This window comes from Acidovorax sp. BoFeN1 (assembly GCF_003345135.1).
GTDB lineage: Bacteria > Pseudomonadota > Gammaproteobacteria > Burkholderiales > Burkholderiaceae_C > Acidovorax > Acidovorax defluvii.
The window spans coordinates 1-57,671 of the sequence record NZ_QOZT01000001.1; the positions used below are offsets into that span (position 1 = coordinate 1).

Below are 57,671 nucleotides of genomic sequence, written 5' to 3' on the forward strand. Positions count from 1 at the left end.
AGGGGCAAAAAAACCGTGCTTTGCGACTGAAAGCAGGCGATTTTGAGGGGTTGACTTTCAGGATACGGAAAAATGCGGCTACGGCCGCTGAACAGGTTCGGACGCTGGGGAGTATTTCAGCAGCCTGTTAGATGGTCAGCGCTGGAAACAGTTGGTTGTCGAATACGCCCAGCCGCAAAGTTCAATGCGGCAACGCCAGAGCGAAAGAATGGCAGGATGCGAGATGCCGACCTGGGGGGCACATTTCCAGCAGGTAGAGGCCTTGATGGAGCGCTTGCGTGTTACGAAACACTGACTTATTGCGTGCACCGGTGATCTATGCGCTTGATTTTTCTGCCTGGAAGCGATCCGTGGTCCGTCAGTGCTTTCCGCATGCGCGGGTGGTTTTCATTAATGACGCTGCTGCTGTACCCGATGGTGGGGTTTTGGCGGTCTGGGGGATGAAGCCTTTTGGCAATGAGTTATCAAAAAATGTAAGTGTTTTGCGCCTAGAAGACGGATTTCTGCGATCGGTGGGTTTGGGCGCAGATTTGATTCGACCCATGTCCTGGGTGGTGGACGGGCGCGGTATTTATTACGACGCCACCCGGCCATCCGACCTGGAGCATTTACTGTCGGGCAACAGTTTCGATGCGGCACTGCTGCAGCGTGCTGCCCGATTGCGACAACGCATCGTTGCCGAAGGGCTGACCAAGTACAACACCGGGCATTGCGGCTGGCAGCGGCCCAGCGAGGTGGGGCAGGTCATTTTGGTGCCGGGCCAGGTCGAAAGCGATGCGTCCCTGGCCTATGGCGCGCCCGGTATACGTTCGAACATCGGTTTGCTGCAGGCTGTGCGCCAGGCACACCCCAAGGCCCATCTTGTTTACAAGCCCCATCCCGACGTGCTTGCAGGATTGCGAGCCCATGGAGCAGGAGAGCAAGAGGCGCTTCGGTGGTGTGACGAGGTGGTCACGGACGCGGCGATGGGGGACTTGCTTCTGGCCGTGGATGAGGTCCACGTACTCACTTCGCTGGCAGGCTTCGAGGCTTTGCTGCGCGGCAAGCCTGTGACCTGCTATGGCCAACCGTTCTATTCGGGATGGGGCTTGACGTCGGATGTGGTGCCAAACCCGCGCAGAAGCCGGCGATTGTCGTTGGATGCGCTGGTGGCGGGGGCGTTGATAGAGCACCCCATTTACTTGAGCCGGACAAAAAGCAGCTTGATTACCCCGGAGCAGGCGCTGGATGAACTGGTGGCCTGGCGGGCCCGCGCCGGGCGCACGGCGCCTTGGTGGCGAAAATTGTTTCGGGTGGTGTTGCGGCAGGTTGTGGGGGTTCGATGAGCCAGATGCGTTCTATTCTATTTTTGCAGGGGGTTTGCTCCCCTTTTTTTGTGCGCTTGGCCGCCGCGCTTGAAGCCGACGGACATCGGGTGTTCAAGGTCAATTTCAATGCGGGGGATTGGCTTTATTGGGGCGACAGAACCGCCTGGAACTATCGCGGCGCTATGGCTGATTTGCCGGATTTTCTGGACCAAAAGTATCGCGAATTTGGCATCACCGACCAGATACTGTTCGGCGACTGCCGGCCGGTTCACCGTCCGGCGGTGGCGCAGGCTAAAGCTTGCGGCATTCGCACCCATGTTTTTGAAGAGGGCTATTTCCGCCCCTATTGGGTGACACTGGAGCGCGAGGGCGTCAACCGGCACTCTTTATTGCCGCGAGATCCAGAGTGGTTCATGGATGTCGGAAAAAATTTACCCGACTATGGCAACGGGCAATCGTTTCGCTCACCATTCAGAATCCGCGCAGCGCATGACGTGGCCTATCACATGGCAGGGTTCTGGAACCCGGCATTTTTCCCCCGCTACCGAACGCATGCAACGGTGAATGCTGCGATGGAATACGCCGGCTACGCGCGCCGCTTGCCCAGCTTGCGTTTTCACGCGCCGCGAGACAACGCTCTGGTGGAGGACTTGATCAGGGCGGGGACGCCTTTCTTTGTCTTGCCACTTCAATTGGGAAGCGATGCCCAGATCCGTGAACATTCTCGTTTTGAGGATATGGCCGCGGTGATGGAGTTTGTCATGGCCTCTTTTGCGGGGCATGCCCCCGGGCAGGCCAGGCTGGTCATCAAAAATCATCCGCTGGATACAGGGCTGGTGAATTATCCAAAAATAATCCGCGCCTTGTCGTCGCGCTTTGATCTGGCAGACCGGGTGGATTACCTTGAAACCGGCAATCTGGAAGCCTTGATGTTGCATGCCCGCGGAACGGTGACGGTCAACAGCACGGTTGGCGCACTTTCGCTGGGTTTTAACTGCCCCACCATTGCGCTGAGCGACCCGATCTATAGCCTGCCCGGGCTCACGTTTCAGGGCCCGCTGGATGATTTTTGGCAGGGGCGTACCTTGCCTGATGCCGAGTTGTTCAGGCATTTTCGCAACACGGTTATCCATACCACGCAGGTCAATGGTGGGTTTTATTGCCGTGATGGCATTGCTTTATCGGTAGAAGGCAGCCGTCGCCTGCTTGCATCCCCGCGCTCACCGTTGGAGGAGTTGTTATGACAAGCGCCATTTCCCCGCAAACTGTGTTGATCACCGGGGCAACCGGCGGCATTGGCGGAGCCTTGGTGGATGTGTATGCCGAGCCCGGGAACACCTTGATTCTTCAAGGGCGCAATGCGGCCCGGCTGGCAGACCTAGCGGCTCAGTGTGAGGCCAGGGGGGCAAGGGTTTTGACCCGCGTGCTGGATGTCCGCAACCGCGATGAACTCTCGGGATGGTTGCGCGACGTGTGTAATCAGGAGGCGGTGAATTTGGTGATCGTCAATGCCGGCGTGAACACCAACATCGGTCCGGAGGGCGCAGGCGAGCGCTGGGAAGACATTGAGGCTTTGATCGAGGTGAATGTGCTGGCGGCAATGGCAACCGTCGATGCCGTTTTGCCTTCGATGCGGGCCAGAGGAGCCGGCCAGATTGCCTTGATCAGTTCACTGGCGGCTTATTTTGGACTGCCGGTCACCCCCAGCTATTGCGCCAGCAAGGCGGCCGTCAAGGTGTATGGCGAGGCCTTGCGGGGTTGGCTTGAGCCGGAGGGAATTCGTGTCAATGTGGTGATGCCGGGTTATGTCGAGTCGCAGATGTGCCGAGACATGCCCGGCCCCAAGCCCTTTTTGTGGCCTGCCGACAAGGCAGCACGGTTTATTCAACGTGGCCTTGCGCGCAACCGGCCACGCATCAGTTTTCCATTTCCGTTGAATTTTGGCACTTGGTGGCTGTCCGTCCTGCCTCCGGCGACTTCGCAACGAATCTTGCGACTGATCGGCTACCGTGGTTGATGACATGGTATTGACGGTGGTTGCTTTACCGATATTCGCCGGCACAGGGCTGTCATTTGTGCTGGAACAGTGGATGCAACCCAGGCCGATTTCGTTTTGGAGGCGCCCAGGGGCTGCTTTTGCCATCCATGTTGCTCTGTGGCTGCTGGTGTTCACCGTAGAACTGGCGGTGTTCCGTCGCCCCTGGTTTGCTATGGCCAACGTGTTGGCGTTGCAGCTTTTTGTCGTGCTGGTCAGCAATGCAAAATTTCACTCCTTGCGTGAACCATTCATTTACCAGGACTTCGAGTATTTTTCGGATGCCTTGAAGCATCCGCGCCTGTATTTGCCATTTTTGGGTGTGGTCCGAGCGGTGATTGCTCTCGCTGGATTCGGACTGGCTTTTTACGCCGGTTTTACTTTGGAGTCATCGTTGAGCGCACGCATGCCAGTGCTGGACTTCCTCGGCATGCTGGCTGCCCTGACAGTCGCCGGGTTGGCCCTGTTGTGGTGCGGGGCAAGAGGCACGTTGCAGGTGATTTTCGCGCCAGAGACGGATTTGCGGCAGCTGGGTTTGCTGACCAGTTTGTGGCGCTATGCACAGGAGGAGCGCAAGCCAGCCTGTGTGCCTTGTTTGCCTTCTGTGCAAGATTTCAAGCAGCTTGGGCAAGCCCCTTTGGGGGGGGTGCCCCATTTGGTCGTGGTTCAGAGCGAGTCATTTTTCGACGCGCGGCGTTTGTTTCCTGGCATACGGTCGCAGGTGCTGCAGGCCTTCGATGCGGTCAAGGCATCCGCTGTCTGTCAGGGGCAGGTCGAGGTAGCGGCATGGGGCGCGAACACGGTGCGCACCGAGTTTGCATTTCTTTCTGGGCTTGGCCCGGCTTCACTCGGAGTGCATCGTTTTAACCCGTACCGCAAGTTGGCACGGACGGGTGTGCCGACCATGGCTTCTTTCCTCAGGAGTTTGGGGTACCGAACCGTGTGTGTGCACCCGTATTTCGCCAGTTTTTACACGCGCGACGAAGTGTTTCCGCTGCTCGGTTTTGATGAATTCATTGACATCGAAAATTTCAAAAATGTCGAAAAAACAGGGCCCTATATCGGCGATGTCGCATTGGCCGAGAAGGTTTGTGCTTTGCTGCAGAAGTCTTCCAATCAGCCGATTTTTGTCTTCGTTATTTCCATGGAAAACCATGGACCGCTGCACTTGGAGAAGGTGCAGGGGGATGATGTGGAGCGGCTGTATTCGAAACCGCCGCCAGAGGGTTGTGATGACTTGACGATTTATTTGCGGCATTTGGGCCAGGCGGATCGCATGGTCGCCATGCTGCGCGATCAGCTGGATGCTTTACCTGGTGACGGCTGGCTTTGCTGGTTTGGGGACCATGTGCCCATTATGCCCAAGGCGTACGCGGCGACGGCTGTGCCGGACGGTAAAACGGATTACCTGATCTGGCGAAAAGGCAACGCCCCTGACATGGGAAGCCGATTGGATGTGAAGATCGAAGATTTGGGAGGCTTGTTGTTGCAGAAAATGGGCTTGATAAGCTCGGCCGATACAGTCAGTGCGTTGGCAGAAGATGAAGAAGTGCGCGCTATTGGCGATGGCGGCATCCTCAAACATTTTATTGCAAACTGATTACTGCATGACTACTGCTCAATCTGGCCTGAAGCGACGCCATGTTTTTTATGTGACGGGATATGATCCGCGTGGGCCGGAGTTCTATCACGCTCTGCTTAAACGCGAGGCAAGGGTTGCAAAAAGTCGCGGCCTGGAAAATATCCACGTCGGATCCTTGAGGCAGACATGGGCGCATGGCTTTGTGTGCGAGTGCTCTGCAACCGAGGCGCCGCAGCTTGATATTTCTTATGAATTTTTCGCCATCACCGACATTATTGCGAAGTATTTTCGCGCCAGCATAATCTGGGCTTTGATGCAAAGTTTTCGCTTGTTTTTTGTTATGTTGGCTTCGGGTTTTCTTTTTAGGAATTTCCGCAGGGCGCCGAAGTTTGCGATTTTTTCTCTTTACCCTTTTGTTCTGATATTTCTCTTGATCTTGCTCGCGCTGGTGCTCGCTGGCGTTTTATATGCCTTTTCGGGAGGAGGATTGCTTGCAATGGTTGTGGGCATTGCGTTGTTCTCAGTCTTTTGTTTCTGGATTCGCCGCAATGACCATCGATTTTATTTGTTTTATCTGCTTGGCGATTTTTTCTTTTCACATGCAGTGGTGACTGGAGAAAATATTGATCTAAAGCGGCGCATGCAGGAATTCATTCGGCGGGTTGAAGGTGCGGTGAATTCGGCCGACGAAAACACTGAAATATTGATTGTTGGCCACAGTTCGGGAGCGTTGTTGGCGGTGCAGTTGGCCGCAGAGGTGTCACGCCGCGTAGAGAAAACTTCTACGGCTAAGATTTCTCTTTTGACTTTGGGCGGTCAATCGAGTCTCGGATTTTTTTGGAATACTGAATCATTTGTGGCCGATGTGGCGCAACTGGCCACCATCCAGAGCTTGGCTTGGCGCGATATATTTGCGCCACAAGATGTTATTTGTTCTGGGCGTTTTGATGCGGTGGCGCAATTAACGCAGGCTGAAAATAAGGGTGGTTACTCCTTGCATTCAGCCCGATTCAAGGAATCGCTGACTCCGATCAACTACGACCGGATGCGTTTCGATTTTTTCAAACTACACATGCAATATCTGCGTGCCCGCGAAACTGACCGGGGATTTGGTTTTCTGTCGATCATAACCAGCCCCGTACGGTTGGCAGCCACTCCAATTTAGTCGTGCCAACGCGGATCCGTTTATAAACGGTTGGCTTCTTCGACCACAGCCTGTACCGTTTGACGAATCTGTTCTTCGGTGTGCTCACACGAGATAAAGAATCGCAGCCGCGCTGATTTCTCCGGGACTGCCGGATAGAGAATGGGTTGGACATTGATGCCACGCTCGAAGAGCGCTGCGGACAGGCGGGCCGTCTTGATGGAGCCGCCGATAATTGCGGGAATCACGGCCAGGCCAGTGCTGGTTCCGGTGTCAATGCCACCCGCACGGGCCAGCTCCAGAAAGAGTTGCCCACGCGCTTGTAGCGTCGTGACGCGCTCGGGCTCCTGCAGCATGATTTTCAACGCTGCCAGCGAGGCTGCCGCCAGTGGTGGCGACATGCCCACGCTATAGAGGAAGCCCGGCGCTAGAAACTTGAGGTGCTCGACCAAGGCGGTCTCCCCGGCGATGTAACCACCACAGCCTGCAAGCGCTTTGCTCAGGGTGCCCATCCAGATGTCAACGTCGCCGCCTTCGAGGTCGAAGTGTTCTCGAATCCCCAGACCGGTATTGCCCATCACGCCGAAGGAATGTGCTTCGTCGACCATCAAGAAAACCTTGTGCCTGCGTTTGATTTCGACAAAACGGGGGAGGTCCGGATAGTCGCCATCCATGCTGTAGATGCCCTCAAGCACGACCAGCACCTGTTCAAACTGGTGACGTTGCTCCAGGAGAATGGCGTCCAGGGCGGCCCAATCGTTGTGGGCGAAGGGAAGGCGCTTTGCACCCGAGAGGGCTATTCCTTGCAAGACGCTGTTATGGATGAGTTCGTCGTGCAGGATGAGATCCTTGGGGCCGAACAAATGGCCAATGGTTGTGACATTGGCAGCGTGTCCACTCACAAAAACGATAGCGTCGTCGACTCCGTAGGCCTTGGCGATTTCTTGTTCGAGTTCCCGATGAATCGGTCTTTCCCCGGACACCAGCCGACTGGCGGAAACGGAGGTGCCGTAATCGTCAATGGCCTTTTTGGCAGCGTCTGCAACCACTTTGTGGCCGGACAGGCCCAGGTAGTTGTAGCTGGAGTAGTTGATGTACTCCCGTCCCCCGATCTGCGTGACTGCGCCGGCGATTCCTTCATGCAGTTTGAAAAAAGGGCTGCCAATTCCCAGCCGTGCAGCACCATCGTTCATGATGCGAATTTGCTGGTAGCCAGGGTGGTGGCGAAAGCTGTAGTGCTGCTGCGGAATATTGACTTCCCCTGCCGACGGGTGGGCAAGGGGTGCAACACTGCTGCCATGTTCGGCTTGCCTGAGCCGGCGCTCGAGCGCTTGTTGGATCAGTTTGTCTTTGATCTGGGCGGTGAGGCCCGGAAGTCCTTTGCGTGTCATTAGCGGATCATCCTTGAGGCAGCACCCAGAGATTCGATATCTTCTGCCAGGCTGGCGATAGATTCGGCCGATGCCTCGGTTCCATGTTGTGCAAACAACTGTTTCGTATGGACCTGAATTTGACTTTCTTCAGGAGCGGCTTCCTGTTCGTCGCTGCCTTTGAGTTGCAGGCCTATGCGTTCCGACAGTTTCGCGATGGTTGGGCTTTGGCTGAGCGCCATCACCGACAGCTGGATACCGAAGCGCGATTCGAGCGCAACCACCAGTTCAACGCCCATGAGGGAGTCCAGTCCCATGTCGTAGATGGAGCGGTTGGGGTCGATTTTGTCGGGCGATACCCGCAAGATTTCTCCCACTTCACTTTTGATCATTTCGGTCAGGGCGGCGTGCAACTCGTCGACCGAGAGTTCTGCCAGAAGGCGTTGGATATCGCCTGAGTCTTCCTCGTCCGCGTCGCTGTCACCGGCATGCAAGGCCAGTTCACTGAACTTGGGGCTTGCAGCGCTGGGCAGGAAACGTGACAGGGCTTTCCAGTCAAGCTCCATGACGCCGAGGCCAGAACGGTCTGCGGTCAGCATGCTTTCCAGCGCGTCGAGGGCGATGGCCGAGTGGAGTGCAGATCCGCCCATGCGGCCCTGGAGTGCGTCTTTGATTTTTTCATTGCGGGCCAGGAACCCGACATCGTCGATCGCACCCCAGCGCACGCAGGTTGCGGCGAGCCCGTTGGCGCGCCTGTATTTCGCCAGCGCTTCGAGGCAGGCATTGGCTGCCACGTAGTTGCCCTGGCCAGGATTGCCAAACAAGGTGGTTGCCGACGAGAACAACACAAAGAAGTCCAGCGTTGTGCCGAGGGTCATTTCATGCAGGTGTTGCGCGCCCATTGCCTTGGGTGCGAGCACGCTGCGAATCTGGTCCGCATCCATGCTGCGGATCAGGCCGTCATTGATGACCGTGGCGGCATGCACAATGCCTTTGAGAGGGGGAAGATTTTTGCTGATGTCGGCAAGCAGTTTCGCCAACGCGGTTTTGTCGGTAATGTCGCAGGCAGCAGCGTGCACCTTGACGCCTTGCTGTTCCAGCCGTGTGATTGCTTTCTTGGCGGTGTCTGAGCTGGGGCCGCTGCGGCTGATCAAGACAAGATGGCGGGCACCTTTGTCCACCAGCCATTCAGCAGTTCTCAGCCCGAAACCCCCCAGGCCGCCAGTTACCAGGTAGGACGCGTCGGCGACCAGTTTCATAGGCTTTCGGTTCGTCGAGGCGGGCGTGTGAATATGGCTGATGCCATTGTTGTAAGTCACGACGATCTTGCCGATCTGACGTGCCTGCTGCATGTAGCGAAACGCTTCGACAATGTCATTGGCGTCGAAGACGTGGTAGGGCAGTGGGTGCAGCACCCCTTCGGCAAACAAAGCCATGACTTCGGCGAACAGTGTGCGCGTGAGGTCGGGACGCGACTGCATGAGCTGGTCGGCATCAATGCCGAAATAGCTGATGTTGTTGCGGAACGGACGCAGGCCGATCTTGGTGTTTTCGTAGAAATCCCTTTTTCCCAGCTCCAGGAAGCGGCCGAAGGGCTTGAGCACCCGGAAGTTGCGGTTGATGGCCTCGCCCGCAAGGGAGTTCAGCACCACGTCCACACCCTGGCCACCGGTCATGGCCAGGATTTCATCGGAAAAGGCCAGAGTACGCGAGTCAAAGATATGCGTGACGCCCAGCTGGCGAAGAAAGTCGCGTTTCTCGTCAGACCCGGCTGTCACGTAGATCTCGGCACCAATCCACTTGGCCAGCTGGATGGCCGCAATGCCGACGCCACCGGCAGCGCCGTGGATGAGCACTTTTTCACCGGGCTGCAGGCGAGCCAGGTAGTGCAGGGCGTAATACACCGTGAAAAACGTGCTGGGAATGGTTGCCGCTGCTTCCAACGAGATGTCCGGCGGTATGAGTGAGATGGCGCTGGCCTGGGTGACCACGCGGTTACCAAAGCTTGAGGGGCCGAAACCTACAACCAGATCGCCAGGCTTGAATCCGCATGCGGGGTTGCCGACTCGGCTCACAACACCCGAGAACTCAAGTCCCAGGGTCGGGCCGGCAAAGCCGTTTTCAATTGCTTCGTCAGACAGCAGTCCGAGGGCATACATGACATCACGGAAATTAAGGCCAGTTGCACGTACGTCAACTTCGATTTCCGTTTCACTCGGTGCCACGCGCGGGTGCGCTTCCCAGCGCAAATTGCGCAACTGGCCCGGGTACTGAAAGTCCAGGCGAATGGTGGGCGCTTCGATCTCCTGATGCACTTGGGGCCGCGATTCAAGGCGCAAGCGCGGCACGTAGCGTGCGCCGCCGCTGGTCAGGACGACTTCCTGTTCGCCGTCCGGTTGCTCAAGCTCTAGGGCCAGGGCGGTAACGGCGGAGTCGACCGCCAGCATGCTTTCCATATCGACCAGGCGGACAGCACAGTTGGAGGCCTCGTTGATCAGCGTTCGACCGAAGCCCCAGAGCGCAGCATCCATCGGCGCAGTGGCCGTGGCGTGGGGCAGAAGATCGGTCGCGGCGGAATGGGTCACCAGCCAGCAGGTCGTGCTGGTCGATGTCATCTCGCATGCCTGGATGATGCTGGCTGCCAGTACGCATCGGGCCACCTGCTGGTTCAGAACGGCTTCGGCCTCGCTGGATGGATTAGAGAACCCCGCCAGATGGACAATGCCGTCGAGCTTCCCGTAACTGGCGGTGGTATCGCGCAGCAACGACGCGATGTGAGCGGTGTCGCCAGGGACGGCTTGCACGGCAAGGTCGCCCCGTTCCTGCAGTTGTTTGACCAATTGATCCGACCATTGCGCGGAAGGACCTTCTTGGTCTGCAAACAGGATCCAGCTTCGCGGCGACCGCTTGCCGGCCGTCGCCGCCAGCTGTGCAGACTGTGACTGCTGGGAGAGCAGCAGATAGGGGCCAGACAGCGTATCTGGCGACAGTTCGAAGAGTTCTGCACCGGAAAAGCCGAATTGCTGCAGCTGTTGCTGCCAGAACTGCACGCTGCGCTGATTCGAGATCCAGTCACCTTTTTCTGTCGGTGACCAATTTTTGCGCTGCCCGCCAAAAACAAAATCAATCCAGCGTGAGATGTGTTGACCGATGACCACCAGCGAGCCGCCGGGTACGAGGCAGGCACGCGCATATTCCAGTGCGCTGAGCGCTCCCTCCACGGTATCGAAGTCGAGTGTGACGACGGCAAGTTCGCAGCCGGATACTGGTGCTGCGGGTTCGGTAGAAGAGCCAATCAAGCGCGCATCGATTTTTGGAAACTGCTCCTTCAGCCTGGCTACATCTTCCATGGTCGCTGTCGAGGTGGTGGCAAAAACATAGTCGCCACTATTCGAATCCAGGGAAAGGCATGCATCCATTGCAAACGAAGGAAAACCTTCACTGATTTCCAGGAAGCGCAGGCGCCGGCCTTCGGGAAGCGCGCGTGTTCCCTGGGTAATCAGTTCACGCAGTGTTTGCCCAATTCTTTGCTTGCTTTTGGCGCCAAGCGCCTGGCGAGTGAGTGTGACCAGCGATGTCTCGCGCGGACAGACCTGTGCCAGCGTCAGGCTGCCGTCCAGCAGTGCCTTGAGATGCGCCCCGACTCGACCGACCGAGTGAACGATTTGGAAGTAGTCCGGGTAATCGGCCACCAGGCTGTTCCAGATGTCACCAGCGGAAGTCGCTTCATCTTGGTTGGGCAGGATTTCCCATCCGTCCGGGGCGGCCGCGATGGTTTGATCGTCGCAGGCCAGAAGCAGCAAATGCTCAAGGTAAGGTGCAATCTCCGGGGTGGCAGTCTGGAGCGCCAGGACTTTTTGGGCGGATAGTTTTTCACCATCCACCGATACCAGTTGCAATGCCTCTCTGGTGAATTGGCTGCAAAGACTGTCGAGCAACGGATCGACTTCTTCGGAATAGCGTCGGTGCGATCCTGTGAGTGCCGCACGCTTGGCCAGCTCGGCAACGGCCGAATGAACACTGTCGAAGGCGAGCGCGGGCGCACCGTGCACCGTCTGGGCGTGCGGCTGGGGAATGCCGTGGTAATCGAGAAAGCGCAGGTGATCCGCTGCATTTTTACTCAGGCGAACGCTGCGGAAACGGGCCTCCTTGACCGTCGCGATGGCCAACCCATTGGTGTCAAAAACAGTAAATTCAGCCGTCAGGGAGTGTGCGGTACGCCGCAACAGGGTGGCCCTGGCAAAACCGGGCGGTGCCTTGCTGGCGCGGAAGCTGAGTCGCCCGATTTTGGTAGGAATGAAGGTGATGCCTTCATGGAAACCCAAATCATCTTTCAGCAACTGGATGATGAGCTGGAACGTGCAATCCAGCAGGGCCGGATGAAGGTGTGAATTCTCCAGCTCGGCTTCGATGCTTTTCGGTATTTTGAAGACGGCCAGTGCGGAGCCGTCGATGACCCAGCCGCTGTCGATGCACTGGAACGCCGGGCCATAAGCAAGGCCGGCTGCCTGCGTAAGTGCCGCATGGCTTGTGTGGTTGAAATCTGGCTGACGCGTGGGCAATGCAGGGCAGTCCTGGCGCAGCATGCTGTCGCGTGGTTCACGCAATATGCGACCGACGGCATGCAAGGTCCACGGGTCCGTGTTGCCGACTTCCCGGCCTTTGATGGCAATGCTGCCGTCTTGTGGGTCGATGCTGAAGCGCACGAGCTTGGCGTGACCTTCGCCGAGCAAGAGAGGTGAACGGATCTCCAACTCCTCAACCTCCGCCAATTCGCCGGGGTGCGAGGCCAGTGCAGCGGCCAGTGCGAGTTCCGCAAACCCTGTTCCTGGAAACACGATGGCATCCCCGACCACATGGTCGGCCAACGCAGGATGGAGCTTTGTATCCAGCTGGTTTTCCCAGGTGAGTGCATGCTGCTGGAGCGGGTAACCCAGCAAGGGGTGGACTTTGCGCCGTTCGAGGAGCCCCAGGGATTGTGCCGTGACAGGGTGCCAGTGGCGTTCACGCTGCCAGGGGTAGTTTGGCAGTAGGACAAAACGGCCCGGCTCGGGGAACAGCTGCAGCCAGTTGATATCCACGCCCGCAATCACGGCCTGGTTGCAGGCACCCCAGACTCGCTGAGGTGCATCGTCGCCACGGGCCAGGGTAGTGATGACCCGGCCCTCTGCTTCCAGGTCTTTCAGGCAGTCATTGAGGTAGCTGCGCAAAACGGCATGCGGGCCGACTTCGATAAAGACGTTGATGCCATGACCCAGCATGGTCTTGACGGCTTGCTCGAACAGGACGGGCTTGCGGATGTTATGCCACCAGTATTGCGCGTCCAGTTCAGTGCCGCTGAGCAGATTGCCGGTAACGGTCGAGTAGAACGGTGCGCGCGTTGCACCTGGCTGGAGCGCTGCCAGCGTTTCCCTGATGCCGGGTTCAATATCGTCCATGGCTGGACTGTGGAAAGCGTAGTCAAGCACCAGCCGTTTATTGAAGACGCCGCGCGCGTTCAACGCTGTCTCAAGTTGGGCAAGAAGGTCTGGACTGCCAGCAACAGTCACCCCTCGGGAGCTGTTGATGCCCGCAATGACCAAGGATGGCGCAAGCGCCAGTTCTTCCAGCAGGTGTTGGGCCGCTTCATGGCCCATTCCCACTGCGGTCATTTCTCCCTTGCCCTTGGTGGTTCCTTGCAGTCGGCTGCGCTGATAGATGACCTCTACGGCAGCTTCGAGCGTCAATGCGCCAGACGCCCAGGCGGCAGCCACTTCGCCAACGCTATGACCTGCCACTGCAGTCGGAATGACGCCACGGTGGCGCAGCATTTGCGTGACTCCAACTTGTAGCGCAAAAAGGGCAGGTTGTGCGATTTCTGTATATTCGTACCTGCCTTCACCGTTTTGGTTGGCCAGTTCGGCCTCGAGTGAGTAATTCGCATAGCGGCGAAAAATGGCATCCACCTCTTTTACCGCTGCTTTGAATACCGGATCCTCTTCTAAGAGACGCCTCCCCATGCCTGACCATTGGGAACCGTTTCCTGAGTAAATGAAGGCTGGCCCGGAAGGTCTATCCAAAATTACCCCCGACTCCACCAAGGATGGTGTTGATGCCCCATTGGCGAATTCGATCAATTCCTCTGCTATGGCTGCAGGGGTTGCGCCATAAACTACGGCACAGTATTCATGGCGGTCTCTTCGAAAAGCCGCGCTGTAGGCGATGTCATAGAGCGCGGATTGCGACTGCCCTTGCACAAAAGTAGAAAACTCACGTGCTGCTTCTTTTAAGGCGCTAGGTTCTTTGGCGGAAACTATGAATGGCAGAGCTTTGCGCTGGTTGGTTTCATATGCCTTGAATTCTGGCAATTCATGGCTTTCTAGAATGACGTGCGCGTTGGCGCCGCCGAAACCGAAAGAGTTGATGCCGACAATGAGTTTCCCGGTTTTCTTGAGCGGCCGAGCTTCGGTCGCTACCTCAAGGTTCCAGTTGTCAAACTCGATCTTCGGGTTGAGGGTTTTGATTCCGATGGTTGCCGGCACAACACGATGCTGAATGCAGTGCAGTGCCTTCACCAATCCCGCTACGCCTGAGGCCGCTTCGAGGTGGCCCATATTGCTTTTTACCGAACCGATAAGAAGCGGGTTATTTTTTGAGCGTCGCTTGCCTAGCGCATCGCCGATGGCACGTGCTTCTATCGGGTCACCAACCGCCGTGCCGGTGCCATGCGCTTCGACGTAGTCAATTTCGGCAGGGTCGATGCCGGCCTGGCTGTAAGCTTGTTGCAGTAAAGCCGACTGGACCTTCGGGTTAGGTACGGTTAGTCCCGTTTTTCGGCCATCGGTGTTAACGGCTGAATTGGCAACAACAGCCAAGATTCTATTGCCGTCGGCTATGGCTTGATCGTAGTCCTTTAGAACGAAAATTCCGCCCCCTTCGGAGCGCACATAACCATCGCCGGAAGCATCGAAAACATTGCATCGTCCACGCCTGGACAGCATTGACGCCTTGGAAAATGTAATGAAGCCATAGGGATGCAGATGCAGGCTAACCCCACCAGCCAGCGCCTGGGTGGTCTCCCCCGACAATATCGAACGGCAAGCTTGGTGAAATGCCACCATGGAAGACGAGCAGGCGGTGTCAATCGCCATGCTAGGGCCTTGCAAATCAAGAACATAGGAGATGCGATTCGCTGCAATACTCGCGGTATTGCCAGTTGCAACAGATGAGTCAACGGCAGAAAGGTCATCTGCTAAGCGATAAGAATAGTCCGTGCTGGCGATACCAATAAAAACGCCGCATTGGCTGCCGCGAATGGTCGATGGCTTTATCCCGGAATTTTCCAGAGCCTCCCAGCTCATTTCAAGCAGCATTCGCTGTTGCGGATCCATCAGCGCGGCTTCACGAGGCGAAATACCAAAGAATCCCGCGTCGAACATTGACACATCCCCGACAGAGCCTGCTGCAAATGTATAGCTGCTCCCCGGATGATTCTTGTCAGGATGACGGAAGCTATCTTGCGCCCATCGCGAAGAGTCCACTTCCGTCACTAGATCGCGACCATCGAGCAGGTCTTTCCAGTATTGATTGGTACTTGTGCTTGGGAATCGGAACGAAAGACCGGTGATTGCGACGCGCTTTTTCATTAATTTATGGACGGCGAATTAAAAATGGCGGATTCAAAAGTGATATGCAACACACTGGATTTAAGTGAACGAGGGTGGCATGCTGCTAACTGTTGACCAACAGTCAATGTTACACAATGAACGTGACCGTACCGCGCGTTGACCTCGCCGCCGCGTTGCTGGAGGTCTTCGTCCACCGCCACAAAGCACTGCGCGCAAAGACCGAGCGGACGATGACGACACCAACGCGAGCAACTTCAAAGACCAAAAGCGCAGCAAAGAAACCCACGAATCCACCACGAATGGGGATGCCTGCTCGAGCCGAAGTGAAATGGGGCAATCAGCCTCAAACCGCTGCAAAGCACTCAACAAAAAAAAATCACATCCACCCACCACGCCAGCCCCCGTAAGGGCCGGTGTGGTGGGTGTGGTGGATGGTTTCAAGCTGGGTTGTCGCTATCAGGCAACGAATTCCTGCTTGCCTTCAGCCTGAGCTTGTCCACCAGTTCCGGTTTGTTCCCAGAGACATAGCCATTGCCGCCTGATTCCTGGGCATCCCCATCCACCTGATAAAACTCCTCGACCACGGAAGCCCCATCCTCTTCAGACTCCTCGAATTCACCGAGCGCAAACCCAGTCCTGGCCGCTTCGTCCAGCGCCGCCTGGTCCACACCCGCTGCCTTGCGGGCCTCCCAGTCGACCCTGGCACTGTCGATGGCTACCGCCAGCGTGCTGTCCGCGCGCAGCGTCAAATCCACGTAGTAAATCGGCGTGCGGTGTGACAGCGTGGTCGACTTCCCCCGAAGCCGCAGCTCCAGCGGCAGGGTGGACAGCAATCCACCCGACAGCGCATGCAAGTAACGCAACCGGGCCGAGAGCGTGCGAATGGAGTTGAACCCCGTGGTGCGCAGCACAAAGCTGCCCAGTTCGTCGCCAACCGCTCCATCCAATTCAATCCGAACGTTCAACCGCCCATAGGGTTTGCAGTTCCCTCCCTCGGCCAGTGGACAGGCTTGCGGTGCTGGGCAGGGAAAGCTCTGCATCCCGGATAGGGTGGCCCGTTTGCATGTCTCACCGTTGCCCACGCACAGGGGTCGCCCAGTGGACCGGTCAAACATCGTGTAATTCGCCCGCAGGCTGAGGTCCGGATCGTCAAACAGCAGGCGCACAGGAATGCTACGCAGCTTGGCACCCTTGTCCTTGCGTAACTGTTCATCGAGCGGATGATTGATCCAGCCATCGCGGTTTTGCACCTGGCTGGTGATGGTGAACTCGTCATCTTTCTCTGGCAACCGCTTGCCGTTTCTTTCGACGACCTTCCCAATTGAAATCCGGCCAATGACCGGGGGTGTCAAGGCCAAACCTTTGAGCATGATGATTCCTTCCAGAGAGATAAAAAAGAAGCGGACCCGCACCGATCTGGTGGAGGTCCGCTGTGGGGGGATGTGATGAATGGGGAATGAGCGATTGACTGGTCAGCGGCGTTGCCTTTGCCCTTGCACCTACTGCTGCACCAGAAACCGCCGACTCCCTGGCTTGGTCACTGCGTAGGTCTGCGCCAGCTCGGGCTGATCCTTGAGCAACTGCGCTGTATCCAGGGATGTCCCATCCTTGCTGCGCTTCCAGGAAACCTCCCCGGTCTCGAACACGGCCCGGGTGGCATCGCCCATGCGCTGCTGAATGCGTTGCTTGAGCTGGGCCTCCAGGGCGCTTTGGGTGCCGATCACCTCCCGCACCGCCAGCAGGTCAGAGAACGCACCCGACATCTCCATGTCGTCAGACAGATCCAGCGTAGTGCCGCTGTCCCGGGGATACAGACAGCGAAGCGCCAGATCCGCCGAGTCCGAACCATCCGCCGGTGGCTGCTGGTCCCGCTCCACATACTCCCAGAACTGCCGCTCCAGCGCGATGAGCTGGGCAATCAACGCTTCGTCACGGTCGATCCGGAACACCTGCAGCTCCTGTCCGCCGAGCAACACCGCCACATCGGCAGCGGCCTTGCCCGTCACCGCCAGCTGGTGCATGACCTGCAGCTGCACGTACTCTGGAACGCCATCGCGCCACAGCCGGGCACCGTGGATACCCGTCGTTTTGCATTCCAGAATCTGCACGTCGGATGCCCCGACCACCTCCCGGTCGATGTTCGCCAGCATCCAGGGACGGTCAGGGTGTTGCAACACTGCATTGATCCGTCTCACCTTGTGCCCGGTGCGCCGCGTGTAATGGGCTGCCACGATGGGCTCCAGCAGGGTGCCCCAGTACATTGGGCTGGAATCGTCCTGGGGATCGATTACTGGAAAATTGCTGTCGCGCCCTGTCTTTTCCATCCACAGTTGCAGCTGGGATTTGTAGGGATGCAGCCCGACAGCGGCAGCCGCGTCCGAACTGCCGATACCGCCTTTGCGGACCTCCAGCCACTGATCGCGATTGAGGGAAGCGGTCTTGACCAGCTTCAAAGCCGGTCGCGGATGGACTGACGGTGAGGAAGATGGAACGGCAACGGGATGAATCAATGGTTGTGACATGGTGACTCCTTGAGAATGGAAAACTACCCGAACAGCAAAAAGCCCCGGTTCCCATAAAGGGCCGGGGCTTTCGCTGCAGGGAAGTGGTGGGTGAGATGGCTTGTGTTCAATAAACCCATGGCGCTCATGACGCCAGCTGCAATGCGTGATCCAGGGCACGTTGCTTGAGCACCGCCCCCTGGCCAAACCAGGCACTGTCCAGGCGGTATTCCTGGCTGCGCGCACGCCGCTCGTGATCCACAAACTCCGTGACCGCGCACAGCAGGCCCCAGGCGGTGCCCTTGGCTGCCTGCAGTTCCGCGCCACGGCCTTGGCCCTCGTACATCGCCTGCACCTTCTTGAGCGCGCGTTCGTTGGTGAACCCCTGCGCTGGGTCAACGTGGACATCGGTCTGGCACAACACCTTGAGGAAGTAGTTCATGGACTCGTGGCTCTTGACCTTGCGCTCCGAGAGCGTCTTCATGCGGTACATGAAGCTGTCCCACAGGGAGACCGCAATGCCCAATTGCTTCTTGACTGCCTGCGCATCGAAGCTCGTGCTGTGCGGCACCTTGATGGCGCTGGTGGCACCACTGAGGGCGATGGAGAGCGTGTTGTTGCAGACCACCCGGATCGTGGTGGGCGTGGCCGTCGTGGCCAGACTGCCGTCACAGGACGTGGCCAGCAGCAAATAGCCGTTGACCACATCGTTGCCCTTCAGAGCCGAAGACTTGCCGGTACGGGCCAGCGCCCAGAACTTGCGCCCGGCCTTGAGGACACCGGCCGTCTCCAGCTCATAGCCCGAGACTTCCGTCAGATCCCGGTAGAACTCCAAAACTTCCTTGGGTTGAACGACTTGGTAGCGGCCACCGACCACGGACAGTGGTGCCTTGGTGTCACTGCGGTAAAGCACCTTTTGGTCTTCGAAGCTCATGATCGAACCAAGGGCACCGGCCTGTTCGGTCATGTAACGGACCGGCGTTGCGCAGATTGTCCAATCCATGCCGGCTTCCTTTGCCCAGACTTCAATGGGCTGCTTGGCTGGGAGTTGGTTGCCCAGATCGTGCCATGGGGTTTCGCCAACATAAGCCATTTTTTCTAGGAGGTGTGCCATTTGAAATGTCCTTGAAAGAGTTAAAAAGGGTTTGAACGTGTGTGAGGGACTAGGCGAAGTTGCTACGTCAACGTAGAAGCTATGACCCACGCCACGGTGAGGAAAACTTTGGGAAATGAGAGCAGAAAGCAAACAGGGTTCAAGTAAGGTGCTGGGTATGCTTCGCGCACTTCGCACTCAAGCAGGTTCAGGGCCTCCTGGACAGGTTCGGGACGGATGTAGCAAGTGTTGAGATTCATGACTTGAACTTGGCCATATCGGAAGGAGAAAATCTCTTTCATTGATGCTCCAGAAATTAAAAAGCCCCGCAGACGAATCACGCGGGGCTGGAGAAACACAGAAGCGGCGAAATGCCATCAAGTTGCCTCTTCACTAAATTCGAAATCGCAGTTGAGGCAGCGCAAATTGTCCAGAATGTTTTGATCGACCGCGCGCCCCACCGTAGAACCGACTGCACAGCCCACGGCTCCACCAAAAAGCCCCCCTAAAAGGGCGCCACCCAATCCTCCGAGCACGACTCCCACAGGGCCAGCTACAGCACCTACGGATGCGCCGAATTGTGCGCCACCGAAGGCCCCAGAGGCACCACTGGCTGCACCGGCCACTGTACCAACGGTGCCACCCGTCTTTTTACCGATGTTCTTGGTTTCGATGTGGATGGATCCACATCGAGGACAAATGTTTGGCATGTTAAATAATCCTTAAAGTATGATAAATCACGAGATAACAATCAATGCTTTTTATTGCCGATAAAAACATTGAATGCTGCCACATAGCAACCTGATAAAAGTAGTGGCCTTTTTTCAGAATACCCTTATCGAAAGAAAAAGAGCCCCCTAGGCCTAGTGGCCTGGGGGGCTTATCTAATATAGAAAGTATTAAAGCGCAGAGGCTATTTTGCTTTAGTGGTTCATTAAAAGAATATATGGATGAAAATTTTTAAAAACTGGTGTAGGTAATATTGCAAGGCGAGGTCTGGCAAGCTGGTGCTGCATTTCTGCACATAAATATTAAAGCTATTCCTGTACACAACAACCGGATCTTGACCTTCTGGGTCATGCGCAGTTTATCCAGCGCTGATTGCCGTGATGCGGTCCAGGTGAATAAAATCCACCAAGTCACTCGTTTACTATTAATTGCGTACCGTGTGGCACTGCGCATCGTTGGCGGCGATCAAGGATCGTCATGCCGGAATCCGTATTTGAAGACGGTCATGCTATTCAGCTATGAAGCGCGTGGCGATATTGTGGCCGGTGTCGAGACGGCATGGCATGCGAATGCCTTTAAGTTGCCTCGCAAGAATGGCTTTTCTCGGCCATTTCAATGGCTTATCGTTGGCGATATGAAAATGCTTCTGATTACGATGAGCATCTTTGTTTGATGCTCTGCATTGCGTTACAGCGATTGAGATGTACTAAATATCTGCAGTGCGGGCAACGTATCCGAGTGGCAGACGTTCCGCGATTTCGTGGGGGAGGTCTGTCGCTTGGATACGGACAAGGCCTTGCCCGCGCTGGTGGGGCATATGTTCCTCTGCCCGATTCGCGTGTGCTGGGCAACCAGCATGTGTTTCAGCAGTTTCGGGATTCCCGAAGTCTGGCGCGAGGCATTCGATGATGCACGCCACCGCGTGCAGCGTGCGCTGGCGCAACAGGTGGCCCAGCGGGAGCCGTACGAGGCGTTCGTACGCCTGTACACGCTGCGCAACAAAGTGATGCACAGCCAGCCGTATCAATATGCGCATGCTGGGGCCGTTGCGGCCGAGCTCGATCCGCGAAAAGCAATTTCAATGTACTGCAAAGGCGGAGCAGCCGCAATTTCCAGTCGATCTGCTTGATCAACTCATGTCCGGTGCGGTAACCCGGTTGTGTTTGAGTGCATCTTCCAGCAGTTCAACAAGTCGTTTCTTGAGCAAGCGCTAGGCGGGGTAGCGTTGCGCACCCGATCATGTCGCTCCCGAGCACGGCTGATGAGCGGAGACGGGAAAATTTCAGGACTGCTAGCTTTACCCGATGTGATGTGGGTAGGGCGGTACACCGCTTTGATGCGTGATCAAACAGTGTGCAGACTTGTCAAGTCTTCTCAAAAATCAAACTTCATTTAAGCCGACCCAACCCACAATTTAATGTGGGTTTTTATGTGGGTCAAGGTCTTAATTTTTGTCTAAGTCCTTGATTTATAAAGAATCCTGGCGGAGAGGGCGGGATTCGAACCCGCGGTGGGGATTAGCCCACACACGCTTTCCAGGCGTGCGACTTAAACCGCTCATCCACCTCTCCGAAGCCCTCGATTATAGCCATAGGTGAAGGGATGTTTGGGGCTGTGGGCTCGCTTGGCTCAAAAAAGGCCAGGGTCAGCTGCTTTTCTGGGTTTGCACCATCTTCATGGCCGACCCGATCAGTGCTGACACTTCGCTCATGTTGCTGGGCACGATGAGGGTGGTGGTGGCATCCTGAGCCACCTTGCCATAGGCCTCCACGGCTTTTTCGGCCACCTTGAGCTGTACAGCCTGTTCGCCGCCGGGCTGGCGAATGGCCGCGGCAACGCGTTCGATGGCTTCGGCGTTGGCTTCGGCGACGGCCTTGATGGATGCGGCTTCGCCAGCGGCCTTGTTGATGACAGCCTGCTTTTCGCCTTCGGAGCGGGCGATGAAGGCCTCGCGCTCGCCGGTGGCGATGTTGATCTGTTCCTGGCGGCGACCCTCAGACGCTGCAATGAGCGCTCGTTTTTCACGCTCGGCCGTGATCTGGGCCTGCATGGCGTGCAGGATTTCCTTTGGCGGCGTCAGGTCCTTGATTTCGTAGCGCAGTACTTTCACGCCCCAGTTGAGTGCTGCCTCGTCGATGGCCTGGACCACCTGGGCGTTGATGATGTCGCGCTCTTCAAAGGTTTTGTCGAGTTCGAGCTTGCCGATCACACTGCGCAGCGAGGTCTGCGCCAGCTGGGTGACGGCCATGATGTAGTTGGACGAGCCGTAGCTGGCGCGCATGGGGTCGGTCACCTGAAAGTACAGGATGCCGTCCACTTGCAGCTGGGTGTTGTCGCGGGTGATGCAGACCTGGCTGGGCACGTCGAGCGGGATTTCTTTCAGGCTGTGCTTGTAAGCCACCTTGTCCACAAATGGCACCAGAAAGTTCAGGCCCGGCGTGAGCGTGCCGGCATATTTGCCCAGCCGCTCTTTCACCCAGGCGTTTTGTTGCGGCACGACCTTGACGGAGCGCGCGATAAAGATGACGGCAATGACAAAGATGACGATGGCGATTTCCATGAGAACCTTTCCGGGTGACTGATGTGAGAAGTGGTTTCAGAGCGGGTCTACCAGCAGGCGGCTGCCCACCAGTTCGGCCACGCGGTGCATGCCCGTGGATGGCGTGACACCCGGGCGATGAATGGCGGTCCATTGGGCCCCGCGGTATTTCACGATGGCGGTGCCGTCGGTGGTCCAGCTGTCGATCATGACGGTTTCGCCCACATCCAGATTCACGCTGCGATCAGCGCGGGCAGAGGGGTCGCCAGGGCGCTTCTTTTTGAACTGGTGCCATGCCACCACCGCGCCGCCGCCCACAAAGGCCGCGGTAACGATCTGCACCGTCATTGGCAGTCCCAGATGCGCTGCCAAGGCTGCCGCCGCAAGCCCCACCGCCAGCATCAGCAGGTAGAACGTGCCCGTCAGCAACTCGGTGACTACGGCCACACCTGCCAACAACCACCAGATCGTGGATTCCTCCATGCCGACTCCTTTTTTTGTTCGTCTTTAGTGCACCACATTCTGGGTCAAAAGAATGGCACTTCAAAGGCGGGTCACGGTTATTCCTTACACTTCGCGCCTGTTTCGTTATTTGGCCGGGCATGGCACGGTTGCACGGAGGCTGCACATGAAGTTTCGCTTTCCCATCATCATCATCGATGAGGACTATCGTTCCGAGAACACCTCGGGCCTTGGCATTCGCGCTTTGGCACAGGCCATCGAGGCCGAGGGCTTCGAAGTGGTCGGGGTTACCAGCTATGGCGACCTGTCGCAGTTTGCCCAGCAGCAAAGCCGCGCCAGTGCTTTCATTTTGTCGATTGACGACGAAGAATTTACAGCGGACGAGGGGCTCGACCCCATCGTTCTGAGCCTGCGCAGCTTCATTGGTGAAGTGCGGCGCAAGAACACCGAAGTGCCGATTTATGTGCACGGCGAAACCAAGACCAGCCGCCACCTGCCCAATGACATCCTGCGCGAGCTGCATGGATTCATCCACATGTTCGAGGACACCCCCGAATTTGTGGCCAAGCACATCATCCGCGAGGCCAAGAGCTATCTTGAAAGCGTGCAGCCCCCGTTCTTCAAGGCGCTGCTCGACTACGCCGAAGACGGCTCCTACAGCTGGCACTGCCCTGGTCACTCGGGCGGCGTGGCGTTCCTCAAAAGCCCGGTGGGCCAGATGTACCACCAGTTCTACGGCGAAAACATGCTGCGCGCCGACGTGTGCAATGCCGTGGAAGAGCTGGGCCAGCTGCTCGACCACAACGGCGCCATTGGCGAGAGCGAGCGCAACGCCGCGCGCATCTTCAATGCCGACCACTGCTTCTTTGTGACCAACGGCACGTCCACATCGAACAAGATGGTGTGGCACCACACCGTGGCACCCGGCGACGTGGTGGTGGTAGACCGCAACTGCCACAAGTCCATCCTGCACAGCATCATCATGACCGGGGCGATTCCTGTGTTCATGAAGCCCACGCGCAACCACTTCGGCATCATCGGGCCGATCCCGCAAAGCGAGTTCGAGCCTGCGGCCATCCAGGCCAAGATCAAGGCCAACCCGCTGCTCAAGGGCGTGGATGCCAAGAAGGTCAAGCCGCGCGTGCTCACGCTCACGCAGTCCACCTACGACGGCGTGCTTTACAACACCGAAACCATCAAGAGCATGCTCGATGGCTACGTGGACAACCTGCACTTTGACGAAGCCTGGTTGCCCCACGCGGCCTTCCACCCGTTTTATGGCAGCTACCACGCCATGGGCAAGAAGCGCGTGCGCCCCAAGCATTCGGTGACCTATGCCACGCAGTCCATCCACAAGCTGCTGGCCGGTATCAGCCAGGCCAGCCATGTGCTGGTGCAAGACTCGCAGACCACCAAGCTCGATCGCCACCTGTTCAACGAGGCCTACCTGATGCACACCAGCACCAGCCCTCAGTACAGCATCATCGCCAGCTGCGATGTGGCGGCCGCCATGATGGAGCCGCCCGGCGGCACCGCGCTGGTGGAAGAGAGCATTCTCGAAGCCCTCGACTTCCGCCGCGCCATGCGGCAGGTCGAGCACGAATTTGGCAAGAATGACTGGTGGTTCAAGGTCTGGGGTCCGGACAAGCTGGTGGACGAAGGCATTGGCCGCGCGGAAGATTGGATCATCCGCAGCGACAGCAAGAGCAAGAAGGCCGGCAGCAAGTGGCACGGTTTTGGCCAATTGGCTGACGGCTTCAACATGCTCGACCCGATCAAGTCCACCATCGTCACGCCCGGCCTGAGCCTGGACGGCAAGTTCGACAAGACCGGTATCCCGGCGTCCATCGTCACCAAATACCTTGCCGAGCACGGTGTGGTGGTCGAAAAGACGGGCCTGTACAGCTTCTTCATCATGTTCACCATCGGCATCACCAAGGGCCGCTGGAACACGCTGCTGACCGCGCTGCAACAGTTCAAGGACGACTACGAGAAGAACCAGCCCATGTGGCGCATCCTTCCCGAGTTCTGCCAGCAGCACAAGCGCTACGAGCGCATGGGCCTCAAAGACCTGTGCCAGCATGTGCACGAGATGTACGCCAAGTACGACATCGCGCGCCTGACGACCGAGATGTACCTCTCGGATCTGACGCCCGCCATGAAGCCCAGCGATGCGTTTGCCCACATCGCCCACCGCACCACCGAGCGCGTGGAGATCGACCACCTTGAAGGCCGCATCACCGTGGGCCTGGTCACGCCGTATCCGCCGGGCATTCCGCTGCTGATTCCAGGCGAAGTGTTCAACAAGAAGATCGTGGACTACCTCAAGTTCGCACGCGAGTTCGCCAAGCTGTGCCCCGGTTTTGAAACCGATATCCACGGCCTGGTGGAGGTGGAAGACGAAAGCGGGCAAGTGCGCTACTACGCCGACTGCGTGGCCGACAAGTTTGCAAAGCAGCCCAAGCCGCTCGCCACTGCAGAGAACATGGTGCAGATGGGCGACGACGGCCCTTACGGCCGCAACGTCTGACGGTTCCGGCAGCCCTTGATGGTTGCCGCAATAGTGGTCAAATAGGCTGCTAGCGCTTATTGGATAAGCACTAGCAGCTCATTATTTTATAGCGAACAGGGATATTTCCCGCCTGGACGAGGCCTGATGTCAGCGCTGGGATGCCTGGTTCAGGCTGCGCCGTAGGTCATGTGGCTCAGGGTTCGGCGGGTCGAGCCGAACGCCGGGCGCTCACTTTGCCGGCATGTCTTCGCGCTCCCGCACAAAGCTGGCAAAGCGCGGCAAACCACCGTCGTGGGTGCCGCGAAAGCGGTAGGTCACCCAGCTGCCCACGGGCGGCGGACTTTCGCGGTCGGCATCGCTGAAACCTGCGCCCAACCGAAAGCGCTGGCCTGAGGGCATTTCCACCAGCAGCGCGCCCATGCGTCCCGCATGGCGGCCCTTGCCGGGAAGGTGGGCGACCACGCGTGCCTCGGTGTCTTCGTGCGTCTTGACCTTGATGAGATCGTCGCTGCGGCCTGCGCGGTACAGCGACGCGCCCCGGTGCAGCATCAGCCCTTCGCCACCGGCGCGCACCGTGCGGTGCAGCAGCGCTTGGAGCGCCGCGTCGTTGGCCACGCGCCGTTGCGGCACGGCCTGCACCCAGGGCTGGCCCAGGCTTTCAACGAGGGCGTTCAGGGCGGGCAGGCGTTGGTCGAACGTGCCTTTGTCGCCGGGCAGGTCAAACACCATGAAGCGTATCTGGCGCCAGGCCACGTCGCCCGGCTGCTGTTGGCGTGTGGTGGACTGGGCGTGGCTGAAGCGCCCGCGCCCGGCCCACAGCTCTCCGTCCATGGGCACCTCGGGCCAGCCAGCGGTAAACCAGGCGGGGGCCTGCACCGTCTCGCCGCCGCGGGTGCGCAGTGTGCGGCCATCCCAGAAGCCGCGCACGCCGTCGTATTTTTCGCTCACCCAGTAATCTTGCAGCGGAAGACCGGGGCGATACACCTGCGCCAGAAGAAGTGCCGGGGCGTCTGCAGCCAGCGCGGGCAGTGCTGGAAATGCAGCAATTGCCAACAGGGCGAGGCAGCTTCTGCGGTGCATGGCGCTATTTAATATGTAGCTGCTCGCGCTTTATCAGTAAGCACTAGCGGCAATTTTCATCAATAAAACGGTGTCGGCGGTGCTCAGACCTGGTCGGCCGACAGGCCCGCCGTCTGGCTGAAGCCGCCGTCCACGTAAGTGATCTCGGCCGTCATGCCGCTGGCCAGGTCGGACAGCAGGAAGGCCGCCACATTGCCCACGTCCTCAATGGTCACATTGCGGCGCAGGGGCGAGGCGTCGGCCACGCGCGAGAGCAGCTTGCCAAAGTCCTTGATGCCGCTGGCCGCCAGCGTCTTGATGGGGCCAGCGCTGATGCCGTTGGCGCGGATGCTGCGGCCGTCTTCGGTGCGGCCCACGGCCTCGGCCAGGTAGCGCACGCTGGCCTCCAGGCTGGCCTTGGCCAGGCCCATGGTGTTGTAGTTGGGAATGCTGCGCAGCGCGCCCAGGTACGACAGCGTCAGCAGCGACGACTTGTCGTTGAGGTAGGGCAGGGCGGCCTTGGCCATGGCCGGGAAGCTGTAGGCGCTGATGTCGTGCGCGATGCGGAAGCCCTCGCGCGACAGGCCGTCGAGAAAGTTGCCGGCAATCGCCTCGCGCGGCGCGAAGCCGATGCTGTGCACAAAACCGTCAAACTTGGGCCACACCTGGGCCAGGTCGGCAAACATGCGCTCGATCTGCTCGTCGCTGCCCACATCGCAATCAAAAATCAGTTGGGAGTCGAACTCGGCGGCAAAGTCGGTGATGCGGTCCTTGAAGCGCTCGCCCACGTAGCTGAAGGCCAGCTCGGCGCCCTGTGCGTGGCAGGCCCTGGCAATGCCGTAGGCGATGGAGCGGTTGGACAGCACGCCCGTGATGAGCAGCTTTTTGCCGGTCAGAAAACCCATGGTTGTTCTCCTGTGGAATGTGATGTGCGGGATGGAACGGCGCGGGCAGCCCGGCTGCGGGGAATATCCCGCGGTGAGCGCAAAGGCCCCGCCGACGTAGTGCAGAATTGTCGCATGCGGTTTTGGCTGATTTTTTCGCTGTGGATGTGCGCTTTGCCCGCGTGGGCCGCGCATGCTTATGCACTGTGGGGCGCGCCGCGTTACCCGGCCGGGTTCGCGCATTTCAACTACGTGAACCCCGATGCCCCCAAGGGTGGCGAGCTGCGGCTGGTGAGCAACCTGCGCACGTCCACGTTTGACAAATACAACCCGTTCACCATCAAGGGCAGTGCGCCAGCGTATTTGTCGGCGTTGATGTTCGACTCGCTGCTGGTGGGCTCGATGGACGAAACCGCCACCGGCTACGGCCTGTTGGCCGAGGATGTGCAGGTGGCGCCTGATGGCCTTTCGGCCACCTTCCGCCTGCGGCCCGAGGCGCGCTTTCACCATGGCAAACCGGTGCTGGCGCAGGACGTGAAGCACAGCTATGACACGCTGGTGGGCCCTTTCACATCGCCAGCCTATAAGACCACGCTGATCGATGTGGCCGGTGTGGATGTGCTGGACGAGCGCACCGTGCGCTACCGCTTTCACAAGCCCAACCGCGAGCTGCCGCTCACTGTGGGCGGCCTGCCGGTGTTCAGCCGCGACTGGGGTGTGGAGGATGGAGTGCAGGGCGGCCAGCCCAAGCCCTTCGACCAGGTGGTGATGGATATCCCCATCGGCAGCGGGCCGTACAAAATTGGCCCGGTGCGCTTTGGCAAGGACATCACCTACGTGCGCGACCCGGACTACTGGGCCAGGGACCTGAACGTGCGCAAGGGCACGGCCAACTTCGAGCGCATCACCGTCAAGATCTACAAGGACGCCACCGCGCGGCTCGAAGCCCTCAAGGCGGGTGAGTTCGATCTGATGCGTTTTTTCAGCGCGGGCGACTGGGCGCGGCGGGTGAATGGCAAGAAGTTCAACACCGGCGAACTGGTCAAGGGAGAGTTTGCGCACAAGCTGCCTTCGGGATTTCAAAGCTATGTGCTCAACACCCGCAGCCCCCTGCTGCAGGATGTGCGCGTGCGCGAAGCGCTGGGGCTGGCAATCGACTACGAGTGGATGAACCGGCAGCTGTTTTATGGCGCCTACCAGCGGGTGAACGGCCTGTTTGGCAACACGGCCTGCGAGACACGCGGCACGCCATCCCCCGAAGAACTGGCGCTGATGGAGCCGTTTCGCAAAGACATTCCGGCTGCGGCCTTTGGCCCCATGACCGTGCCGCCGCGCACCGATGGGGACGCATCCTTGCGCGCCAACCTGCGCCGCGCGCAGCAACTGCTGAAAGAAGCAGGCTGGGAAGTGCGCGATGGCGCCCTGCGCAACGCCCAGGGCGAAGCCATGGTGCTCGAATACATGGACAGCAACGAGGGCGGCGTGCGCACCATCACGCCCTGGATGCGCAGCCTCGAAAAGCTGGGCATCACGCTGCGCTTTCGCTCGGTGGACTTCGCGCTGTACCAGCAGCGCCTGCAGAAGTTTGACTTTGATATCACTTCCATGGCCTTCCAGGGAACGCACAACCCGGGCCAGGAGTTCGCCGACCTGTTCGGCAGCAAGGCCGCGGACACCGAGGATTCTGGAAATTTTGCCGGTGTGAAGAACCCGGCCGTCGATGCACTCATCACCGCCATGACCTCGGCCAAGACCGAGGCGCAACTGCTGCCCGCCTGCCATGCGCTGGAGCGCGTGATTGCGCACAGCCACTACCTGGTGCCCCAGTGGGCGGCTGCCACCCACCGCATGGCCTACAACGCCTGGCGCCTGGCCAAGCCTGCCACCGTGCCTCCATATTCCAGTGGTGAAGGCTGGGTCATCGACACCTGGTGGGCTAAGTGAAGTGGCCCCCAAGCTCCACCGTTGCACCGGTCGCTGCCCATCAAGGGGGCCGGCCTTGCTTGGGGCGGCCCGGCGCGGCGCCCGCCCGCCCTGCGACTACACATAGAGGTTGATAGATGCTGGCCTACATCCTCAAGCGCATCCTGCTCATGCTGCCCACCCTGCTGGGCGTGCTGCTGCTGACTTTCGTGGTGATCCAGTTCGTGCCCGGCGGCCCGGTCGAGCAGTACATGGCCGAGGCCAAGGCCGGTGCGGGCGCGGGCGGTGGCGCCGAGGGCGGGGGGCTGAGCTACCGGGGTGCGCAGGGCGTGGACCCCAAGCGTCTGGAGCAGATCAAGGCGCTCTACGGCTTCGACAAGCCTGCGCACGAGCGTTTTTTGCAGATGCTGGGCCAGTTCGCGCGCTTCGACCTGGGCAAGAGCTTTTTTCAAAACAAGGATGTGTGGCAGCTTGTCGTTGAGAAACTGCCGGTGTCCATCAGCCTCGGGCTGTGGACCTTTTTCATCAGCTACCTTGTGGCCGTGCCGCTGGGCGTGGCCAAGGCGGTGCGCGCGGGCTCGCGCTTCGATCTGGTGACCACGCTGCTCATCCTGGTGGGCTATGCCATTCCGGGCTTCGTGCTGGGTGTGGCGCTGCTGGTTGTCTTTGGCGGGCAGCTGCAGTGGTTTCCGCTGCGCGGGCTGACGTCGTCCAACTGGGATGAGTTGAGCTGGGGCGCGCGCATCGTGGACTACCTGTGGCACATCACACTGCCCATCATCGCCATGGTGCTGGGTAGCTTCGCCGTGACGGCCATGCTGACCAAGAATGCCTTTCTCGAAGAAATCCGCAAGCAGTACGTGCTGACGGCGCGCGCCAAGGGGCTGTCTGAGCGCCAGGTGCTCTGGAAGCACGTGTTCCGCAATGCACTCATTCCCATCATCACCGGCTTTCCGGCGGCGTTCATTGGCGCGTTCTTCGCGGGCTCGCTGCTCATCGAGACGCTGTTCTCGCTCGACGGCCTGGGCCTGCTGAGCTACGAGAGCGTGATCCGGCGCGACTACCCGGTGGTGCTGGGCACGCTGTACCTGTTCACGCTGATCGGGCTGGTGACCAAGCTGATTTCCGATCTGTGCTACGTGTGGGTGGACCCGCGCGTGAAGTTTGATTGATGGAATTTCTGAAAATGGACATAATCAAAGGGCATCATGTCCATATTGGAGGTCCATCATGACCTGGAACATTGCCAGCGCCAAACAGCAGTTCTCCGAAGTGGTGCGGCTGACTGCCGAAGAGCCTCAAGCCATTTACAACCGTGACAAACCCGTGGCGGTGTTGATTTCCGCCGAGGAGTTCGAGGAATTCAAGCAGTGGCGTGAGGGCCGCGCCAAGCCAACGTGGGCGGAATTGTTTGCCGACATCCGTGCGACGTTAATCTCCGAGGGGGCAGAGGACGGCATCGAAATTCCACCGCGCTCCAACCGCTACAACCCCATGGTGGACGACCCGCACTACTGGGACGAGGCGCACTCTGTGCCGGAGCGCTGAACTGTGTATCTTGCAGACACCAACATCATCAGCGAACTGATGCGACCTGTGCCGCACGCGGGCGTGGTGCGGTGGGTTGAAGCGCTGGACCAAACGGCAGGTTTCGCGGTTTCGGCCGTTTCGGTCGACGAAATCCTGTTCGGCCTGACGCACAAGCCTCGACCGCGTGCGCTGGAGTTGTTCAATGGGCTTGCCGCTCGCATCACGGTTCTCGATGTGACCGAGGCCGTCGCGCGCCGCGCCGGCGAGATGCGCGGCCTGCTGGCAGCTCGCGGTCAGGTGCGCAGCCAGGCCGACATGTTCATCGCCGCCACAGCCCAAGTCCACGCTCTCACGCTGGTCACGCGCAATGTGTGCGACTTTGATGGGTGTGGCATTGCAGTGCTCAATCCTTTTTCGGCATGACACAGTCCCCGTTGATATCAAACCCTAGGAGCCTGTCGGACTTGGGAATCGTCGACTGCAAATTGGCCCCAGCGGTCCATTTTTCACCGTCTTTTTGCCCCATAGCCCCGCTATGGGGCCGCAAATTCGGCAAAAACTGTCCTCGCTGGGGCCAATTTTCGCTTTCGACGCCCCAAGTCCGACAGGCTCCTAGCCGCGAGTGCCAATGCTGCCGCCTTTGTTGGAGGGACACGTATGTCTGTCAACCCTGATGTGATCGAGCGCACCGTGCGCACACTGCAGGCCCGGCTGCCGGGCCTGCTGGCGGTGTATGGCTTTGGCAGCCGCGTGCAAGGCACGGAAGGGCCGGACAGCGACCTGGATATGGCTGTGCTGGTGGCTGGCTATGCCGACGTCACGCTGCTGTGGCAGCTTGCCGGTGAACTGGCCGACATCGCGGGTTGCGCTGTGGATCTGCTGGACTTGCGTGCCGCGTCCACGGTGATGCAATACCAGGTCGTCACCCAGGGCGAGCGGTGGTGGGCTCAGGATGCGCAGGCCGCGATGTTCGAGAGCGCCATTCTGAGCGAAAAGACCGCGCTGGACACGGCGCGCGCTGGTTTGCTGGCCGATATCCGAGAGCGAGGAACCGTCTATGGTGGATGACGTGCTGATCAACAAGGCCGCCACGATCGAGCGCTGCGTGCAACGTGCGCGCGAAGAGTATTTCAGCGAACCGGCCACTTTTGCCACCAACTTCACCCGCCAGGATGCCGCCATCCTGAACATCCAGCGCGCCTGCGAGGCCACTCTGGACATGGGCCAGCACCTGATCCGACGTGACCGGCTGGGGGTGCCGCAAAGCGCGCGCGATGTGTTTGCGCTGTTGGCACGGGCCGGTCGAATCGAGCCGGCCCTGGCCGAGGGCCTGCAGCGCATGGTGGGGTTCCGCAACATCGCGGTGCATGACTACCAGAGCCTGCAGCTTCCCATCACCGTCGCCATCATCGAAAAGCACCTTGATGAGTTTCTGCAGTACAGCAAGACCCTATTGCAGCACGATGCAGGGTAGACAGCAGGCCATGGGCTCCATCACATCTCCGGTTGCTGCGGGCGGTGCGCCCGCATCGCTTTCCCCCTCCCGCCGCGCCTGGCTGCGTTTCAAGCGCAACCGCCTGGGCTACTGGAGCCTGCTCGTCTTCTGCGCGCTGGTGCTGGTCAGCCTGTGCGCCGAGCTGGTCAGCAACGACCGACCGCTCATCGTGCGCTACGAGGGTCAGACCTACTTTCCCATGCTCAAGGATTACCCCGAGAAGACCTTTGGCGGCGACTTCGAGACGCCGACCGACTACCTCGACCCCTTTATCCGCGAGCGCATCACGGGGGGCGGTAACTGGGCGCTCTATACCCTCAACCCCTACGGCCCGAACACGCTCAACTACTTCGCCAAGGCGCCCAACCCCTCGGCGCCCACGCGGGACAACTGGCTGGGCACCGACGACCGGGGACGCGACCTGCTGGCGCAGCTCATCTACGGTTTTCGCGTGAGTGCGCTGTTCGCGCTGGCGCTCACGGTGACGGGCGTGGTGCTGGGCGTGCTCACGGGGGCCATCCAGGGTTTTTTTGGCGGCAAGACGGATCTGGCCTTTCAGCGCTTCATCGAAATCTGGGGCTCCATGCCCGAGCTGTACCTGCTCATCATCTTCAGCGCGGTGTTCGCGCCCAGCATTTCGCTGCTGCTGATTCTGCTGAGCCTGTTCGGCTGGATGGGCCTCTCGGACTACGTGCGCGCCGAATTCCTGCGCAACCGCCAGCTCGACTACGTGAAGGCCGCGCGCGCTTTAGGCGTGGGCAATGCGCAGATCATCTGGCGCCACATCCTGCCCAACAGCCTGACGCCAGTGGTCACCTTCCTGCCGTTCCGCATGAGCGCGGCCATTCTGGCGTTGACATCGCTCGACTTCCTGGGCCTGGGCGTGCCGCCGGGCACGCCGAGCCTGGGCGAACTGTTATCGCAGGGCAAGAACAGCATCGACGCCTGGTGGATTTCGCTGTCCACCTTTGGCGTGCTGGTGGTCACGCTGCTGCTGCTGACCTTCATGGGCGATGCCCTGCGCGATGCCTTGGATCCCCGAAAGGCCGACCGATGATGGCCCCCACGCTCGGCACTGGCGTGTCCTCGCTGCCCCCCGAGGGGTCTCTCGCCGCCGTCGGAAGCGCGCCCGGCGGCGGCTCGGCGGCCAGCATGCCTCTGCTGCAGGTGCGTGACCTGACCGTGCGCTTTGGTGCCAAAGAAGTGGTGCGCAGCGTCAACTTCAGCATTGCGCAGGGCGAAAAACTCGCACTGGTGGGCGAATCCGGCTCGGGCAAGACCATCACCGCTTTGAGCCTGCTGCGCCTGGCGGGTGATGCAAAAATCAGCGGTCAGGCCATGCTGCGCGGGCGTGATCTGCTCTCTTTATCAGAGCGCGAGATGCGCGGAATTCGTGGTGGCGAGATCGCCATGGTGTTCCAGGAGCCCATGACGGCGCTGAACCCGCTCATGACCATCGGCCAGCAGATCGCCGAGGTTTTGGAATTGAAAAGGGCTCTAACGACCGTCCAGTCAGCGCAAGCAGCTATCGAATTGCTAGCAAAAACCGGCATTCCCGAGCCCGAGCGCCGCGCCAACAGCTTTCCGCACCAGTTGAGCGGCGGCCAGCGCCAGCGCGCCATGATCGGCATGGCCCTGGCCAGCGAGCCCGCGCTGCTGCTGGCCGACGAGCCCACCACGGCGCTCGACGTCACGCTGCGTGGCCAAATCCTCGACCTGCTGGCGGACCTGCAGCGCACCAGTGGCATGGCCGTGCTGCTCATCACGCACGACCTGAACCTGGTGCGCCGCTTTGCCGACCGCGTGGCCGTGATGGAGCAGGGTGTGCTGGTGGAGCAGGGCCGTGTGGCCGATGTGTTTGGCGCCCCACAACACGACTACACCCGCCGCCTGATTGCCAGCCAGCCCCGGCGCGATGTGGTCGAGGCCGCGCCGCCCGTCGGCACCGCGCCCGTGGTGCAGGCCCAGGGCGTGCGCGTGGTCTACCCCACGCCCTTGCGCGGTGTGCGCGGCTGGTTCAAAAAAGGCGAATTTGTGGCAGTGCAGGGGGCCACGCTGCAATTGCTACCGGGCCGCACGCTGGGCGTGGTGGGCGAATCGGGCTCGGGCAAGTCCACACTGGCGCAGGCCATTTTGGGCCTGCTGCCATTTGGGGGCGCACTGGCCGTGGCGGGGCAGGGCTGGCAGCAGCCCGCCACCCGCAACACGCCCGCCAACCAGCAGCTGCGCCGGCGCGTGCAGGTGGTGTTCCAGGACCCGTTCTCGTCGCTCTCGCCGCGCCTCACGGTCGAAGAGATCGTGGGCGAGGGCCTCAAGGTGCACGAGTCCGCGCTCGGCGTGACCGAGCGGCGTGCGCGGGTGGAAGCGGCGCTCCTGGAGGTGGGCTTGACCGAAGCGCAGTACCCCGGCCTGCTGGCACGCTACCCGCACGAATTTTCGGGTGGCCAGCGCCAGCGCCTGGCCATTGCGCGCGCGCTCATCGTGCAGCCGCAGGTGCTGGTGCTCGACGAGCCCACCAGCGCCTTGGACGTCACCATCCAGCAGCAGGTGCTGTCGCTGTTGCAGCGTCTGCAAAAGGAAAAGGGCCTGAGCTACCTGCTCATCACCCACGATGTGGATGTGATCCGCGCCATGGCGCACGAGGTGCTGGTGATGAAGGACGGCGAGGTGCTGGAGAGCGGCAGCGTCGGCCAGGTGCTGGATGCGCCGCAGCACCCCTACACGCAGCGGCTGGTGGCGGCGGCCATGGTGCCGGGCGCTGGCCCCAAAATTTGAACAAAAGGTCCTGGTATCAGCGACTTGTCTCAGACCCCGTTCGCACTGAGCTTGTCGAAGGGCTGTTTGCAAGGGGCGCCGTGGCTTCGACAGGCTTGGCCCGAACGGATGCGGGTACACATCCGAGACAAGTCGCTAATCAGGCAAAAAGCGGCTCCAGCGCTTATGCAGTAAGCGCTATCAGCTATTAATACAGGAGTATTTTGGTGTTTCATCTCCACGGACCCGCCTTGCGCGGAGGCGCCCTGGCGCTGCTGGCGGCGGTGCTGTTTGGCGTCAGCACGCCGCTGGTGCAGCACCTGGGCGCTGGCCTGGGCGCTTTCAGCACGGCGGCGTTGCTGTATGCCGGTGCTGCCGGCATGGGGGCGGTGTTGCGCAAGCCGGTGCAGCAAGAGGCACGCTTGCGACGGGCCGACACGTCCCGCCTGCTGGCCATGGCGGGTTTGGGAGCGGTGGTGGGGCCGGTGGCGCTGGCCTGGGGGCTGCAGCGCACCAGTGGCAGCAGCGCATCGTTGATGCTGACGCTGGAGGCGCTTTTCACCGCGCTGCTGGCCTGGCGGCTGTACCACGAAACCATGGACCGGCGGGTGTGGGCGGCAATGCTGTTGCTGCTGGCCGGGGGCGTGGCGCTGGTGGTGGATCAGGGGCGCCTGGGGGGCGTAGAGCTGGCCGGTCTGCTGGCTGTTTTGCTGGCCACGATGGCCTGGGGGGCGGACAACACCTTGTCGCGCGCCCTGGCCGAGCGTGACCCGGCGCAGGTGGTGCTGGTCAAGGCGGCGCTGGGCGCCAGCGCCACGGCGGTGCTGGCCTGGGGCCTGGGCGAGCCCATGCCCACTGCGGCGGCGGCCTGGGGCATGGTGGCTGTGGGGGCCACGGGCTATGGGCTCAGCCTGCGTTGTTACCTGCTGGCGCAGCGCGCGTTTGGCGCGGCGCGCACGGGTTCGGTGTTTGCGTTTGCGCCGTTCATCGGCGCGGTGCTGGCGTTTGCCATGGGCGACCGCACTGCCGGTGGGCTGGTGGTGGTGGGCGGCCTGCTGATGGTGGCCGGGGTGGTGTTGCACCTGGCCGAAACGCACGAGCACCCGCATGACCACGAGGCCACCGAGCACGAACACGCACACCGGCACGACGACGGGCACCACAACCACGCCCACTCCTCGATGCCTCAGGGCAGCCACAGCCATTGGCACCAGCATGGGGCCCAGTCGCACACCCATGCCCATGTGCCCGATGCCCACCACACGCACCGGCATTGAGACGGAGGGGCCTTCAAGCGGCTTGCGCCCTGGGGTCGCCTGGATGCGCTGCGGCTTTGCGGCGGGTGATCGGATCAAAGACACGCCTGGACGAGCGCACCCTTGCACAGTCGGAAGCAGGCACCGGGCAAAATACGCGCCAGCGCCACACACGCGCGCATCCATTCAGGCGATGACCAAGGCGGTTTTCCTTGCTCTCTCAGCCGACCCCACACGCCGCACCATGAAATTCAACGACTTTTCTGACGACTCCGAAGACTCCGAGCACACCCCCGCGCAGCGCTCGGCCGCCGCATCGCGCAGCACCTGGGTCAGCGTGGGCGTCAACCTGGTGCTGTCCACCATCCAGATCGTGGTGGGGGTGCTGGCCAAGTCGCAGGGCCTGATAGCCGACGGCATCCACTCGCTGTCCGACCTGGTGGCCGATTTCGTGGTGCTGTTTGCCAACCACCACTCCCAGAAAGACGCGGACGAGGGCCACCCTTACGGCCACCACCGCTTCGAGACGGCGGCCTCGCTGGTGCTGGGCCTGCTGCTGCTGGGTGTGGGCGTGGGCATGGTGTGGTCGGCGGTGGTCAAGCTGGAGAACCCCGAGGCCATTGCGCAAGTGCATGTGATCGCCCTGTGGGTGGCGGGTGCCGCGCTGGTGGGCAAAGAACTGCTGTTTCGCTACATGCTGGCCGTGGCCAAGCGCGTCAAGTCGAGCATGCTGGTGGCCAATGCCTGGCACGCGCGCTCGGATGCGGCTTCGTCGCTGGTGGTGGGCATCGGCATTGCGGGCAACCTGGCGGGTTATCCCATCCTGGACCCCATTGCCGCGCTCATCGTGGGCTTCATGGTGGCCAAGATGGGCTGGCAGTTTGGCTGGGATGCGCTGCACGACCTGATGGACCGATCGGTGGACGAACAGGAAGTGCAGGCCATTCGCCAGACGCTGCTGGAGACACCTGGCGTGAGCGGCGTGCACGATGTGCGCACGCGCAAGATGGGCGACATGATTGTGGTGGACGCCCATCTGGAGGTGGATGCAGCTCTCACCGTCGAGGCGGGCCATGACATTGCGGTGCTGGCGCGCCAGCGCGTGCTGCAGCGCCACCGGGTGCTCAACCTCATGACCCATGTGGACCCTTGGCGCAAGCCCGACCTGGACCATCCTGCGCCGCCCGTGCGCAGCGCGCATGGCGCGCCAACGCGGTAGCGAATCAGCGAATCAGCGAAGCGTCGAATCAGGCCGCGCCACGCGCGCCGGAGGCGGTGTGGCGCTGGTGTCGGCCCGCCAGCCGCACCAGCTCCAGCCACACCAGGCACAGCGCCAGCAGGCAACCGGCCACCACGGCACCCTGGGCGCCGGGCAAGGCCAGCCCCATCAGATTGCGCAGCCAGGCAATGCCCATCACCGCAGCCAGCAGCACCACCATCGCGGCGGCAATGCGCCAAAGCCAGGGGTTCGGGTCGGTCACGCCCAGCAGCGCGGGGCGCGACAGATCCCGGTTCGCCAAAATCAGCAGCAGCACGCACAGCACCAGCGTGCCAAACACCACGGTGCGCCCCTGGTCGGGGTGCCAGCCCTGGTGCACCAGCCAGGCCTGGCCGCCCAGCAGCACTGCCGCCAGGCCCAGGCCTTGCAGCACCGACCACAGCAACGGTGCGGCCGCAAAGGGCGAGTCGGAGACCGGGCGCGGTGCGCGTGCCATGGTGTCGCTGTCTTCGGCCTCGGCTTCGAAGACGATGGAGCAGGCCGGGTCGATCAGCAACTCCAGCAGCACGATGTGCACCGGAAGCAGCAGCACCGGCCAGTGAAGCAGCGTGGGCACCAGCGCCAGCCCGATGATGGGCACATGCACGGCAAACACAAAGCGCACGGCCTTGCGGATGTTGCTGTCGATGCGCCGCCCCTGGCGGATGGCAGCCACGATGCGGGCAAAGCTGTCGTCCAGCAGCACCAGCGCGGCGGCCTCGCGCGCCACGTCGGTGCCGCGCTCGCCCATGGCAATGCCCACGTCGGCGGCCTTGAGGGCGGGCGCATCGTTCACGCCGTCGCCGGTCATGGCCACCACCTCCCCGCTGGCGCGCAGCAGTTGCACCAGGCGCAGCTTGTGCTGGGGCTTGAGGCGCGCGCACAGGTCCACATGGCGCAGCCGCTCGCTGAGGGCGGCATCGTCCAGCGCCTCCAGCTGCGCGCCGGTGATGACGTCGGGGCGGTTGGACAGGCCCACCTGCTGGGCGATGGCGCGGGCCGTGGCGGGGTGGTCGCCGGTCATCATGATCACGCGGACACCGGCACGTCGGCACTCGGCCAGTGCGGCGGGCACCTCGGTGCGCGGCGGGTCGGCCAGGGCCACCAGGCCGAGAAAATCAAAGTCGAAATCGTGCTGGCTTTGCGGCCACGGCGGGCTCTGGCCGGGTGCCGGGGCTGCGCCTTTCCAGCGGCCGCGCGCCACGCCCAGCACGCGCAGGCCGCGCTCGGCCATGGCCTCCACCTGGCGGCGGATGGCGCCCTGCTGCGCGGCGTCAAGGTGGCACAGGTCGGCCACGGCCTCGGGTGCGCCCTTGGTGGCCAGCAGGTGCACGTTGGGCTCGTCGCTGGCAAACACGCGCGTCATGGCCAGAATCTCGCCCGACAGGGCGTATTCAAACTCGGGCTCGCGCCCGTCGTGCACATGCTCGGTGCCCTGCAGCCACTGGTGGCCAAAATGCTGGATGGCCTTTTCCATCGGGTCGAACGGGTCGGCGGGCGTGGCCAGCATGGCAAATTCGGCCAGCAGGTGAAAGTGCTCGGGCAGTTCACTGGCGCTTTCGGGCCGGAAATGCTGCTCGCCGCTGGTCAGCTCGGCCACGGCCATGCGGTTCATGGTGAGCGTGCCTGTTTTGTCCACTGCCAGCACCGTGATGGCGCCCAGCGCCTCGACGGCGGTGACGCGCCGTGTCAGCACCTTCTGGTGCGAAATGCGCCACGCACCCAGCGCCAGAAACACGGTCAGAATGACCGGAATCTCCTCGGGCAGGATGGCCATGGCCAGCGCAATGCCCGACAACAGGCTTTCGAGCAGCGGGCGGCCGTTCCACCACCAGCCCAGCAGTACCTGGGCCAGGGCCAGCACCAGCGCGCCAATTCCGAGGTTGCGCACCAGTCGGCGCGAGCCCTGCTGCAGCGCAGAATGCGGCTCTACCGTGGCGGCAAGGTCGGCGCCAATGCGCCCCACGGCCGTGTGGGCGGCGGTGGCGCACACCTGCGCCACCGCCACGCCGCGCGTGACCACGGTGCTGGCGTAGATGGCCCCCACGCTTGCCACTTCGTGTGCTGCGCTGTCCCCCGAGGGGGCTGGCCTGGCTTGGGGCGGCCCGGCGCTGGCGGCCACGGCCCCCACGCTTGCCACTTCGTGTGCTGCGCTGCCCCCCGAGGGGGCTGGCCTGGCTTGGGGCGGCCCGGCGCTGGCGGCCACGGCCCCCACGCTTGCCACTTCGTGTGCTGCGCTGCCCCCCGAGGGGGCTGGCCTGGCTTGGGGCGGCCCGGCGTTGGCGGCCGGGGCCCCCGCGCTGGCAGATGCCTGCGCGTTCTGGCTGTCTTGTGCCAAGGGCAGTTTGGCCACGGGCACGGCTTCGCCGGTGAGCAGGGATTCGTCCACTTCGAGCTGGCCGTCGATCAGCAGCGCGTCGGCGGCAATGCGGTCGCCCTCGTGCAGCACGAGCAGATCGCCGCGCACCACCTCGCGCCCGGCAATGCGCTGTTCCTGGCCGTCGCGGATCACCAGCGCGCGCGGGGCCGACAGGTCGCGCAGGGATTCGAGCGCGCGCTGGGTCTTGCGTTCTTGCGCCAGCGTGATGCCGATGACCACAAACACAAAGCCCAGCAAAAACAGCGCCTCGCCCCGGTCGCCCAGCGCCAGGTAGATGCTGCCAGCGGCCAGCAGCATGAGAAACATGGGCTCGGTAACCACGTCCCGCACGATGGCCAGCGTGGACTTGGGCGCGCTGCCCGGCAGCAGGTTGGGGCCTTCGGTGGCGAGGCGGCGGGCCGCCTCGGCAGCGCTCAGCCCTTGACGCGCTGGTATCGCAGGGGGCGCCTGGCTTTCGGGGGTGGGCATGGCCGTCGCGTCTTTTGGCGGTGCCTTATGGCTTGCGCGCCACCAGCCCCAGCAATGCCGACTGGCCACAGTGCTGGGTTCCCTCGTTCAGCACCGCTTCATAGTCGCGCAGTTCGATGATCTGCAGGCCCGCGAAGGCGGACCGGATCATCTCTGGCGTGTAAAGGTGCGACAGGATGGGTGGCCCGCCGGTCTTGTATTCCAGTTGCCTGGGGGTGTAGCCCTGCAACACCAGCACGCCGCCGGGCTTGAGTGCAGCCACCATATTGGCGAACAGGCGTTCGCGCATGGCGGGGTCGGCAAACTGCACAAAGATGGCCGCCACGGCGTCATAAGTGGCAGTGGGCCAGGGCCACTGGTCGCAATCGGCCACGCTGTAGTTCACCGCAACCTGGGCATTTGCCGCCAGTTGCCTGGCCTTGGCTACGCCCACGTCCGAGATGTCAAAGGCATCCACCTGCAGGCCCTGGCGTGCCAGCCAGACGCTGTTGCGCCCGTCACCATCGGCCACGCACAGCACGCGGCCACCGGGGGCGAGGTGGTGGGCCTGCGCGCGCAGGTAGTCGTTGGGTTCCTGGCCAAAAAGATGGTTCTCGGCGGCGTAGCGCTGGTTCCAGGTGGCTGTGGGGTTGGTGAAGGGCGTTGCGGTCATGGTGGGTGCCTTGTGCAATAGCGGGTGCTGTGGGCATTGAACGGACAAGTCGGGCGCCTGCCGTTGGCGTTGCCGGGGGTGATGGGGCAATGGTGCCACAGGCTTTTATCTGGTTGGTTGGTAAAAATAATGATAAAAATGGCCTTCAGCCCTTACGAATAAAGCGCTATAAGCTATTAAAATAATAGCAATATTCTGCGCTGCTGATGATGAATCCGCCGTTCCCGTGCGTGGTGGGAGCGGCCCGTGGTGCGCATCACAATGGCGGTGTTGACGACCCTGGAAGAAATCCATGAGCCTGCGCCCGGCAGAATCACCCGCCACAGAGGCCAACGCCCGAACCCGCCGCGCCAAGCTGCACCCGGATGTGCTCAAGCTCGGCCTGGTGAGTTTTCTCACCGACCTGAGCTCCGAGATGATCTTCTCGGTGTTTGCCGTCTTCTTCACCACGGTGGCGGGAGCATCCACCGCGCTGCTGGGGCTGATCGAGGGGCTGGCGGATTTTTCGGCCTCGTCGCTCAATTACCTGGCGGGCTGGCTGTCGGACCGCAGCGGCCGGCGCAAGTGGTTTGCCACGGCGGGCTATGCATTTTCGACATTGGCCAAGCTGATCTTGCTGGTGTCGTCGTCCATCGTGGGGTTGTCGATCTTTCGCGTTGTCGAGCGGCTGGGCAAGGGCTTTCGCGGCCCGCCGCGCGATGCCTGGCTATCGTCGATTGCCGCCAAAGAATCGCGGGGCTACGCCTTTGGGGTGCACAAGGCGCTGGACAAATCGGGCGCCGTGCTGGGCCCGCTGGTGGCTTATGCGCTGCTCAAATCGCTGGGTGAATCGGCCAGCACTTACAGCCTGCTGTTTCTGGTGGCCTTTGTGCCGGCAGTGGTGGCCGTGGTGGTGCTCACGCGCATCCCCGACCAGCGCGGTCAGCCCCATGCGCGCGAGAGCGTGCGCCAGAATTGGCAGCAGCTCAGCACGCCGTTCAAGCGGTTTTTGCTGCCGGCGGGGGTGTTTGCATTGGCGTATTTCAGCCTCGGTTTTGTTTTGCTCAAGGCCCACGACGTGGGCTTTGGCATGACCGACATCGTGCTGCTGTATGCACTGTTCAACGTGGTTTGCGTGGTGGCCGCACCGCTGGTGGGACGGCTGGGCGACAGGGTAGGGCGCAGCCGCATCGTGGTGCTGGGCTATGCGCTGTATGCGGCCCTGAACCTGTGGCTGGTGGTAGCCGACAGCCGCTGGGAAATGGTGGGCATCTTTTGCCTGTATGGCGTGTTCTATGCCATCGAAGAGTCGCAAAGCAAGGCCTTCATCGCCGACCTGGAGCCCGAGCGCCGGGCCACGGCCGTGGGCGTTTATAACTTTGTCACGGGCAGCTTGTATCTGCCCGCATCGCTGATGGCCGGCGCGCTGTGGGCGGTGGCGCCGGGCCTGGCTTTTGGGCTGGGTGCCGCGTTGTCGGTGGTGGCCATGGTGGTGTTCATGGCGGTGAAGCCTGCCGCCGTGCTGTCACGCTGACAGCCCGTTTGCGGTTTTTTGGTAACAGGTCTGCGGCAACAACTTACATTGGAGCCATGGACAAACAACACACATTTCACCGCGGCGACCTGGTGCGCATTGCCATTGACGCCATGAAGGAGCGGGGCCTGGAGCCCGAGTTTCCGCCGCGCGCCCTGCAGCAGCTGCAGACCATCGATGCCGCCGGGCAGGACGACGACCCGCGCATTCGCGACCTCACGGCGCTGCCCTGGTGCTCGATCGACAACGACGATTCGCTTGACCTCGATCAACTGACGGCATGCGGTGCCATGGGCAACGGTGCGGTGAAGATTTTTGTGGCGGTGGCCGATGTGGACGCGCTGGTCAAGAAAAACTCGGCCATCGACCAGCACGCGCACACCAACACCACGTCGGTTTACACCTCGGCGCGGGTATTTTCAATGCTGCCCGAGCGCCTGTCCACCGACCTCACCTCGCTGAATCCGGGCGAGGACCGGTTGGCCATCGTGACCGAAATGGTGGTGGATGCCGAAGGCGTTGTCACCCATTCCACGGTGCACCGCGCGCGCGTGCGCAACCACGCCAAGCTGGCCTACGACGCGGTGGCAGCGTGGATCGAAGGCGAAGGCGACCTGCCCGAGGCCGCCTGCGCCGTGCCCGGCATGGACGAGCAGTTGCGCACCCAGGACGCGGTGGCCCAGCGCATGCGTGCGCGCCGGCGCGCCGCCGGCTCGCTGGACCTGGAGACCTTTCAGCCGCGCGCCGTGTTCGACGGCGACCGTGTGGTGGACATCCGCCAGCAGGAGCAAAACCGCGCGCGCCAGCTGATTGAAGAATTCATGATTGCCACCAACACCTGCACGGCGCAGTTTCTGGCGCAGCATGGCGGCAGCGCCTTGCGGCGGGTGGTGCGCTCGCCCGAGCGCTGGCTGCGTATCGTGGAAGTGGCCAGCAAATACGGCGAGGCACTGCCCAAAGAGCCCGATTCGCGTGCGCTGGAGGGCTTTCTGGCGCGCCAGCGCAAGGCCGATCCGCTGCGCTTTCCCGACCTGTCGCTGGTCATCATCAAGCTGATGGGCTCGGGCGAATATGTGGTGGAGCATGCCCGGGGCGAGCCCATCGGCCACTTTGGCCTGGCCGTGCGCGACTACACGCATTCCACCGCGCCCAACCGCCGTTACCCTGATCTCGTCAGCCTGCGCATGGTCAAGGCCCTGCTGTCGGGCGAGCGTGCGCCCTATGGCATGGCCGAGCTGGCCACATTGGCCGAGCATTGCACCCACCAGGAAGACGCGGCGCAAAAGGTGGAGCGCAGCGTGCGCAAGTCCGAGGCGGCGCTGTTCATGCAGGGGCTGATCGGCAAGCAGTTTGACGCCATCGTCACCGGTCGCACCGAAAGCGCCACCTGGGTGCGCATCTTCACGCCGCCGGCCGAGGGCCTGCTGGTGTCGGGTGATTTCAACCTGGACGTGGGGGCGAAGATCCGCGTGAAACTGGTCAGCACCAATGTGGAGCGCGGTTTCATCGATTTCGAGCAGGCGCACTGATACGGCTTTGCCTTCAAGCGGCTACCGTCGTTGGGTCGCCTTGCTGTGCGACAGCACTGTCTTCGGCTCCTCGCCTTGTGATCCGGTTGAATGCAAACCCGTATGATTTCTCCGCCAGCCCGGCTCGCGCCGCCGTCAATCTCACCCGGCAGGAGGTTTCACCATGGCCAAGCGATCGTTTCCTCTGTCCAAGGTTTACGGGCTGCTCGAACCGGGTCCGGTCCTGCTGCTGAGCACGGCGCACAAGGGCCGCATCAACGCCATGGCGATGTCGTGGCACACCATGATGGAGTTCGAGCCACCGCTGGTGGGCTGCGTGGTCAGCAGCCGCGATTTCAGCTTCACGGCGCTCAAAGCCACGCGCGAATGCGTGTTGAACATCCCCACCCTGGAGTTGGCGCAAAAAGTGGTCGACTGCGGCAACAGCTCGGGCCGCAGCGTGGACAAGTTCACGGCGTTTGGCCTGACGCCAGCGCCCGCTTCGGTGGTGGGCGCGCCGCTGATTGCCGAGTGCCATGCCAACCTGGAGTGCAAGGTGGTCGATACGCGGTTTGTCAACCGCTACAACTTCTTTGTGCTGGAGGTCGTCAAGGCCTGGACCGATCCGGAGTGCAAGGACCCGCGCACGCTGCACCACCGGGGCTGGGGCGCGTTCATGGTGGCGGGCGACACGATTCGCCTGCCGTCAAAGATGAAGTGACTGGCGCCGGGCGCTTGGACAACTTGGCCAGCCCGGTGCATTCAGCGGTCTTGCAAAGCCGCACGCCTGCACAAGTCCATCGTGTTCCGGCCAGAATCTGCCCATGACGAATTGCCTGCTCCGCCCCCTGCGTTATGTGTTGTCGTTGCTGTGGTCGGCTGTCCTGGGTGCCTGTGCGCTGGCGGCCATGCCGGCCGTGGCTGCTTCTGGGGCCACCGCCAATGTGGACAGCGCCATGGGGCCGCGCGTGCTGGCCTGCACCACCTGCCACGGCAAGGAAGGTCGCGCCACGCAAGAGGGATTTTTCCCGCGCCTCGCGGGCAAGCCGGCGGGTTACCTGTTCAACCAGCTGGTCAATTTTCGGGAGGGGCGGCGCAGTTATCCGCAGATGGGCTACCTCATCGAGCACCTCACAGACGACTATCTGCGCGAGATTGCGACCCACTTTGCCGGGCTGCAGGTGCCCTATGCGCCACCCCCGGCGCCCCAGGCTGGGCCGCAGGTGCTGGAGCGCGGACGCCAGCTGGTGCAGCAGGGCGACGTGGCGCGCCAGTTGCCCGCCTGCGTGCAATGCCATGGCCAGGCGATGACGGGGCTCAATCCGTCGATTCCTGGCTTGCTGGGCCTGCCACGCGACTACCTCAACAGCCAGTTGGGCGCCTGGAAAACCGGCCAGCGCCGCGCGCAGGCACCCGATTGCATGGCCGACATTGCGCGCCAGCTTTCGCCCGACGAGGTGAGTGCGGTATCGGCCTGGCTGGCGGCCCAGCCGGTGCCCGGGGGTGGCAAACCCGCCGACCGACTGGCAGGGGCCATGCCGGTGCGCTGCGGCGGGGTGGATGGTGTGCCGGTGGTTGATGCGGCGGCGCGTTGAAGGGGCATGGCATGAAACGCATCCTCTGGACCCTTTTCTTCGCCGTGGCCTTGCTGGCGCTGGGCACCGCCGTGGTGGCAGCGCTCAACCTGCGCGGCGAGGCCGCCCTGCCGGCCGAATCGCAGGCCCTGTCACAGGTTCTGCCCGCCGCGCCCGAACTGGTGGCGCGCGGCGAATACCTGGCCCGCGCGGGCAACTGCATGGCCTGCCACACCGTGCAGGGTGGTGCGCCCTATGCGGGAGGGCGCGGCATCGACACGCCATTTGGCGTGATTCACACCACCAACCTCACGCCCGACAAGGCGACAGGCATTGGCAACTGGTCGGCCGCCGAGTTCTGGCGCGCGCTGCACAACGGCCGCTCCAAGGACGGGCGCCTGCTGTACCCGGCGTTTCCCTACCCCAACTACACGCAGGTGACGCGCGAGGATTCCGATGCCATCTATGCCTATCTGCAAAGCCTGCCCGCGGTGGCGCAGGCCAACCGGCCGCACGCGCTGCGCTTTCCATACAACACGCAGGCGGCTTTGGGCGTGTGGCGGGCGCTGTTCTTCACGCCCGGCACGTTCGCGCCCGGGCCCGTGCAGTCGGCCGAATGGAACCGGGGTGCCTACCTGGTCAACGGCCTGGGCCATTGCGCGGCCTGCCACACACCGCGCAATGCACTGGGCGCCAGCCGCCAGGCGCAGGCATTCAGCGGGGGGCTGATTCCTGTGCAGAACTGGTATGCCCCGGCGCTCAATGTGGCTGCCGAGGCGGGCGTGGCGCACTGGCCCGTGGAGGCTGTGGTGGCCCTGCTGAAGACCGGCGTGGCGCCGCAGGGCTCGGTGACCGGGCCCATGGCCGAGGTGGTTTTTCGTAGCACGCAGTTTCTGAACGATGCCGATGCACAAGCGATTGCCGTGTACCTGCGTGCGCTGCCGCAGCGGGCCATCGCCCCCGCAGAAGTGGTCAAACCCTCGGCCGCCACGCTGGAGCGGGGTGCCAAGGTGTATGAGCAACACTGCGCGCAATGCCATGGCGACAACGGCGAGGGCAAGCCGGGGGCCTTTCCGGCCCTGGCGGGCAACCGCGCCGTGGTGCTGCAAGACCCCACCAACCTCGTGCGCGTGGTGTTGCAGGGTGGCTACCTGCCGGCCACGGCGGGCAACCCGCGCCCGCACGGCATGCCGCCCTTCATGCAAGTGCTGGGCGACGACGATGTGGCCGCGGTCAGCACCTTTGTGCGCAACGCCTGGGGCAACCAGGCATCCGCAGTGGGTACCATCGGCGTTTACCGTGCCCGGGAGCGGCGCGGGTCTTGAAGGAGAGCCCCCCGATGCACAGCCCGGCCGCGTTGCCCGATTCACCCCTTGTGGCCCCTGGCAGCGGCTGGTGGGCGGTGTGCCTGTGCGCCAACTGGTGCGGCACCTGCCGCGACTATCGGCCGCTGTTTGACGATCTGGCCAGGGCGCACCCCCAGATGCGCTTTGTGTGGGTGGACATTGAAGACGATGCAGACCTGGCCGGTGACCTGGATGTGGAAACTTTTCCCACCTTGTTGATTGCCGATGGCACGACGGCGCGCTTTCTGGGGCCGCTGCTGCCGCAGGCGCCCGTGCTGGCGCGGCTGCTGGCCAGCCTGCAGGCCGCCCCGCACGGTGGTGGGGCGGGCGGTGAAGCGCAGGCAGTGTTTGAGCGGGTGCGCGCGGCGCGCAGTGCGTAGCTGCCGCATTGCAGCCTTGGCCGACCTGCAGGGGCACTTCAATGCCGGGTTGCGGGCAGAGGATGCTCTGGATGCTGCGTTGCCATCGGGTTGAATTGATCCTTTTTTAATAGCTGCTAGCGCTTACCAGTAAAGCGTTAGAAGCATATTTTGCTTAATATTTTTCCTATGTCACGCTTCCCGTGGTTTCACATCAATTCGTTGCAGGCCCAATGTGACAAGGGGGCCTGGTCGCGTGGCATGGATCTTTTCCGCAGGGCGGGCGTGGTGCGCACCGACATCGAAGCCGAGGGCAATGGTTGCTGGCACATCGAAGGCGAGGTGCAAGGCAGCATGCCCGAACCCTATGAGGTGTCGGTAGAGCTGGTCATTGCGCCCAATGGGCAGCTCACACTGTGGTCGGGTGACTGCAGCTGCCCCGTTGGCGAGGACTGCAAGCACTCAGTGGCACTGACCCTGCAGGCTGCGCACCAGAACCCGGCCCAAGCGCACAACACCGCGCAAGAGCCCATGCCTGCCCCAGCCGCTCATGCCCTGAAGGCGCTGCACGAGCGCAGGGAGGCTGTGGCACGCGCCGAGGCCGACGCGCGGCTGGTGCACTGGCTGCAGGACTGGGACCGCGCCGCAGGTCTGTCGGCCCCGCCGGTTGTGGCGGCGTCAGGCTCCAGACCCGACCGGCCCGAGCAATACCTGTACCTGGTCTCCACCGTCGGGCTGCCGCGCGCCAGTGCGCAGCAAATGCAGCTGGAGGCCGTGGTGTCTTACCCCAAGGTGACTGGCGGCTGGGCCAAACCCAAACAGATTCGCACCCAGCCCGGCCCGGGGCAGGCGGTGTTTGACCGCGCGAGTGATGCCGATCGCCAGGTTTTGCAACTGCTGCGTGCCATGCCGCGCGGCATGGGCTACTACTCGGCCTACAGCGCCGGGCCGGTGGCGGTGCTGGAAGGCGCGGTGGGGGTAATGGCGCTGCAGCAGGCAGCCAGCACCGGCAGCCTGTTTGCGGATGCGGGAGGCTCCACGGTGGGGGCTGCGCTGCGCTGGGGTGACCCCCTTCCCATCCACTGGACATGGCGCGAGGCCCCGCCAGCCGCCGGTGGCGAAAGCACCTGGGCCTTGCGCGCCAGCCTGCCCGGTACATCGGCCACGCTGTGCATCAACAGCCCGCCGCTGTATCTGGATGCCGTCAACGGCGTCTGTGGCACGGTCGAGGCCGATGGCCTCAGCGCTGCGCAGCTGGCCCTGTTGCTCAAGGCGCCCGCGTTGAGCGCCACGGCGCTGCAACGGCACCAGGCCGAGGTTGCCAGCCGTTTGGGCGGCGTGCTGCCGTTGCCGCCGGTGCTGGGTGCGCTCACGCGGGTGCAGGGTGTCCAGCCCGTGGCGCGCCTGCACCTTGCGCCCGTTCCGGCGCAAGACGTGCCGGACCTGGGCCTCATCACCGCGCAACTGCGGTTTGACTACCAGGGCCATGTGGGTTGGTGGGTCGGGCAGGAGCTCAGCGTGCTGGTGACTGCGGCCGACGGCGGTCAGGTGCTGCTGCAGCGCGATGCGCAAGCCGAGCTGGGAGCCATCGAGCGCCTGATGGACCTGGGCCTGCTGGCCACCGACGACGGGCTGTTCGGCATTCCCGGTGAGCGCTCGCAGAACGACTGGATGCACTGGGCCGACAACGGTTTTGGGGTGCTGCGCGAGGCAGGTTTTGAAATCACCCTCGATGCGTCACTGGGTGGCTGGATTACCCACGCCGACGCGCTGGCCGTGGCGCTGCAGCCCGAGGGAGACGACGAAGCCACGTCCCCGTGGTTTGCCCTGTCGCTGGGCATGGAGATCAATGGCGTGCGCCACAACATCCTGCCCTGGCTGCCCGACCTGATTGCCGCCGCCGCAGCACAGCCGCAGGATCCCCAAACCGGGCTGCCCCGCTTGCCCTCGCATGTCTATCTGCCTTCGCAGACGGGCCCCGGTTTTCTGCGCCTGCCCACCGATGCCCTTCGACCATGGATGGCTGCCCTGCTCGATCTGGTGGGCGACCGCACCCACGACTTCAATGGCGACAGCCTGAAGCTTTCGCGCATGGAGGCCGTGCGCACCAGCGCCGCGCTAGGGGATGGCGCGGTGTGGGAAGGCGCAGCCGCTTTGCGCGCCATGGTGGCCCAGTTGCACGGCGCCAGCGCGCTGCCCGAGGTGCCGCTGCCCGCCACTGTCAAGGCGACCCTGCGGCCCTATCAGCAGCAGGGCCTGAACTGGTTGCAGTTTCTGAGCGCCCATGGTTTGGCCGGTGTGCTGGCCGACGACATGGGCCTGGGCAAGACGCTGCAGACCCTGGCGCATATCCAGGTCGAAAAAGACGCGGGCCGCCTCACGCACCCCGCGCTCATCATTGCGCCCGTGAGCCTGATGGGCAACTGGCAGCGCGAGGCCGCGCGGTTTTGCCCGGGCCTGCGCAGCTTGGTGCTGCACGGTGCGGGCCGCCATGAGGTAGCCGACTCGGTGGCCGAGCACGATCTCGTCATCGCTCCGTATTCACTGCTGCAACGCGATCGCGAGCGCTGGCTGGCGCACGAATGGCACCTGGTGGTGCTCGACGAGGCGCAAAACATCAAGAACGCCAGCACGCACGCCGCGCAGGTGGTGGGCCAGTTGCAGGCGCGCCACCGGCTGTGCCTTTCGGGCACGCCCATGGAAAACCACTTGGGCGAGATCTGGAGCCTGTTTCACTTTTTGATGCCGGGCTTTCTGGGCAGCCAGCAGCGTTTCAAGGAGATGTTTCGCACCCCCATTGAGAAACTGGGCGACAGCGCGCGCATGGTGCAGTTGCGCACGCGCATCACGCCGTTCATGCTTCGGCGTACCAAGGCGCTGGTTGCCAGCGAGCTGCCGCCCAAGGTCGAAACCGTGATGCCGGTGGAAATGACCGGCGCGCAGGCCGATCTGTACGAAACCATTCGCCTGGGCATGGAGAGAACCGTGCGCGAAGCCCTGCAGTCCAAGGGGCTGGCCAAATCGCAGATCACCATCCTCGATGCGCTGCTCAAGTTGCGCCAGGTGTGCTGCCACCCGCAACTGGTGCCGCTGGATGCCGCCAAAAAGGTCAACGCTTCGGCCAAGCTGGATCAGCTCATGACCTTGCTGCCCGAGATGCTGGCCGAGGGGCGGCGCATTTTGCTGTTCTCGCAGTTCACCAGCATGCTCACCCTGATCGAGGCTGAGCTGAAGAAGCGCAAGTTGCCCTGGGTCAAGCTCACGGGGCAAAGCCAGCGGCGCGACGCGATCATCGAGCAGTTCACGAGTGGGCAAGTGCCGTTGTTCTTGATCAGCCTCAAGGCCGGCGGGGTGGGGCTGAATCTGCCCCAGGCCGACACAGTCATCCACTACGACCCGTGGTGGAACCCCGCCGTGGAGGCCCAGGCCACCGACCGCGCCCATCGCATCGGCCAGACCCAGAGCGTGTGGGTGATCAAGCTGGTGGCGCAGGGCACGATTGAAGAGCGCATTCTGGCGCTGCAGGAGCGCAAAGCCCAGTTGGCCAGCAGCCTGTATGACGCCAGCGCGGGGCGCAAGGAACCGTTGTTTACCGAAAGTGACCTGGCCGAGTTGTTGAAACCGCTATCACTGTCGTAGCAGCGAATCAAGAATGTGCTTGCACTACAGGCAGTTTTGATAAAAAAATTCTGATGCAGCGCATGGGCTTGGCTCCGTATGCGGCATGGGCGGTTGTGTTGCACCCAAAGGGGCGTTCAGACAACAGCAGGGGCACAATTCGTCTTTGCAAATCAATGCTTTACGCGCTATAATGTGACTCTCACGACCAAACGGGCGGGTACCAACCGCCCGTTTTTTTTGGTCGAATGCTTTTGGAGCTCGAAGCTGTCGGGGAAGAGTCTCCGGGGGTTATCGGGTTTTTTGTTTTTTCGGGATTGAACGGAACACGTGGCATTACAGCAAGTCGTTGAACAAATTGTGACCGGTCTCGGTTACGACCTGGTGGAGATCGAACGGTCTCCGGGTGGCCTGCTGCGCGTCACCATCGACTTGCCATGGGTGCAGCCTGCCGTCGATGCGCCCGAGCCCGCGGTTGATCAGTTTGTCACCGTGGAAGACTGTGAAAAAGTCACCCGCCAGCTGCAGTTTGCGCTGGAGGTAGATGGGGTTGAATACAAGCGTCTTGAAGTCTCGTCGCCGGGCATTGATCGCCCCTTGCGCCACGAGCAGGACTTTGTCCGTTTTGAAGGTTCGGTTGTTGATCTCACGCTGAAAGCGCCTATCGGCGCTGCGGCGGTGGGGCAGGTCAATGCCACCCGCAAGAAATTTCGTGGCACGCTGGAGCGGGCCGAATCGGGTGGATGGCAGATCGTCTGGAGCGATGAGCCCGCAGGCAAGCCTGGTCAGAAAATAAGCAAGAAACGCGTACCAGCCCCCTTGCAGGCGCTGGGGTTTACGCTTGATGAGCTAAGGGACGCCCGGTTGGCGCCCATTGTGGATTTCAAGGGGCGGGGGGCGAAGACTGGTCAAGTGCCGGGCTGAGTCACTGGATGGTTTGGAGTGGGTTGGTGCTGTTGGCAGCTGCCGCCTGCGGGTGATAGAAACAGGAGAGTCGTCGCATGAATCGCGAATTGTTGATGTTGGTTGAGGCCATTTCGCGCGAGAAGAACGTTGAGCGCGATGTGGTCTTGGGCGCCGTGGAGTCGGCCTTGGCCCAGGCTACCAAAAAGCTGTACCAGGGCGAGGTGGACATCCGCGTGTCCGTCGATCGCGACAGCGGCAACTATGAGACTTTCCGTCGCTGGCTGGTAGTGCCTGACGAGGCAGGTCTGCAGAACCCCGAAGCCGAAGAGCTGCTGATGGACGCCAAGGAGCGCATCGCGGACATCGAAGTCGGGGAATACATCGAAGAGAGCGTTGAGTCGGTCCCTATCGGCCGTATCGGCGCCATGGCTGCCAAGCAGGTCATCCTGCAGAAGATCCGTGACGCCGAGCGCGAAATGCTGCTCAACGACTTCATGTCGCGCGGCGAACGCATCTTTACTGGCACCGTCAAGCGCATGGACAAGGGCGACATCATTGTCGAGTCCGGTCGCGTGGAAGGTCGCCTGCGTCGCAGCGAGATGATCCCCAAGGAAAACCTTCGCAGCGGCGACCGCGTTCGCGCCATGATCATGGAAGTGGACCTTACGCTGCGCGGCGCTCCCATCATCCTGTCTCGCTCGGCCCCCGAGTTCATGATCGAGCTGTTTCGCCAGGAAGTGCCCGAGATCGAGCAAGGTCTGCTGGAGATCAAGAGCTGCGCCCGTGACCCTGGGTCGCGCGCCAAGATTGCCGTGCTGAGCCACGACAAGCGCGTGGATCCGATCGGTACCTGCGTCGGTGTGCGCGGCACCCGTGTGAACGGGGTCACCAATGAACTCGCTGGCGAGCGTGTGGACATCGTGCTGTGGTCCGAAGACCCGGCGCAGTTCGTGATTGGTGCGTTGGCCCCGGCCAACGTGTCGTCCATCGTGGTGGACGAGGAAAAGCACGCCATGGACGTGGTGGTGGATGAGGAAAACCTCGCTATCGCCATTGGTCGCGGCGGCCAGAATGTGCGCCTGGCGTCCGACCTGACCGGCTGGAAGATCAATATCATGGACGCCGCCGAATCGGCCCAGAAACAGGCCAACGAGTCTGATACGGCCCGTCGACTGTTCATGGAAAAGCTGGATGTGGACGAGGAAATCGCCGACATCCTGATCGCTGAAGGTTTCAACAGCTTGGAAGAAGTGGCCTATGTGCCGCTGCAGGAAATGCTGGAAATCGAAAGCTTCGATGAAGATACCGTGAACGAGCTGCGCGCCCGCGCCAAGGATGTGCTGCTCACCATGGAAATCGCCCGCGAGGAAAGCGTTGGAGAAGTTTCGCAAGATCTGCGCGACCTCGAAGGCCTCACACCCGAACTGATTGCCAAGCTGGCAGAAAACGGTGTGCATACGCGTGACGACTTGGCCGATCTGGCCATTGATGAACTGACCGACCTGACCGGACAGTCCGCAGAAGATGCCAAAGCCCTGATCATGAAGGCGCGCGAACACTGGTTCGCAGGGCAAGAGTAAGGTCAGGGAGGCACGAACCAAATATGTCCAGTAATACTGTCGCCGAGTTTGCAACCGAACTCAAAAAATCGCCTGAAACCCTGCTCGACCAGCTCAAAGCTGCGGGCGTGTCCAAGGCTGCCACGTCCGATGCCCTCACCGAGTCGGACAAGCAAAAGCTGCTGGCCTACCTGCAGGCCAGCCACGGCACGGCTTCGGCCGATCGCAAGAAGATCACGCTGGTGAAGAAGTCCACCAGCGAAATCAAGCAAGCCGATGCCACGGGCAAGGCGCGCACCATCCAGGTGGAAGTGCGCAAGAAGCGCACCTTTATCCAGCGCGATGAAGGCGTTGAGGCTGCTGCCGAATCCAGAGAACCCGTGGTGGAAGAAGCCTCTGTTTCCAGCGAGGACATCGAACTGGCCCGCCGCGAGGAAGAAGCCCGCCGCCAGGCAGAGCTGATTCGCCGCCAGGAGACCGAGCTGGCCGAAAAACGGGCTGAACGCGAAGCCCGCGAGCAGCGCGATCGTGAAGCCGAAGAGCGCGCCGCCGCCTACGCCGCCCAAGAGGCCAGCAAGAAGGCACAGGCCTCGGCCGTGAAGGAAGAAGCTACGCGTGAACAGGCTGCTGAAGCCGTCGCGCGCAATGCCGCACAGGTAGAAGCCCGCGAAAAGGCCGCAGCCGAATCCAAGGCCCGCTCTGATGAAGATGCAGCCCGAGCTGCTGACCTCGACGCACGCCGCCGCAAGGCCGAAGCCGAGGCGGCAGCCATCCGCTCCATGATGGCCACGCCCAAGAAGGCGGTCATGGTGGCCAAGAAGCCCGAAGAACCCAAGCCGGTGGCCAAGCCTGCGGCTGGGGCCGACGCCAAAAAGGGCACGCTGCACAAGCCCGCAGTCGGAACCGGCGTGGCCGCGCGTCCGGGTGCGCCAGCAGCGCCCGGTGCCGCCGCTGGCAAGGAAGTTAAGTCGGCCAAGCTGTCCTCCAGCTGGGCTGGTGACACAGCCAAGAAAAAAGAAATCAAGACCCGCGGCGACAGCAGCGGTGGTGTCGGTCGCAACAGCTGGCGTGGTGGCCCGCGTGGGCGCCGTGGCGACAACCGCGATCACCGTGACGATCACCACCAGCAGTCCGCTCCGGTGGAGGCGCGCATCCTTGAAGTGCACGTGCCTGAAACCATCACGGTGGCTGAGCTGGCGCACAAGATGTCCATCAAGGCATCTGAGGTCATCAAGGCGCTGATGAAGATGGGCCAGATGGTCACCATGAACCAGCCGCTGGATCAGGACACTGCCATGATCATCGTGGAAGAACTGGGTCATAAGGCAGTGGTGGCTGCACTGGATGATCCGGAAGCCTTCACCGATGAGGATTCAGCGCAGCAAGACGTAGTGCTTGTGCCTCGCGCTCCGGTCGTGACCGTGATGGGTCACGTCGATCACGGCAAGACCTCGCTGCTGGACTACATCCGTCGTGCCAAGGTGGCTTCGGGCGAAGCCGGTGGCATTACGCAGCACATTGGTGCTTACCACGTCGAGACGCCGCGCGGCATGATCTCGTTCCTCGACACCCCTGGTCACGAGGCCTTCACGGCCATGCGTGCCCGTGGTGCCCAGGCTACTGACATCGTGATTCTGGTGGTGGCTGCCGATGATGGTGTGATGCCGCAGACCAAGGAAGCCATCAAGCACGCCAAGGCGGCCGGTGTTCCTATCGTCGTGGCCATCACCAAGGCGGACAAGCCGGACGCCAACTTTGAGCGCGTCAAGCAGGAACTGGTGGTCGAACAGGTGGTGCCCGAGGAATACGGTGGCGATTCGCCTTTCGTGCCCGTGTCTTCCAAGACCGGCATGGGCATCGACACGTTGCTTGAGCAGGTGCTGCTGCAAGCCGAAGTGCTGGAACTCAAGGCGCCCGTCGATTCTCTGGCCAAGGGGCTGGTGATCGAAGCCAAGCTGGACAAGGGCCGTGGCCCTGTGGCGACCGTGCTGGTGCAGTCCGGTACGCTGAAGGTGGGCGACGTGGTGCTTGCTGGCCAGACCTATGGCCGCGTGCGCGCCATGCTGGATGAAAGCGGCAAGACCGCCAAGACGGCAGGACCGTCGATTCCAGTCGAAATTCAGGGCCTGACCGAAGTGCCCCAGGCGGGTGACGACTTCATGGTGCTGACCGATGAGCGCCGTGCGCGCGAAGTCGCTACCTACCGTGCCGGCAAGTTCCGCAATACCAAGCTGGCGCGTCAGCAAGCGGCCAAGCTGGAGAACATGTTTGCCGACATGACGGCGGGCGAAGTGAAGATGCTGCCCATCATCGTCAAGGCCGACGTGCAGGGCTCGCAGGAAGCGCTGGCGCAGTCGCTGCTCAAGCTCTCGACCGACGAGGTCAAGGTGCAACTGGTCTACGCCGCAGTGGGCGCCATCAGCGAGTCGGACATCAACCTGGCGATTGCCTCCAAGGCCATCGTGATTGGCTTCAATGTGCGCGCCGATGCCGGTGCACGCAAGCTGGCCGAAGGCAACGGTGTCGATCTGCACTACTACAGCATCATTTATGACGCCGTGGACGAGTTGCGCGTGGCCATGTCGGGCATGCTGGCTCCGGAGCAGCGCGAGGAAATCATTGGCACGGCCGAAATCCGGACCGTGTTCGTGGCAACCAAGATCGGCACGATTGCCGGTTCTTACATCACCTCCGGTATGGTGCACCGCAACGCCAGGTTCCGCCTGCTGCGCGACAACGTGGTGGTCTACACGGGCGAAGTCGATTCGATCAAGCGCCTCAAGGACGATGTCAAGGAAGTCAAGGAAGGTTTTGAGTGCGGTATCAAGCTCAAGAACTACAACGACATCAAGGAAGGTGATCACCTCGAATTCTTTGATATCAAGGAAATCGCGCGGACGCTGTAACCATGGCTGCCAAGAAGTCTTCCACCCCCAATCGCGCCTTCAAGGTGGCCGATCAGATTCAGCGCGATCTGACGGAACTGATCGCGCGCGAGTTGAAAGACCCGCGCGTGGGCATGGTGACGCTGCAGGGTGTGGAGGTAACTCCCGACTACGCGCACGCCAAGGTGTTTTTCAGCCTGCTCATTGGCGATCCGGTGGAAACGCAGGCGGCGCTCAACCAGGCTGCCGGGTTTCTGCGCAACGGCCTGTTCAAGCGCCTGCACATCCACACGGTGCCTACGCTGCATTTTGTGTTTGACCGCACCTCCGAGCGTGCGGCCGACATGAACGCCCTGATCGCCAAGGCTGTTTCCTCGCGCGCCAAAGAAGACTAGCCATGAACGCGCCACGCACCAGGGTGCAGCGGCGCCCTGTGCATGGGGTGTTGCTGCTCGACAAACCGCTCGGCCTTTCGAGCAATGACGCCTTGCAGAAGGCGAAGTGGCTTTTGCGCGCCGAAAAAGCGGGCCATACCGGCACGCTCGATCCGCTGGCCACTGGCGTGCTGCCCCTGTGTTTTGGGGCTGCCACGAAGTTCAGTCAGCTGCAGCTCGATGCTGCCAAAACCTATGAAGCCATTGCAGTCCTGGGCACGACCACAACCACCGGCGATGCCGAGGGTGATGTGGTGCAGCGCTGCGATGTGGACCCGGCCCAGCTCACCCCTGAGCGCTTGGCGGCCGTGCAATTGCAGTTCTCCGGCCCCATCCGCCAGGTGCCTCCCATGCACAGCGCGCTCAAGAAGGACGGCAAGGCGCTGTACGAGTACGCTCGCGCGGGGGTCACTGTAGAGCGTGATGCGCGGGATGTAGTCATTCATGCATTGAAGCTGACTCTAGACCATACGGATAAAGCGCAGGTAGCTATAAAAATAATAGTTACTTGCAGCAAAGGCACCTACATCCGTACCCTGGGTGAAGACATCGGCGCTGCACTGGGCTGCGGGGCACACCTGACGTTCTTGCGCCGCATCGACACAGGTGGACTTGGTGTAGAGCGCTGCGTCACTCTGGCGCAGCTCGAAGCCATGCCCGAGGCCGAACGCCTTGCCAGCCTGCAAGCGCCCGAATCGTTGCTGGCGCAACACACGCGTGTCACGCTGGACAGCGACAATACCGCTCGATTCCTTTCGGGGTTGCGGCGCAGGGGGCACTGGCCCGATGCCGAGGCCGTGGCGGTTTTCAGCGAGGCACCTGTGGCCTTGCTGGGCGTCGGCCATATCAAGGACGGTGAACTGGTGCCCGACAGGCTGCTGAGTCCGCTGGAAATTCAACAAATTTTGGAAGGCACGCCGCACCTACAAGCCAGCGGCACATTGGAAAAACTATGACTAAACAAATCCGCAACATCGCCATCATTGCCCACGTTGACCATGGCAAAACCACCATGGTCGACCAGTTGCTGCGCCAGTCCGGCACTTTTGCCGACCACGAAAAGGTGGTTGACACCGTGATGGACAACAACGCGATTGAAAAAGAGCGTGGCATCACGATTCTGGCCAAGAACTGCGCCGTAAGCTGGGAAGGCACCCACATCAACATCGTGGACACCCCCGGCCACGCGGACTTCGGCGGTGAAGTGGAACGTGCGCTGTCCATGGTGGACGGTGTGGTGCTGCTGATCGATGCGCAGGAAGGCCCCATGCCCCAGACGCGTTTCGTGACCAAGAAGGCGCTGGCCCTCGGCCTCAAGCCCATCGTGGTGGTGAACAAGGTGGACAAGCCCGGCGCCAACCCCGACAAGGTGGTGAATGCCGCCTTTGACCTGTTCGACAAGCTGGGCGCCACCGATGAGCAGCTCGAC

General features: G+C 61.7%; 44 protein-coding genes and 1 tRNA gene (1 of these 45 running past the window's edge). 32 read left to right on the forward strand and 13 right to left on the reverse strand.

What is annotated here, in order from left to right:
• The first annotated feature begins 311 nt into the window (after window positions 1-311).
• From DTW89_RS00005 to DTW89_RS00025, 5 genes are read left to right on the forward strand one after another with little or no spacing between them, the layout of a single operon-like run.
• Window positions 312-1,325 carry a capsular polysaccharide export protein, LipB/KpsS family gene (locus tag DTW89_RS00005; RefSeq protein WP_236636976.1) on the forward strand — a complete coding sequence of 338 codons (1,014 nt, stop codon included), beginning with the start codon at window positions 312-314 and terminating at the stop codon, window positions 1,323-1,325.
• A complete protein-coding gene (locus DTW89_RS00010; RefSeq protein WP_114654438.1) occupies window positions 1,322-2,551 on the forward strand; it encodes a capsule biosynthesis protein in 1,230 nt (409 codons plus the stop codon). Before DTW89_RS00005 ends, DTW89_RS00010 begins: the two co-directional genes overlap by 4 nt.
• A complete protein-coding gene (locus DTW89_RS00015) occupies window positions 2,548-3,324 on the forward strand; it encodes an SDR family NAD(P)-dependent oxidoreductase (RefSeq protein WP_114654439.1) in 777 nt (258 codons plus the stop codon). The genes DTW89_RS00010 and DTW89_RS00015 overlap by 4 nt, the downstream gene beginning before the upstream one ends.
• Complete coding sequence (locus tag DTW89_RS00020; protein WP_236636977.1) at window positions 3,317-4,942, forward strand: LTA synthase family protein; 1,626 nt, start codon at window positions 3,317-3,319, stop codon at window positions 4,940-4,942. Before DTW89_RS00015 ends, DTW89_RS00020 begins: the two co-directional genes overlap by 8 nt.
• Window positions 4,943-4,949: 7 nt before the next feature.
• Window positions 4,950-6,089 carry a hypothetical protein gene (locus DTW89_RS00025; protein ID WP_114654440.1) on the forward strand — a complete coding sequence of 380 codons (1,140 nt, stop codon included), beginning with the start codon at window positions 4,950-4,952 and terminating at the stop codon, window positions 6,087-6,089.
• Between the two features lie 20 nt (window positions 6,090-6,109).
• On the opposite strand, the gene DTW89_RS00030 is transcribed toward DTW89_RS00025, so the two are convergent.
• Together DTW89_RS00030 and DTW89_RS00035 are read right to left on the reverse strand one after the other, a co-directional pair.
• The gene (locus DTW89_RS00030; protein WP_114654441.1) at window positions 6,110-7,459 is read right to left on the reverse strand and encodes an aminotransferase class I/II-fold pyridoxal phosphate-dependent enzyme; all 1,350 of its coding nucleotides are present in this window, start codon (window positions 7,457-7,459) and stop codon (window positions 6,110-6,112) included.
• Window positions 7,459-15,063 (reverse strand): type I polyketide synthase, encoded by a 7,605-nt coding sequence (locus DTW89_RS00035; RefSeq protein WP_114654442.1) that lies wholly within the window; start codon window positions 15,061-15,063, stop codon window positions 7,459-7,461. Before DTW89_RS00035 ends, DTW89_RS00030 begins: the two co-directional genes overlap by 1 nt.
• Before the next feature lie 116 nt (window positions 15,064-15,179).
• Between DTW89_RS00035 and DTW89_RS19205 the strand changes: the two genes are divergently transcribed.
• Window positions 15,180-15,452, forward strand: a complete 273-nt coding sequence (locus DTW89_RS19205; protein ID WP_147277607.1) for a hypothetical protein — start codon at window positions 15,180-15,182, stop codon at window positions 15,450-15,452.
• A 30-nt stretch (window positions 15,453-15,482) separates the two neighbouring features.
• On the opposite strand, the gene DTW89_RS00040 is transcribed toward DTW89_RS19205, so the two are convergent.
• The 4 genes from DTW89_RS00040 to DTW89_RS00060 all read right to left on the reverse strand — a co-directional run bounded on the left by DTW89_RS00040 (window position 15,483) and on the right by DTW89_RS00060 (window position 19,349).
• The gene (locus DTW89_RS00040) at window positions 15,483-16,415 is read right to left on the reverse strand and encodes a recombination directionality factor (protein ID WP_114654443.1); all 933 of its coding nucleotides are present in this window, start codon (window positions 16,413-16,415) and stop codon (window positions 15,483-15,485) included.
• A gap of 129 nt (window positions 16,416-16,544) precedes the next feature.
• The gene (locus tag DTW89_RS00045; RefSeq protein WP_114654444.1) at window positions 16,545-17,567 is read right to left on the reverse strand and encodes a YqaJ viral recombinase family nuclease; all 1,023 of its coding nucleotides are present in this window, start codon (window positions 17,565-17,567) and stop codon (window positions 16,545-16,547) included.
• Between the two features lie 124 nt (window positions 17,568-17,691).
• Complete coding sequence (locus DTW89_RS00050) at window positions 17,692-18,660, reverse strand: DUF932 domain-containing protein (RefSeq protein WP_114654445.1); 969 nt, start codon at window positions 18,658-18,660, stop codon at window positions 17,692-17,694.
• Between the two features lie 356 nt (window positions 18,661-19,016).
• Window positions 19,017-19,349 (reverse strand): hypothetical protein, encoded by a 333-nt coding sequence (locus DTW89_RS00060; RefSeq protein ID WP_114654447.1) that lies wholly within the window; start codon window positions 19,347-19,349, stop codon window positions 19,017-19,019.
• Window positions 19,350-19,702: 353 nt separating this feature from the next.
• On the opposite strand from DTW89_RS00060, the gene DTW89_RS19210 reads away from it, so the two are divergent.
• Complete coding sequence (locus DTW89_RS19210) at window positions 19,703-20,041, forward strand: hypothetical protein (RefSeq protein WP_161555612.1); 339 nt, start codon at window positions 19,703-19,705, stop codon at window positions 20,039-20,041.
• A 105-nt stretch (window positions 20,042-20,146) separates the two neighbouring features.
• Window positions 20,147-20,497: a hypothetical protein gene (locus DTW89_RS00065; RefSeq protein ID WP_114654448.1), complete on the forward strand. Its 351-nt coding sequence runs from the start codon at window positions 20,147-20,149 to the stop codon at window positions 20,495-20,497.
• A gap of 352 nt (window positions 20,498-20,849) precedes the next feature.
• Here DTW89_RS00065 and DTW89_RS00070 read toward each other — a convergent pair.
• The 3 genes from DTW89_RS00070 to DTW89_RS00080 all read right to left on the reverse strand — a co-directional run bounded on the left by DTW89_RS00070 (window position 20,850) and on the right by DTW89_RS00080 (window position 22,390).
• Window positions 20,850-20,939 (reverse strand) — tRNA-Ser (locus DTW89_RS00070).
• Between the two features lie 74 nt (window positions 20,940-21,013).
• A complete protein-coding gene (locus DTW89_RS00075) occupies window positions 21,014-21,928 on the reverse strand; it encodes an SPFH domain-containing protein (protein WP_114654449.1) in 915 nt (304 codons plus the stop codon).
• Window positions 21,929-21,964: 36 nt separating this feature from the next.
• Complete coding sequence (locus DTW89_RS00080; RefSeq protein ID WP_024814806.1) at window positions 21,965-22,390, reverse strand: NfeD family protein; 426 nt, start codon at window positions 22,388-22,390, stop codon at window positions 21,965-21,967.
• 145 nt (window positions 22,391-22,535) lie between these two features.
• On the opposite strand from DTW89_RS00080, the gene DTW89_RS00085 reads away from it, so the two are divergent.
• Window positions 22,536-24,899 carry an arginine/lysine/ornithine decarboxylase gene (locus tag DTW89_RS00085; protein ID WP_114654450.1) on the forward strand — a complete coding sequence of 788 codons (2,364 nt, stop codon included), beginning with the start codon at window positions 22,536-22,538 and terminating at the stop codon, window positions 24,897-24,899.
• Window positions 24,900-25,109: 210 nt separating this feature from the next.
• Here DTW89_RS00085 and DTW89_RS00090 read toward each other — a convergent pair whose 3' ends face one another.
• Window positions 25,110-25,961 (reverse strand): DNA ligase, encoded by an 852-nt coding sequence (locus tag DTW89_RS00090; RefSeq protein ID WP_114654451.1) that lies wholly within the window; start codon window positions 25,959-25,961, stop codon window positions 25,110-25,112.
• Between the two features lie 83 nt (window positions 25,962-26,044).
• A complete protein-coding gene (gene fabI, locus DTW89_RS00095) occupies window positions 26,045-26,845 on the reverse strand; it encodes an enoyl-ACP reductase FabI (RefSeq protein ID WP_111864304.1) in 801 nt (266 codons plus the stop codon).
• A 114-nt stretch (window positions 26,846-26,959) separates the two neighbouring features.
• Between fabI and DTW89_RS00100 the strand changes: the two genes are divergently transcribed.
• From DTW89_RS00100 to DTW89_RS00145, 10 genes are all read left to right on the forward strand, one after another.
• The gene (locus tag DTW89_RS00100) at window positions 26,960-28,768 is read left to right on the forward strand and encodes an extracellular solute-binding protein (protein ID WP_114654452.1); all 1,809 of its coding nucleotides are present in this window, start codon (window positions 26,960-26,962) and stop codon (window positions 28,766-28,768) included.
• A 116-nt stretch (window positions 28,769-28,884) separates the two neighbouring features.
• The gene (locus DTW89_RS00105; protein ID WP_114654453.1) at window positions 28,885-29,919 is read left to right on the forward strand and encodes a microcin C ABC transporter permease YejB; all 1,035 of its coding nucleotides are present in this window, start codon (window positions 28,885-28,887) and stop codon (window positions 29,917-29,919) included.
• A gap of 58 nt (window positions 29,920-29,977) precedes the next feature.
• Window positions 29,978-30,295 carry a type II toxin-antitoxin system Phd/YefM family antitoxin gene (locus tag DTW89_RS00110; protein ID WP_024814812.1) on the forward strand — a complete coding sequence of 106 codons (318 nt, stop codon included), beginning with the start codon at window positions 29,978-29,980 and terminating at the stop codon, window positions 30,293-30,295.
• 3 nt (window positions 30,296-30,298) lie between these two features.
• Entirely contained in the window at window positions 30,299-30,700 is a 402-nt protein-coding gene (locus tag DTW89_RS00115; RefSeq protein WP_201740905.1) for a type II toxin-antitoxin system VapC family toxin, read from the forward strand.
• Between the two features lie 234 nt (window positions 30,701-30,934).
• Window positions 30,935-31,345, forward strand: coding sequence for a type VII toxin-antitoxin system MntA family adenylyltransferase antitoxin (gene mntA / locus DTW89_RS00120; RefSeq protein ID WP_114654454.1), 411 nt, complete (start codon window positions 30,935-30,937; stop codon window positions 31,343-31,345).
• Complete coding sequence (gene hepT, locus DTW89_RS00125; RefSeq protein ID WP_111864294.1) at window positions 31,335-31,751, forward strand: type VII toxin-antitoxin system HepT family RNase toxin; 417 nt, start codon at window positions 31,335-31,337, stop codon at window positions 31,749-31,751. The genes mntA and hepT overlap by 11 nt, the downstream gene beginning before the upstream one ends.
• Window positions 31,752-31,761: 10 nt before the next feature.
• Complete coding sequence (locus tag DTW89_RS00130) at window positions 31,762-32,829, forward strand: ABC transporter permease (protein WP_114654455.1); 1,068 nt, start codon at window positions 31,762-31,764, stop codon at window positions 32,827-32,829.
• Window positions 32,830-32,924: 95 nt separating this feature from the next.
• Window positions 32,925-34,547, forward strand: a complete 1,623-nt coding sequence (locus DTW89_RS00135) for an ABC transporter ATP-binding protein (protein WP_114654456.1) — start codon at window positions 32,925-32,927, stop codon at window positions 34,545-34,547.
• Between the two features lie 200 nt (window positions 34,548-34,747).
• Entirely contained in the window at window positions 34,748-35,803 is a 1,056-nt protein-coding gene (locus DTW89_RS00140) for an EamA family transporter (RefSeq protein WP_442858078.1), read from the forward strand.
• Between the two features lie 223 nt (window positions 35,804-36,026).
• Window positions 36,027-37,001, forward strand: coding sequence for a cation diffusion facilitator family transporter (locus DTW89_RS00145; RefSeq protein ID WP_114654478.1), 975 nt, complete (start codon window positions 36,027-36,029; stop codon window positions 36,999-37,001).
• Window positions 37,002-37,029: 28 nt separating this feature from the next.
• Here the strand turns inward: DTW89_RS00145 and DTW89_RS00150 are convergent, their stop codons facing one another.
• Both DTW89_RS00150 and DTW89_RS00155 read right to left on the reverse strand, forming a co-directional pair.
• Window positions 37,030-39,888: a cation-translocating P-type ATPase gene (locus DTW89_RS00150; RefSeq protein WP_114654458.1), complete on the reverse strand. Its 2,859-nt coding sequence runs from the start codon at window positions 39,886-39,888 to the stop codon at window positions 37,030-37,032.
• 25 nt (window positions 39,889-39,913) lie between these two features.
• A complete protein-coding gene (locus tag DTW89_RS00155; protein ID WP_114654479.1) occupies window positions 39,914-40,540 on the reverse strand; it encodes a class I SAM-dependent methyltransferase in 627 nt (208 codons plus the stop codon).
• 292 nt (window positions 40,541-40,832) lie between these two features.
• On the opposite strand from DTW89_RS00155, the gene DTW89_RS00160 reads away from it, so the two are divergent.
• From DTW89_RS00160 to typA, 13 genes are all read left to right on the forward strand, one after another.
• A complete protein-coding gene (locus DTW89_RS00160; RefSeq protein ID WP_114654459.1) occupies window positions 40,833-42,053 on the forward strand; it encodes an MFS transporter in 1,221 nt (406 codons plus the stop codon).
• 56 nt (window positions 42,054-42,109) lie between these two features.
• On the forward strand, window positions 42,110-43,582 hold the full coding sequence (locus DTW89_RS00165) for an RNB domain-containing ribonuclease (protein ID WP_114654460.1): 1,473 nt from the start codon (window positions 42,110-42,112) through the stop codon (window positions 43,580-43,582).
• Window positions 43,583-43,745: 163 nt separating this feature from the next.
• Window positions 43,746-44,282, forward strand: coding sequence for a flavin reductase family protein (locus tag DTW89_RS00170; protein WP_114654461.1), 537 nt, complete (start codon window positions 43,746-43,748; stop codon window positions 44,280-44,282).
• Window positions 44,283-44,385: 103 nt separating this feature from the next.
• Window positions 44,386-45,156, forward strand: coding sequence for a c-type cytochrome (locus tag DTW89_RS00175; RefSeq protein ID WP_201740906.1), 771 nt, complete (start codon window positions 44,386-44,388; stop codon window positions 45,154-45,156).
• A gap of 11 nt (window positions 45,157-45,167) precedes the next feature.
• The gene (locus DTW89_RS00180) at window positions 45,168-46,460 is read left to right on the forward strand and encodes a cytochrome c (RefSeq protein WP_114654462.1); all 1,293 of its coding nucleotides are present in this window, start codon (window positions 45,168-45,170) and stop codon (window positions 46,458-46,460) included.
• Between the two features lie 14 nt (window positions 46,461-46,474).
• Window positions 46,475-46,861, forward strand: coding sequence for a thioredoxin family protein (locus tag DTW89_RS00185; RefSeq protein WP_111864285.1), 387 nt, complete (start codon window positions 46,475-46,477; stop codon window positions 46,859-46,861).
• Between the two features lie 240 nt (window positions 46,862-47,101).
• On the forward strand, window positions 47,102-50,479 hold the full coding sequence (locus tag DTW89_RS00190; protein ID WP_114654481.1) for a DEAD/DEAH box helicase: 3,378 nt from the start codon (window positions 47,102-47,104) through the stop codon (window positions 50,477-50,479).
• A 309-nt stretch (window positions 50,480-50,788) separates the two neighbouring features.
• Entirely contained in the window at window positions 50,789-51,382 is a 594-nt protein-coding gene (rimP, locus tag DTW89_RS00195; protein ID WP_111864283.1) for a ribosome maturation factor RimP, read from the forward strand.
• A 77-nt stretch (window positions 51,383-51,459) separates the two neighbouring features.
• The gene (nusA, locus tag DTW89_RS00200) at window positions 51,460-52,944 is read left to right on the forward strand and encodes a transcription termination factor NusA (RefSeq protein ID WP_024814839.1); all 1,485 of its coding nucleotides are present in this window, start codon (window positions 51,460-51,462) and stop codon (window positions 52,942-52,944) included.
• A 23-nt stretch (window positions 52,945-52,967) separates the two neighbouring features.
• Window positions 52,968-55,829 carry a translation initiation factor IF-2 gene (infB, locus tag DTW89_RS00205; protein ID WP_024814840.1) on the forward strand — a complete coding sequence of 954 codons (2,862 nt, stop codon included), beginning with the start codon at window positions 52,968-52,970 and terminating at the stop codon, window positions 55,827-55,829.
• A 2-nt stretch (window positions 55,830-55,831) separates the two neighbouring features.
• The gene (rbfA, locus tag DTW89_RS00210) at window positions 55,832-56,203 is read left to right on the forward strand and encodes a 30S ribosome-binding factor RbfA (protein ID WP_024814841.1); all 372 of its coding nucleotides are present in this window, start codon (window positions 55,832-55,834) and stop codon (window positions 56,201-56,203) included.
• Between the two features lie 2 nt (window positions 56,204-56,205).
• Window positions 56,206-57,198 (forward strand): tRNA pseudouridine(55) synthase TruB, encoded by a 993-nt coding sequence (truB, locus tag DTW89_RS00215; RefSeq protein WP_024814842.1) that lies wholly within the window; start codon window positions 56,206-56,208, stop codon window positions 57,196-57,198.
• On the forward strand, window positions 57,195-57,671 hold the start of the coding sequence (gene typA, locus DTW89_RS00220; RefSeq protein WP_024814843.1) for a translational GTPase TypA. 1,344 nt of this gene lie beyond the right edge of the window; 477 of the gene's 1,821 nt are visible here — the first part of the coding sequence; its start codon is at window positions 57,195-57,197; its stop codon lies off the right edge, out of view. The genes truB and typA overlap by 4 nt, the downstream gene beginning before the upstream one ends.

Coding starts and splice junctions, on each gene's coding strand:
- DTW89_RS00085 (WP_114654450.1), top strand. CDS start 22,536: ATGAAGTTTCGCTTTCCCATCATCATCATCGATGAGGACTATCGTTCC.
- DTW89_RS00145 (WP_114654478.1), top strand. CDS start 36,027: ATGAAATTCAACGACTTTTCTGACGACTCCGAAGACTCCGAGCACACC.
- DTW89_RS00060 (WP_114654447.1), bottom strand. CDS start 19,349: ATGCCAAACATTTGTCCTCGATGTGGATCCATCCACATCGAAACCAAG.
- hepT (WP_111864294.1), top strand. CDS start 31,335: ATGGTGGATGACGTGCTGATCAACAAGGCCGCCACGATCGAGCGCTGC.
- DTW89_RS00175 (WP_201740906.1), top strand. CDS start 44,386: ATGACGAATTGCCTGCTCCGCCCCCTGCGTTATGTGTTGTCGTTGCTG.
- DTW89_RS00185 (WP_111864285.1), top strand. CDS start 46,475: ATGCACAGCCCGGCCGCGTTGCCCGATTCACCCCTTGTGGCCCCTGGC.
- DTW89_RS00040 (WP_114654443.1), bottom strand. CDS start 16,415: ATGCTCAAAGGTTTGGCCTTGACACCCCCGGTCATTGGCCGGATTTCA.
- DTW89_RS00025 (WP_114654440.1), top strand. CDS start 4,950: ATGACTACTGCTCAATCTGGCCTGAAGCGACGCCATGTTTTTTATGTG.
- DTW89_RS00015 (WP_114654439.1), top strand. CDS start 2,548: ATGACAAGCGCCATTTCCCCGCAAACTGTGTTGATCACCGGGGCAACC.
- DTW89_RS00045 (WP_114654444.1), bottom strand. CDS start 17,567: ATGTCACAACCATTGATTCATCCCGTTGCCGTTCCATCTTCCTCACCG.
- DTW89_RS00050 (WP_114654445.1), bottom strand. CDS start 18,660: ATGGCACACCTCCTAGAAAAAATGGCTTATGTTGGCGAAACCCCATGG.
- DTW89_RS00165 (WP_114654460.1), top strand. CDS start 42,110: ATGGACAAACAACACACATTTCACCGCGGCGACCTGGTGCGCATTGCC.
- DTW89_RS00135 (WP_114654456.1), top strand. CDS start 32,925: ATGCCTCTGCTGCAGGTGCGTGACCTGACCGTGCGCTTTGGTGCCAAA.
- DTW89_RS00170 (WP_114654461.1), top strand. CDS start 43,746: ATGGCCAAGCGATCGTTTCCTCTGTCCAAGGTTTACGGGCTGCTCGAA.
- DTW89_RS00180 (WP_114654462.1), top strand. CDS start 45,168: ATGAAACGCATCCTCTGGACCCTTTTCTTCGCCGTGGCCTTGCTGGCG.
- infB (WP_024814840.1), top strand. CDS start 52,968: ATGTCCAGTAATACTGTCGCCGAGTTTGCAACCGAACTCAAAAAATCG.
- DTW89_RS00080 (WP_024814806.1), bottom strand. CDS start 22,390: ATGGAGGAATCCACGATCTGGTGGTTGTTGGCAGGTGTGGCCGTAGTC.
- DTW89_RS00030 (WP_114654441.1), bottom strand. CDS start 7,459: ATGACACGCAAAGGACTTCCGGGCCTCACCGCCCAGATCAAAGACAAA.
- DTW89_RS00160 (WP_114654459.1), top strand. CDS start 40,833: ATGAGCCTGCGCCCGGCAGAATCACCCGCCACAGAGGCCAACGCCCGA.
- DTW89_RS00155 (WP_114654479.1), bottom strand. CDS start 40,540: ATGACCGCAACGCCCTTCACCAACCCCACAGCCACCTGGAACCAGCGC.
- DTW89_RS00105 (WP_114654453.1), top strand. CDS start 28,885: ATGCTGGCCTACATCCTCAAGCGCATCCTGCTCATGCTGCCCACCCTG.
- DTW89_RS00100 (WP_114654452.1), top strand. CDS start 26,960: ATGCGGTTTTGGCTGATTTTTTCGCTGTGGATGTGCGCTTTGCCCGCG.
- DTW89_RS00150 (WP_114654458.1), bottom strand. CDS start 39,888: ATGCCCACCCCCGAAAGCCAGGCGCCCCCTGCGATACCAGCGCGTCAA.
- truB (WP_024814842.1), top strand. CDS start 56,206: ATGAACGCGCCACGCACCAGGGTGCAGCGGCGCCCTGTGCATGGGGTG.
- DTW89_RS00130 (WP_114654455.1), top strand. CDS start 31,762: ATGGGCTCCATCACATCTCCGGTTGCTGCGGGCGGTGCGCCCGCATCG.
- fabI (WP_111864304.1), bottom strand. CDS start 26,845: ATGGGTTTTCTGACCGGCAAAAAGCTGCTCATCACGGGCGTGCTGTCC.
- DTW89_RS00010 (WP_114654438.1), top strand. CDS start 1,322: ATGAGCCAGATGCGTTCTATTCTATTTTTGCAGGGGGTTTGCTCCCCT.
- DTW89_RS00110 (WP_024814812.1), top strand. CDS start 29,978: ATGACCTGGAACATTGCCAGCGCCAAACAGCAGTTCTCCGAAGTGGTG.
- nusA (WP_024814839.1), top strand. CDS start 51,460: ATGAATCGCGAATTGTTGATGTTGGTTGAGGCCATTTCGCGCGAGAAG.
- DTW89_RS00035 (WP_114654442.1), bottom strand. CDS start 15,063: ATGAAAAAGCGCGTCGCAATCACCGGTCTTTCGTTCCGATTCCCAAGC.
- DTW89_RS00090 (WP_114654451.1), bottom strand. CDS start 25,961: ATGCACCGCAGAAGCTGCCTCGCCCTGTTGGCAATTGCTGCATTTCCA.
- DTW89_RS00075 (WP_114654449.1), bottom strand. CDS start 21,928: ATGGAAATCGCCATCGTCATCTTTGTCATTGCCGTCATCTTTATCGCG.
- DTW89_RS19205 (WP_147277607.1), top strand. CDS start 15,180: ATGAACGTGACCGTACCGCGCGTTGACCTCGCCGCCGCGTTGCTGGAG.
- rbfA (WP_024814841.1), top strand. CDS start 55,832: ATGGCTGCCAAGAAGTCTTCCACCCCCAATCGCGCCTTCAAGGTGGCC.
- DTW89_RS00190 (WP_114654481.1), top strand. CDS start 47,102: ATGGATCTTTTCCGCAGGGCGGGCGTGGTGCGCACCGACATCGAAGCC.
- mntA (WP_114654454.1), top strand. CDS start 30,935: ATGTCTGTCAACCCTGATGTGATCGAGCGCACCGTGCGCACACTGCAG.